Source organism: Amycolatopsis sp. cmx-4-54 (genome assembly GCF_046548895.1).
In the GTDB taxonomy this organism is placed as follows: Bacteria; Actinomycetota; Actinomycetes; order Mycobacteriales; family Pseudonocardiaceae; genus Amycolatopsis.
On record NZ_JAEBEJ010000010.1, the window covers coordinates 1 to 57,114 of the forward strand.

A 57,114-nucleotide genomic window follows, 5' to 3' on the forward strand; every position below is an offset into this window, starting at 1 on the left:
CCCCACGCTGACTCTCCGAATAGTCGCGCTGCGCAGCCTCAGTCCGCCGCTTCCCCTCTTGCTGAACCTCACGCCGCTGCACGTGTTGCTGCTGCTGCTTCTCCAACCGCTCAACTTCAGCCTTCTGCCCCTTCTCCTTCGCGGAATCCAGCTGCCGCTTCATCCCCGTACCAGGCGAACCCCCACGCTGACTCTCCGAATAGTCGCGCTGCGCAGCCTCAGTCCGCCGCTTCCCCTCTTGCTGAACCTCACGCCGCTGCACGTGTTGCTGCTGCTGCTTCTCCAACCGCTCAACTTCAGCCTTCTGACCCTTCTCCTTCGCGGAATCCAGCTGCCGCTTCATCCCCGTACCAGGCGAACCCCCACGCTGGCTTTGCGCGTAATCCGACCGTCCGGCAGCCGTCGACTGAGGTTTTCGAGAGTTCTGGGTCGGCGTCGGGGTCGCTTTCTGTGAAAGCTTCTGCTGAACCGGTTTCTCGACCTTGCGCACGGTCCCCTTCGCCGTCTTGGTGGTCGTAGACGGTTTGGTCGGCGCGGCGGCGGCTTCAGCCTTCGCCGTGTCGAGCATGCCGAACAGTAGGATCAGGAGACCGCCAGAGGTGGAGCACAGCAAAGCCCTTCTTACGGTGGGATTCATCATCCACAACTTCCCCTCGGGACTCGCGTATGGCGGTGGCCGGTCCGAGGGTGGAGTACGACGGTTCATTACCGGTACATTCGCGATACATCGAAGCCGACCGACCCTGAACCATCCGCAGCAGGAAGAAAGATCATTAGCCGAACGCTGGTGAAGGGGATCCTGCGCTCGAGTTGGTTTCGGCGGGGCGTGACCGGCTATGGCCTGAGAGTTCATTAGATCGGCGACGAGATTCTGGAGATCTTCGCCATACCTCCGGGCCGACAGGTGAACCCTTACAGGTAGCACTGGCAACCCGTGTCATGTCGCTGCCGGACAACTCGGCGCGAGCGAAGATCGGCGGTTTCGCAGCCGGTTGGACCCTTTGCGGGGCCGACGTCCGGCCCCTCGCGGGTCGGCTTGATCATCACACTGATCGCGCTCGGATTCCTGGTGGTCTGCGTCGCAGGCTTCTTCACTCTCCGCGCGCTCGACCTCTTCCGACGTTCTACTTGTGACCCACAAGGGGCCGGCGAGCAGGAACGACCAGTGCGCCGGAACAACAGGCGCCGGTACCGAGCCCATCTAGTTGCATCGATTGCGCAACGGTTACTATCGTGGAGGTGGCGAAGTACCGCCAACTGGCGACGCCGAGCAGCCAAGCCGGTCGGGCAGCCGGCCGATGTTCAGATGTCAGCGGGTCGATTCGGAACTGCGGCACGGGCCCGAGATGGGCTGGAGGGGTGGACGTGGTCGACCTTGGAGCGGTGTCGCCGGACTGGAAGCCGATGGTGTCACTACTGGACAACATCCTGGATCGGATTCAGGCCGACCTGTCTCGAACCGAGGTCGTGGGTTTGTCGATCACCGCAAGCCACGGTGACGCCATCGAAGACTCCGTGCTGGTTCCGCTGGCCGCGCAAGGGGAAGGCGCGGGCTTCGTCGACGCCGAGGCGCGGATCAGGACCGGGCCGGTGTTGGAGGCGGCCCGGGCGGGCCAGCCGGTTGTCACCGCCGATGTGTGGATCGATTCGCGCTGGCCGCGCCTGACCCGAGACGCCGTCGCCGATCTTGTTCCCGCGGACGTGGCGGCGCGAATGGTCGGTGTCGTCGCGGTACCGTCCGGCTGGGACACCGGAGGAATCGTGGTGTTGTCGGCCCGGCTCGCCATCGCGGCCGACGAAGACGTCCTCAAGGTCCTGCTGCGTTACGAACAGCTCGTGGCCTCCGCGCTGGCCGTCGTGCACGCCTCGACCGCCGAAGGCCCCGGCCAGGTGCTGGGCATGTTGCAGGCCCGTTCGGTGATAGAGCAGGCCAAGGGCGCGATCATCGCGGTGGCACACTGCGACGCTCACACCGCCTGGCAGCGCTTGCAGATCGCGAGCCAGCACTTCAACGTCAAACTCCGGGACCTGGCAGTCGCGCTGATCGAGCACCTCGGACACGCCCCGGCCGAGCAACCCAGGGGGTTGCCCAGCATCGTCCCGGACGACACCACTCGCCGGGCCGCGGAACGGCTCTGGGCCGCGATCACCACCGAGATCGGCCCGGCACGGCGATAGGTGACAGTGGCTCCCCGACCGGAGGACGACGACGAGTCGAGCGCGGGTTCCGCAGGGGAACGGGCACGACAGCGCGTCCGGGAATCTGCCATGTGCCTGCAATGCCGCGTCCTTACGTTGAGCTCCTGAGGTTGCCTTGCGCAGCCATGCACCGTCGTCTCACCACAGGAGGTCATCCGTTGAAGCGTCTCGCAACCGCCATAATCCTCGGCGTCGCCGCGGTCGCCCTGCCCGCCACCGCCCAAGCAGCACCCGCGTCCACGCTGATCACGTGCGGCACCCACAGCGAGGACCGGGGCGACCATACGGCCTACTTCTACGGCAACTGCAACAGTGGCGGCCGGGAGGTCCTCGTCCAGGTGTGGATGAGGTGGAACGGCGTGCAAAGCATCTACCAGCACGACATCTGCGTCGCGCCGCACGAGGTCGGGCATCTCGGGAACTCGTCCAAGGACGCCGCGCCTTCATACAGCTACTTCGGCAAGAACACCGGTCGGGCCTGCTGACCGGTCTCGGCCGCGTCCACCCGTGCCGTCAGGGACCGCCCGGATTCGACTCGGACATCGGCGCGAGTTCGTGGAGATGAGCACGCACGACGTCCGCCATCGGGTCGGCGAGGATGCCCAGCACCGGGAGCGCTTCTTCCCACGCGTTCCTGGCCTGCTCCGGATCGTCGTCGGCCCTGCGGGCGTATCCCAGGTCGATGAGCGCCGCCGCGAGTTCGAGCTGATCCCCGCTCGCCCGCAGCGGGGCCACCGCTCCATCGAAGGCGGCGAGCGCCTTTTCGGGCAGGCCCATGTCGTCGTACAGCCTGCCGAGATTGGTGAGGGTGACACCTTCACCCCAGCTCGAGCGCAGTTCACGATGCAAGCGCAGCGCGTCGGTACAGCAGCGCAGCGCCGATTCATGCTCGGCCAGTACGCGGTGGGCGCCGCCCAAGCTGTTCAACGCGACCGCCTCGCCCCAGGCATCGCCGAGGGCGCGCGAAGAGTCGGCGCAACGACGAAACATTTCGACGGCGTCCTCCGGAGTTCCCGCGTTCACGAGAACCTCGCCGAGGGTGTGGAGGATCGCGCTCTCACGGCGGTGATCGCCGGTCTCGCGGCACTGCGTCATCGCGTGCCGCAGTGTCCGCTCCGCGTCCTCGTACCGCCCGATCCAGAATTGAAGCGTTCCCAGGGCGTGCAGAATCCGCGTCTGGCCGGGCTGTACGGCTCCGCTCTGCCCGGCTGGCGGGCGACCGGGGCGAAGTAACTGCACCCAGTCCTCGAGCGACACCCGGCCGTGGTGCGGCACCGAATCCGTGTTCGGTGTGAGACTGAGACTCGCCTGATCGACGTGAGACCAGTCGACGAAGTCCTCGTAGCTGCTGAAGGTACGGACGAATCCCTTCGGCATGGCGAGGCAGACGGCGGCCCGGTCATCGGGAAAGAAGCGCCGATACGCCGCCGTCATCGTGTTCACGTAGTACTCGAGCACCCGCGACTGCGCCTGCTTGCGGTCCGGCTGTGACTCGCTCGCGAGTCCCTGTTCGCGGGCATAGGAGCGCAGCAGGTCATGGAACTGGTACCGCTCGGCCTTGACCTGCTGGATCAGGCTCGCGTCGACCAGCGACTCCACCTGCCTGTCGGCGTCGTCAGGTGAGGTGCCCAGGAGCGCCGCCGCCTCGAAGCGGTCCACATCCGGCCCCAGATGGAGACCGAGGAGATGGAAGGCCCGCCGCGAGTCCGGCGGAAGCCGGTGGTACGAAACGGCGAACGCCGCGGCGACACTGCGGCTGCCCGACCGCAGCCGCGGCACGATGTCGCGTTGATCGCTGAGCTTGCGGCGCAGTGCCGTCACCGGCAAGGACCGGGACAGCCGGGCTCCGGCGATCCGGATGGCCAGCGGCAGTTCACCGCACAACCGCACGGTTTCGGCGATCGCCGCGTGATCCGACTCGGCACCGCGAGCCGCGGCGATCCGGGTGAGCAGCTGCCCCGCGTCGGCGGGCGAAAGCGGATCAAGGGTGAGCCGGCCGGCGCCGTCGAGATCCAGCAGGCGATGCCGGCCGGTGATCACCACGCCACAGCCCGGTCCGGCCGGAAGCAGAGATTCGACGCGCACGCCGTCGCCCACGTTGTCCAGCACTACGAGCACCCGCCGCTCGGCAAGGGCATCGCGCCAGAGCATGGCCCGCGTCTCCGTGTTCTCCGGTATCGCCTCCGCAGGGACGCCGACCGCACGAAGCAATACATGGAGCGCCTCGTGGGCATCTCGCGGCTGCAGACCCGGCGTGTGCCCGTACAGGTCGATGTAGAACTGCGCGTCCGGGAACCGGTCCGCCAGCGAATGTGCCAGGTGGACCGCGAACGCCGTCTTCCCGACCCCGGCCATCCCGTCCACCGCGACCACCACCGGGGACGTCCGGTCCGCGTTCGCCGAACAGAGTTCCGTGATGAAACTCGTCTCGGCACGGCGTCCGGTGAAGTCCGCGACATCGGGGGGCAGTCCGCGCAACCCGGCGGTCCTGGGACCCCAGAGCCGGCTCCGCGGGACCGGGTCTGCCTGCTCCAACACCATCCGATGCGCCTGCCGCAGCCGCGATCCCGGCTCGACCCCCAGTTCCGACACCAGGAGTTCACGGGTCCGGCGGAACACGTCCAGTGCCGCGGCCTGCCTGCCCGACCGGTAAAGCGCCACCATCAGCTGCTCGCACAGCGACTCCCGCAGCGGGTGGGCGGTGCGCAATCGCTGCAGTTCGGCGATCACCTCGGCGTGGTTTCCCAAATCCAGCTCGACCGCGAGGCGTTCTTCTTGCACCGCCAGCCGGGTCTCCGCCAGCGCGTCGGCGTTGGTTCGGGCGAAGGGTCCCGGCACTCCCGCGAACGGGCTGCCCCGCCACAGCTTCATCGCGGCGTCGAACTCGGCCACGGCTTCCGCCAGCCGGCCTGCCGCCACGGCTTCGCGCCCCAGCGCGACATGGTCGCCGAACACGTCGAGGTCCAGTTCGCCCGGGTCGACCCGGATCCGGTAGCCGCCCGCTTCCGAGACCAGCCTGTCACCGCGTTCGGTGGCGGCGAACGCCCGCCGGAGGCGGGACACGTAGGTGCGCATGGTGTCCACGGCCGTGACGGGAGGCTCCTCTCCCCAGATGGCATCGACCAGCGAACCCAGGCCGACCACCCGGTTGGCGTTCACCAGCAGCGCGGCCAGCACGGCTTGAGAGCGCGGCCCTCCCAGCTCGATCCGCCCCAGTGTTCCCCATGCCCCCACCGGACCAAGAATCCCGAACCGCACCGCGCCCCCCAAACACCCGCCGAAGATTCCTCTATACCGCAGCCCGGCAGGGAGGCACAAAGGCGACCCAACGGAATGCCGCTGCACATCCATTTCCCGGCGCCCGATCTGGCGCTCTGCTGGGCCCGCATTCGGTCAAAAGCAGGCGGAAATCACGTGGCTCAGCGGACCTGCAAGGAATTTGCCATGCGGTCGCCGTAAGTTCGCGAACGCCAGGGAAGCATTCAGCTCACCGGGTGGAACTCGCGAGCGGGGTCGAAGGCGGACTCGGTGCGAGCCGTGCGGGTCTTCCGCAGGTCCGACATCCAGACATCCGAAGGAGAAAGCGATGAACGCCTTGGGTCCCGCCGCCGCGCTGCGGCTCGGTTCGCAGATCCAGGTCACCAAGACCGTCAGCCGGCTGCTCGGCGGACTCGGCGACCTGCTCGTACAGGTGGAGCAGCCGAAATGGCGGGAAGATCCGTATCCGTTGTACGAGTTGATACGGGCGAAGGGCCCGCTGTACCGAGGTTTGAGCGGGTCGTGGGCCACGGCTTCCTTCGCGCTGTGTGATCAGGTTCTGCGGGATCGCCGGTTCGGCATGAAATACGCGGACGGCACGCCCGCGCTCACCGGCGCGCTGGGAACGGTGTCCCAGACCTATCCGGAGAGTTTCCTGGACCTGGATCCACCCGACCACACCCGGCTGCGCAAGCTCGCCGCGCCCGCGTTCAAGCCGGGGCGGGTGGACCGCTACCGGCCGACGGTGCAGGCGGCGGTGGACTCACTTCTGGCCAAGGTGGCCGGGCAGGAGACCTTCGACCTCGTCAAGGATCTGGCCGCGCCGCTGCCGATCACGGTGATCAGTGATCTGCTCGGTATCCCCGCCTCCGAGCGGGCGGCCTTCGCCGAGTACGGCACTTTGATCGGCGAAGGCCTCAGCGGTGTGCACTCGGTCCGTCAAGCCGAACGACTGATCACCGTCGGCGAGAAACTGGTCGTGTTGTTCGACCGGCTGCTTCACGAACGGACGGCGGTTCCCGGCGACGACGTGATCAGCGATCTCGCGGCCGCCGTCGGAGACGAAAGGATGACCGCGCGGGAACTGCACGGCACCGCGTTGGTGTTGCTGATCGCCGGTTTCGAGACCACGGTCAACCTGATCGGCAACGGCGTCCTGGCGCTGCTGGAGCACCCCGCCCAGTGGGAGCTGCTGTGCTCCGATCCGAGCCTCGCCGCAGCCGCGGTGGAGGAAGTACTGCGCTACGACCCTCCGGTGCAGGCTTCTCTGCGGATCGCGCACACCGACGTGGAACTGGCCGGGCGAACGATCAGGCCGGGCCAGTTCGTCGCCGTGCTCCTTGCCGCGGCCAATCGTGATCCGGAGGTGTACGAAAGACCGGGCGAATTCGACATCACGCGTTCCGGCGCACCGGACCATCTGGCGTTCTCGAGCGGAATACACTATTGCCTCGGCGCCAGGCTGGCGCGAATCGAAGGCGAAATCGTCTTCCGCACCCTGGCGGAGAGAATGCCGCTCTTGCGCCGGACGGGTCCGCTACGACGCCGGGAAGGCAATTCCATCCGAGGCCTGAGCCACTTCCCCGTCACGGCCTGAACGCACCCGAAACCGGCATTCCCTCGGCTGACGCTGATCGCGCGTCGGCCGGTGGCCACCGGAAACGGCAGTGCCCCAGCGTCGGGGCCGAGCACATGGCCCGGCCCCGGCAGACTCGGTCGTCAAACGGTGGGCGCGGTGCCCGCCGTCGTCGCGCCGGTGCGGATGGTGTGGCTCTCGGGTGCGGCGTTGACCGCGCCGAAGTCCCAGGGCAGGGTGATCCGCGGGTCGCTGGTGTCGCCGCGCGGGCTGGTCTCCTGGGGCGCGGTGACCGTGATCGCCAACGGTGTTTCCTGCCGCGGCGCACCGATCGCGCTCCAGTGCAGCGGGATGTAGGCCGAGGAGCCGTCACTGATCTCCACCGACGGGGCATCCGGTGCGGCGTCGGAGGAGAGCATCACGTCGCGGGCCCCGACGAGGTCGATGGGCAGCGTTCCGGGCAGGGTGCAGGTTTCGCCCTGCTTCGCGGTGAACTGGATGGCCGCGTCCCGGCCGCCCGCGCCGGCCCCGCCGTAGACGAGCTGAGTGGTGACCTGACCGGACGTGCAGCGGAAGTCGGTGGGCATCGCGCCGGCGGTACCGGCGGTCAAGACGGTGGCCCCGGCCGCCGCTCCGGCGACCAGCAGGGCCGTGGCGCTCCGACGGATGTTCGTGCGAGTGGTCATCGTTCTTCCCCTTCTGCCGTAATCGCTCTCGCCACCGAAGTGCCCACGCCACGACCGGGAAATGCGCCGAGGTGAGATTGATCAGCCGGAAGCAACCTCCGCCGGGCCTGTGCGTCCACACCATCACAGGCGCGATCTCGTACGCCGACCAGAGCGTGCCCACGCGTGCGGTAGCACGGTGCCCTCGGTCGCCTGCCCAGGCCCGCGATGGCCGAGTCGGCAACTCACCCAGCCATGGTGCGTGCGATCGGAACGTGTGTTCAGGCCGACAGAGAGTCCTCGAAGGGGAACACCGTCAGCTGCTCTCCCCCGCCAGGGCGGATCAGGTACGGGTTTTCCAGTTTGACGCCTTCTGTCCCGTGGTCAGCGGTCACATAGCTTTCCACACAGATGACCATTCCGGTCTCGAATGTGCCGTCGTACGACGGTGTCCGGGCCTCGTACGCGGGCGGAACCTGCGGGTATTCGACCGACATCCCGACACCGTGAACATAACCGAAGCTGTGCTTGTGGAAGCCCTCGGGTGGCTCCCAGGCCCGATCGCGGAATTCCCGGAAAGTCAGCCCTGTTCGCAACAGTGCGGCATTGTGCTCCAACTGCTCGCGAGCGAGAGCGTAAAGGGTCCGTTGTGTCCCGCTGCGCCGTCCGCCCCCGACGAGAAAGGTCCGGGACACGTCGGCGTTGTAACCGAAGGGGCCGATCATGTCGGTGTCCAAGCACACCAGATCTCCCGCTTCGACCGCACGCGGTCCGGCTTCCTGATACCACGGCCTGGTCCTCGGCCCCGAGTTCAGCAGCCGCGTCTCGATCCATTCTCCGCCTTGTTCGGCATTCACGCGGTTGAGGATCGCCCAGAGTTCGTTCTCGCTCATACCAGGGCGTGAACTCGCTTCGGCCACCTCGGCAAGAGCCTTTTCCGCCACGGCCAGCGACCTTCGCATACACGCGATCTCGTCGCCGGATTTGATCATCCGGGCGCGCTCCAGCACGTTCTGGCCGTACCGCACGTCGACGCCGGCATCCTGCAACGCGAACAGCTCCGGCACACTCGTCCGGTCGATCGCCAGCGGGCCTTGCCCGCCCACCAGGTCCGCGATCTCGGCGGCCCAGTCCTTTGCTCGTTCCGCAACCTCGGGACCACCCGATATGTGGTTGACGGCGACCGCCTGCCGCACCTCCCCGATGGTGTCCAATCCGTCGCTGAGGTGGTCCGCGTCGCGGTATTCGAAGAGGATCGTAGGCCCGCTGACAGGCACGTAGAGATATCGGCTCGGGAAGTGCATGGTCCACAACTGCATGTTCCGCGCGTCGGTGGCATACCGGATGTTGATCGGATCGTTGAGCACAGCGGCCGCGTAGCCCGCCTCGCTCAGCGACTGCTGAACGCGCTTCAACCGGTACTCCCTCATCCGGCCCAGCCCGGCGGCCCCCAGCGAAGTCGACTCGGCCTTCTCGGTCCGCGCCATCCCTTTCCTCTCGTTCGAGAGCCGCGCACACCCCGAGCGGCCGACGAAATCCGGTCGCCAGACGCATACCCCGTTCAGCCGCCATCGAAGCACGCGCCCCGTACCCCCAGTCTGGATCCCGACTCCTCAGGGTTGCGGGTCGTCTGTGGGTGTCGTGTTGATCGCGTGGATTTCGTCGATGATGGCGGGCCATAGTTGGCGCGGCAGGTCGTGACCCATTCCCGCATAGGTGACGAATCGTGCTCCCGGGATGGCGTCGGCGGTTGCTTGCCCGGCACGGACCGACTGCAGAGAGTCAGCCTCTCCGGTGATGACGAGGGCCGGGGCCTGGACGCGGGACAGTTCCGCTCGCCGGTCCCCGGATGCGAAAACCGCTGCCGCCTGGCGGCGAAAAGCGGCGAAATCGGCTCGGTGTGCATATGTCCGGCGGCCGAGATCGCGAATCCAGTCCTCGTCGTGCGGGTAGCCGGTCGAGCCGACGACCCGGAGTATCCTGACCATCTGCTCGCCGGCGGCGTGTGGTCCGGCCGGCCTTCTCCGATGGGCCATGGCGAACTTGATCACCGTACGGATCTTGCGTCGATCCCACCGCAGGAAATGATCAGGTGCCGAGGACATCGAAGTCAGGCTCAACACGCGGTCCGCGTGACGAGCTGCCATGACCTGGGCGATCATGCCCCCCAGCGACACGCCGACGAGGTGCGCGCCGGACCAGCCCAGCGCGTCGAGCACGGCCGATCCGTCCGTCGCCATCTCCGCGAGGGTGTAGCGCGTCGTGGCACGCGAGGACCGGCCGGCGTCTCGATTGTCGAACCGGGCGACGTGGAAACCCCGCGCCACCAGAGCCGCGCAGAAGTCCTCGGGCCAGCCCGACATCGGTGCCAAGCCGCCCTGGATCAGCAGCAGCGGACGCCCTTCCGCGGAGCCGAACGTCTCGTAGGCGATCTCGATATCGCCGTTGCAGGTGAACGCGACGCTCACGGTTCCTCCGTCACTCATCGTTTTCGGGAAAACGGTGGCAACTCCGACAGCCCGCGCGTTGCTGCTGAACCCTCGTCGATCCCGCCCCACTCGGTAACACTGCGTTTCTAGAAACACGACGTTACCAGATGGGCCTCCGTGCCACCGGCGAGGCTCGCCTCCGTCATCGGAATCTGACCCTCACTCTGCGCCGACATCGGCTCCGCACCAGACGAGAGAAAACCGCGCTCGAGTTGCCGGACGGCCGCTGCGCGGGAATCCTCGACCAATGACTGCCGTGAAGATTCCCCGCCCTGTCGCTGGTGACGTCGTCGACCTGATCCTGGACGATCACCGCCTGTTCGAACAGCTCCTGCGTGATCTGCGGGACGCGACCGCGGACCGTGACGGCGCCCGAGCCGCGTTGTCGGCAGCACTGATCGCGCACGGTGAGGCTGAAGAACAGGATGTCTACCCCGCCCTGCGGCGCAAGGACGCCATCGACAAGCACGAGCAGGAACACGGCGAGGAAGAACACGCCGAGGGCAACCAGGCGCTGTTGGACCTGCTGGAATGCAAAGGCACCGACACGCAGAAGTTCGATGACGCGGTCGAGAAGTTGGCCGAGGCCTTGATGCACCACATCGGCGAGGAAGAGCAGACGATTCTCAACCCGGCACGCACCGAAGTGAGCGAGAAGGTCCGGCAGGATCTGGGCACGGCCTGGGCAACGCGTCGCAACACGCTGCTCGACCAGGACTGCGGCGCCATCGAGTTCGTCAAGAAGGTCGTGGCCCGAGCCGAGAAGAAGGGCCTGCTGTCCGATGAGGACGACGAGTCCTGAGGCATGTCTCTCGCTTAGCCGCCTTCTTGTCCGCAAAGGGGATCTCGGCGAACTCCAGCATCGCGTCGAGGGAGGTCCTGGGTTTCACCTTCGACGACGTCGGCGCCCACGAATCCCTTGTCCACAAAGGCAATCCTCAACAGGCGTACGTCACCCTCGTCCCCTTCAGCTGACCCCGTTCTTCTCGCTCGGGTGCCGGGCACCCGAGCGGGAAGGGTTTCTGTTCGAGAGCCGCAGTTCAGCCGGTGACGTCCCCGGAGGCGACGACGAAGGCGCAGCGGACCTCGCCCCTTTCTAGCCCGGGCCACCGATCACCGCCTGGTGTTCGAACAGGACGTTCTCGACCTCGGCCAGGTACACGTTCGGCCTCCAGCCCTCGCCGGAGCAAGGGATGTGGTGACGGAGGATCGGTGATTTGATGGGTCCATGGACTTGGGGTTGCTTCTCGGTTTCGCCGGAGCGTGCGTGGTACTCAACCTGGTGCCTGGGCCCGGGATGATGTTCACGATCGCCCACGGCATCGGTGGCGGCCGCCGCGGCGGCATCGCGGCCGCGCTGGGGATGGCCAGCGGCACCATCGTGCATACAGTCGCGGCCGCCGCAGGCTTGAGCGCTCTCTTGCGCGCGGCTCCCGCCGCACTGGAGACAGTGAGGATTCTCGGCGCGATTTTCCTCTTGTACTTGGCGGTGAGCACCCTGGTGTCGGCCAGGAAATCGACGTCGACACCGGCGACACGCACGAGTTCGCGGTCCAACTTGCGCAAGACCTACGTGTCGGCGGTGCTGACGAATCTCGCGAACCCCAAGGTCGTTCTCTTCTACCTGGCTTTTGTGCCCCAGTTCCTCACCCCGGAGGGCTGGGCCGTATCCGCTCAGATCCTCGTGCTGGGAGCAGTGTTGATCGCGATCGGTCTCGTCATGGACGGTGCGGTCGGCATCGCAGCCGGCACCTTTTCCGCGTTGTTGCTCAGTAAACCGAAGTTCCAACGTCGGCTCAAAGAGCTTTCCGCGGTCATCTTCGGCGGCTTGGCTCTGCGCCTCTTCACCGAGGGCCACTGACATCGGCAGTCAGCGAGCTCATCGCGTGGAACAGGAAACCGCGGCGACCAGCGTGTCGGACTGTCTCAGTACCGGCCATGCCCCGACAGTCAGACCGGCGGGCGGGCGTAGGTGACCGAGTACGGGTTGCCGTGGATGACGAACGGCAGCGTGCCGCCGTTGTCCTGCACGAAGGCGTTGATCCGCCAGGTCCCGCACCCGCCGGCCGGCTGCGTCACCGTCAGCTGCCCGAGGAGCCGCAGGTGGTGCAGGTTCCCGCTCACCGCAGCGGTTTCCGAAGGCGTGGCCTGGGCGACGCAGCCAGGCGCGGTTGAGGACGGCGTCGCGACCGTCCGGAACCGCACCATCGCGGTGTTGGCCTTGCCGGGATAGGTGGTGCCGTCCGGGCAGGCGTTGCCACCGTCGCCGTAACAGCTCGTGGCGAAGAGATCGGCGGTGGCGAGGAACCTGGTGGCTCCCGGCAATGGGGTGTAGTCCACCGGGTTCACCTGCTTGCCGGGCGCATCCATCCCGAGGAAGGTGTTCTGCGAGGACCCGAAGGTCTGCGCGAAGCCCTCGGGGCCGATGGCTCCGTCGATGTCCCCGATGAAGCCGCTGTACAACCTGGCGGTCTCGCGACCGGGCTGGCCGGGTTGCCCGGCCGCGTACCCGTTGAGGACGTACGCCCGCAGCAGGCACTCGTAGTTGCCCGTGGTGGCCGGCTTGAACAGCATGCGCGCGACGAGCGTGACCTTGCCGCCGCCGTGCAGCAGGTTCTGGCCGCTCCAGATCTGCCCGTGCTGGGTCGCCGTGTTCGGCAGCGTCGTGCCGCCCACCGCCTGGCAGGTGATCTTGTGCCCGATCGCGATGGCGGACACCGCGCCGTCCACTCGGCCGTCGCCGACCTCGATCTCACTCCGCAGGTTGTGCGAAGTGCCCGCGGTGACCGTGCCAAGGACGAGCCGGGCGCGGACCTCGCCTTCGCCGCCGGGTGACTCCACCATCGTCACCGGCGCGGCCTCGGCGATCTTGTCGTAGGCATGGGCGGTTCCGGCGAGCACCGGAACCAGGACCAGGGCGCTGAGTATGGCCAGAAGGGTTCGCACGCCTCCCACCATGCCGCAGGCGACGACGCCTTGCACCCCTCGATGTCGCAGAGAAGAAATCGCCGACCATGCCAGGTTCGGCGAATCGATCAATCACCAGCACCGGTCTCGACCCCGCACACCGCTACCGGCTCGGCCCCGTCCACCGGAGCCATTCGCCCTCCGGGGTCACCATGACCGTCCTCCCCTGTGCTGACCGCATCGATGAGTGGCTGGTAAACCGGGATTTTCACCGGAGCACTACTCGCACCGTTCCGGCGACCTGACGGCTCTCGTGCTCGCCCGAACGGCGACGGACCCGGTTCAGGGTTCCGGGACGACCCACGGATTCGGGCGGCACACCGCGCCGTCCGCGGCGACGTTGGCCGCCGCTCCCGGCTCGACGCGGTTGAGTTCCGCGACGTAGGTGTTGGACAGTCCGAACGTCTGCTGCATCATCACCGGCGCCGCCACCCCGGTGGCCGGGCAGCCGACGTGGCCGTGGCCGAGCGCGTGGCCGACTTCGTGGTTGATCGCGTAACGGCGGTAGCCCGCGAGATCGCCTTGGTAGGCGTGGGCGCCGCGCACCCAGCGGGCGAGATTGATCACGACCCTGCGGTCGCGGGTGAGATAGCAGGACGACTCGTACGGGATCGCGAAACCGCAGCGGTCGGGACGATGGCTCGTGGCGGGGCTGGTCAAGCTGATCCGGAACGACGGCGCGGCGCCGAGACCGTCGACCCGGCGGAACGACACCTGCCCTAGCCCGCTCCAGCCTCGCGGGTCCGCGAGGATCGACTCCACCTCCGCGGCGAACGAAGGGTGCTCGACACCCTCTTCGATTTCCACGGTGTACGACAGTTCCCGTGCGGAGCCCGGTGTCGTGCCCTCACCTGAGCCCGCTGCCACCCGCCAGTTCCCCGAACCGGCGGGGATGACCGGCGCGCCGTCCGGCAGGGCGGCGGATTCAGCGGGCCGGGCGACCGGGTGCGCCGCCACAGTCGGCCGGGGCGGCGGCGATCCAGGTGACGGGGTGCCGGGCAGAACACGTGTTTCGAGGGCGAACGGCGTGACGAACAGGATCAGGCACAGCGCCAAGGCCACCGAGATCACGATCGACGGCCACCACGTCCGGTGGATCCGGCGCAGAACGGAAAAGGGCTTTTTCACCGGAGCCGCGTGCGACGGCGGTTTGCGCCGTTCGGCGATCGCCGGTGGCAGGGATCGTGGTTGCGGCAGCCAGTCGACGACGACACCGTCGCGGCGCACGTGCCGCGGTTCAGTACGCAAGGCTCACGCCCGCACAGCCGGCCGCGGGCGCCGGCGCCGTCCGCGGGTAAGAGACCGTCTCCGGATCACCGTCCGCCGTGTACCGGCGGCCGGCGGGGGAACCGAGTTCGTCGAGCCAGCGCGCGGAACCGTATTCCGCCTCAGGACCTGCCGCCTGCGAGCGGATCCTGGGAATCGACACAGGATCGAACTCGCGAGAGCAGGGGGAAGGCGCCGGACCGGCTCCGACGAGCAACACGCCCTCGTAGGAATATCCCGGTCCACGCAGTGCTGTCTCCGCTCGTCGCGGTCGCGCTCCGTACGGCAGCGCGAGCGTGCTCGGCCGATATCCGGGGACCGCTCGCCTGATCAGGGTGTCCCCCTCCACGATCGCCGCCGACGCCGCCGATTCCGTGGCACGCCGCAGGTTCGTGTGCCGCGCGGTGTGGTTGCCGATCTCGAACCGATGCTCGGCCAGCCAGCGCAGGGCACGCTCGTCGCCGCCGAACGGACGTTCGTTGACGTAGACGCTGGCGACCGGCCGGAACCGGGGATGCGCGGCCGCGACGTCCAGCAGGATCCGCACGGCCGTGCCCGGGGCCGGCTCGCCTTCCGGAGTGAGCGCGAAGACGGACGGATCACCGTCGTCGAAGGTCAGCACGACCGGGTGCGTACCCGCGGGCAGGTCGAGTTTCCGGGACACCAGGTCGGCGGTCGTCACGGGGACGTAGTCCTCGGCCGCGAGGCGCTCCAGCTCCGCCCGGAAGTCAGCGGGGGTGCGGTCGTAAGCCGATCGGGGGTGCTCGACGAGGCGGTGGTACATCAGGATCGGTATCCGGCCCAGTTCGTCGGCACCCACGCGCCGCGCGTCGTCCGCCGTGACACGCGCGGGCACGGATACCGGGCTCGTAACCGGTGCCGCCGGTGCCTCCGGTGCTCCCGGTGCCGCGGGCGCGGGTGTTCCACAGGCCGACACCAGTACGACGGCCAGTCCGGCGCCGAGTCTGAGGAAGGAACTCATGCGGGCAGTGTGCTGCCGGAACCGGTGCCGCGACCCAGGATCCACCAGGTCGGGTGAGGGCGGGCAGCTTTGCCCCTCCGCGAAAATCGACGTCTTTCCTGATGGAGGCGCTGGGCGGGAAACCGCCTCCGGCACGATCCGGTGATCGCGGAAAATCCGGTTTATCCCAAGATCGACAAGGGTATTTTCTCGCTCTGGCAAGGAAAACCAGCCCGTGTCGCTGCTACGAAGGAGCTCGGATGCCCCATCTCAGCCGCCGTCTCGTCCTCACCGCAGGACTCGCGGGCCTCGTGACCGGTGCGTGCGGAGCCCCCAAGCGGCCCGAAGCGATCGCCGCTCCGATGGCGCTGGCCCCCGCCGTCGAAGCCGCGCCCGCCCCACCACCGGCTGACCCCTTGGCACAGAACCTGCTCGTCGGCTTCTGCGGAGCGCCCGGGTCGAAGGCACTGGGCAGGATGACGGGCGACCTGGACGCGGCGAGCCGCGCGCTCCGGCAGCAGATCGAGACCTTTCCCGCGATCAGGCCGATCACCCCGGTCGTGGAGCTGATCGCCACCACCGTGCATCGCTCCCCCGGTGCGGACGGTATGTACCGCAGCCGGTGCAGCGACGAAACCGTCCGGGACTATCTCGCCGCGGCTCGCGCGCTGAACGGCTTGCTGTTACTCGACATCCAGCCGGGCCGGGCGGACTTCCTGCCCGAAGTGCAGGCCTACGAGCACTGGCTGAAGGAGCCCGACGTCGGTGTCGCGCTGGACCCGGAGTGGGCCGTCGAGCCGGGCGTGGTCCCCGGCCGGAAGTTCGGCCGGACCACCGGAGCCGAGCTCGACGAGGTCGCCCGATACCTCGGCGGACTAGCCCAGGCGCACCGGCTGCCCGCGAAGGTCATGGTCTACCACCAGGTGGCCGCCAAGGTGGTCCGCGACGAACAGCTGCTGCTCGCGCATCCGGGAGTCTCACCGGTGAAGGTCGTGGATGGGATCGGTTCGGCCGCGGCCAAGAAGGCGACCTGGAGGACGTTGACGCCGACGAAACCGGCTCACGTCCGGGCTGGGTTCAAGCTTTTCTTCGAGGAGGACACTCGGCAGGACGCGCCGCTCATGACCCCCGCGGAAGTGCTCGCTCTTACGCCGACTCCGTCTTACGTTCTTTACGAATAAGCCGCTGACGAAAAACGTAGAACAAAGGACTCTTATCAGCGGTTTCCGGGAAACGTGAGCAATCCCCACATTGCCCGGCGTCGATACTCCGAGTGACGACCTTCGAGCACCCGCCTCACCAAAGTGTTATTCTCGCGCAAGTGCCTTACAGAGCGCAAGGTCAAAGCCGGTGGCAGCCGTGAATGAACCACCCATTCGTGATGTTTGACGCCACCGGTCTGGTGGTATCCATTGATGTTTTTCACCTGCCAAAATTACACCCATAAGATGGGCGTACTACCCGGGAACTTCTCCTGGGTCGAACATCTCGCTAATCTGTCCGCGCAAGCGAACGAACCAGAACGAAAACGGCTGCCCGGCGCGTATCGCACCAGGCAGCCGTCCGAGGGGAGATCAGAACGCCTCTGGGAAATCGTGCTCATTCACCCGGAGGACGTCGCCGCGGTTCCGCCGGCGGATACGTGTTGACCGGCGGGGATTCCGCGCCCGAGGCCGGATAGCCCGCCATCGCACCCGGTTTCGGGCCGCGACGGGCGAGACCGCCGAGGCCGACCAGGCCGAGCAGACCCAGCAAACCCCACAAACCGTTGTTGCCACTGGAATTCTCCCCGTCGTCGCGGGAGACTCCGTCGCGGTCGGGAGCTTCCTGGGTCACCGTCGTCGTCGGGGCCGTCGCGGTCTGCGCCGAGGCCACTCCCGGCAGCATGACGGACGCCCATACCGCGCACGAACTGATCGCCAGCCGTGTTGTCCGATTCACGTCGCGCCTTCTTTCGCTTCGTTGGTGGATGTTCGATCTGTTTCGGGCGTACCCGCGACGGCGCCGTTCACGCGTCGCTTCACGGGAAAGTGTGGATTTCCTTTACATCACCCCGGTTCTTCCGGAGGAAACCGGTTCACTATCATCGTCAGCGGTTCAGCCAAGAGCCGCGGGAGTGCAGGGCCGTACCCCTTTGATCCGCCACTGGTTCTCCTCCCTTTCTTCGTTCTCGCGTCCGCGCACCCGCCATCGACGCATGTGGTCCACACCAGTGGACTGGGGGAAACTTGCCCGAACAACAACTGATCGCCCCCTTGGGCGCGGCCTTCTCGACCCGATTGATCTGCACGGCCGGGGATCGGCTGATCCATCCGGCCGACAACAACAACGAACTCGCCCGGATCGTGACGCGCTGGTCACGGGTCTGGGTTCCGGAAACCTGGCCCGCCAGGCAGTACTTCACCGCGCTCGGCATCGGCGACGACGAAAACCCGCGCTATACCGACGAAGACGTCGTCGGCTGGTTGCTCATCCAGCCCCGGCCGGATTCGCTCGCCTGGCGGGTCCGGACGGGGGCGATCGACGTCACGACCGCCCTCACCGCCGAAGCCGAGGCCTGGCCAGGCTGACACCGACGGCGAAGAGCCCTGTGCCACCGTGAAAACGGCGGCACAGGGCGATTTGTCATGTCCTGGTTCCTTGACACACAGGCACTCCTGAGTTGACGATCGACTGAAGTGCTTATCGGCCAAGGGAAGTCCTGGATAACCCGATCGGGCCACACATTGCGCGGTCAGCGGGCTGCGATACCCACACGATGGTGGTCCCGCCTGGAAAGCGCACCTGAACGTCAGTACGTTTTCCCTACCGGACGGAAACACACCTTCCCTGCCGTCCTGCCCGACGTAATCGTCGAATCAAGGAGACACCATGTTGAAGAAAATCGGTTTCGTCGCGGCCACCATGGCCGCCGGAGCGATCCTGAGCGGCGGCATCGCGTCCGCCGACACCTCGGACGACCACGACGGCTTCGACCACAGCGGCCAGCTCGGCCTGGTCAACGTGAACAACATCGACGCGCTGCACAACGTCAACGGCACGCTCGGCCTCTGCGGCAACGACGTGAACGTGCTCGGCGTCCAGGTGCCGATCCGCGACTCGCTCAACGGAATCGGCGTGCCGATCCTTTCGCCGGGCGCCCACGAAGCCGAAGGCTCGTCGCCGTACAACTGTGCCGCGGGTGCCATCACCGACGGTGGCACGGTGCAGGACAACTAGAAAGATCTCCTTGCCCGGGACGCCCGATGTGCACGGAAGACGGCCCGCGGCAAGGGTCCGGCGATCGCGTCGGCGTCCTAGCGCGTGCCCGGAGCACGGAGAGAGGTCGCACTCCTGCTCCGTACTCCGGACACGCCGCGACGCACGGCTACGCCGGCACGGGTGGGGCCGGTCACCAGCCCAGGGGAGCCGGCCCCACCCGAGGTATTCGCACCATAACCGACACCACCGGGCGCGGCCATCGCAGACCGCGACGTCCCGGACATCCCGCCCGCCGGCACCTGCCGGCGGGCTTCATTAGGAGTTCTTCAGTGATCAAGCAGCTCGGCTTCGTCGCCACCGCTCTCGCCGCCGGAATGGCGATCGCCGGCGGAACCGCCTCCGCGGCCGGCGTCACCGTCGCGGGCCACCCGGTCGACCACAACGACCAGATCGGGCTCGGCAACATCCAGAACGTCGACGTGATCCACAACCTCAACGTCGTCGGCGGCGTCTGCGACAACAACGTCAACGTGCTCGGCGTCCAGGTCCCCGTCCGTGACGTCGCCGACGGTATCGCCGTGCCCGTCCTCTCCCCCGGCGAGACGGAAGCCGAAGGCACCACCCCGGACAACTGCGCCTCGGGCATCATCCAAGACGGCGGGACCGTTCAGGAAAACTGAACCGTCTTCCCAAACGAGCCGCCGCGCGATCGCCCCACCGCGCGGCGGCTTTTTCCTGTGCTCGAAGATCCGCGGCTTCCACACGGCCACACAGCGGCATCGAATCCCCAGGCCTCGTGCCAATGACCTACCCCAGCTCGCTTGAGCGGCACACGAGCCGATGAAGGCCCGGCGCGGATCTCGCGCCGGGCCTTCTTGGGGCCACCCCGTCCGGGGCCCGGCCGGACTATCCGGCCGGAACGGGAAGCCCGCCAAGGAGGTCGTTCACCAGCGAGGACAGACTGATCAGGAGCCGCTGCACCAGAGCGTTGAGCAACGCCGACACCGGCGGTAGCCCCACCTGCTGGGCCTCCACGCGCGCGGCCAGTTCGTCCACTCCTTGCCGCGCTTCGGCGTTCTCCTGCCGGGCGGTGACCGCGGTTTCCTTCGCCTGCGCCTGGATCACGTAACGCTCGCCGCGCGCCAGGTCGGTGAGCACCGGCGCGAGTTCCCCAAGACTCGCCTGGGCCCCCGGCACGTCTCCCTTGTCCACCCGGGCCACCAGGGCGTCCCGCATGGTCTGAACCACAGCCGCCGCACTGGTGGTACTGGACGAACCGTTCCCGCCGGGGCCACTCGCCTGCGCCACTCCCACACCCGCCAGCGCCACCGAGGCCGCGGTGGCGAGCACCGTGAGCGCTCGCGTCAGTTTACTTCTCATTTCGCAACTCCTCCGGGTTTCCGACTGCCGACTCCGCTCATCGTGAACCTTCTCCGCGAATATCGCGAATGTGCGGGCAACGCGGCAAGCGGGCTTCAATTCCACACAGTGCACGGTTATTACGGAATCAGCGACGCAAACGTCAAGTTCGCGTGAAACCCATCCCGATGAGCCACCGCCGAAAGGCACGCTGCGTAGCCGACTCACCGAATCGAGTGGCCACCGGCCACCGATCGGCTCACTTTTTCGCTTTCTTCTCACCCCAGGTGCCACCACCATCGCCCGTATCGACCACCGCCGATCCACCCGACGGTGCCGTTTGCCTTCGTACGCTCTCGGGTAACCGTGGCGTTTCACATGAGCAGAAAAGACACTCTTAAGAATGGCATCGGCATCGATCACTTCTTGCCGGGACGACGCGTCGTTAATCTGGCCACACGCTGAAAGTCCGATATCTCCCGGCGCTGGGATCTGACACGAAGGCACCGGTTCAAAGACATCAGCCAGAGGGGTGCCCCGGACGTCGAAACGCCGGGGCACCCCTCGAACACCACTGCCGCTGAAGCCGAACGATGTGTCCACGTCCTCTCGCCTCGCGGTATTCACCGACGAAGTTCAGTGCCGGCTCCGGCTCCGCGTACACGGTCCTCCGGACCCGCAGACGAGCCCCGACGCGATCGTCGTCGACGCCACTCGAGTTTCCCTTTGCCGCGTATCGGCATTGAAGGCGTTGACGGGAAGCGAGTGCCGAAGCACGTTCTCACGGCGTCGGTTTGCCATCGTCTCCACGCGATCCACACTTGCCGTCCCGCTGTCCCCGAAGCCATGAACACGTTGCACCACAACGGGTCAAGCCTTCCCTGGCAACCTCATGGACAAAGGTATCGAAAGAGTGCGATGGCCGTGACACACTTTTCTTCGCGTTGATCAAGGGTACTGTCCCGAAGCGGGTGGAGAACCACCCGAGGTCGATTCTAGTGACCATATTCGCGTCAGGTATCACCAACTCGAAAGGATCACGAACAATCATGACTGAATTGCGTCGATGGGCGCTCGCGGCGGCAGCCGTGGTCCCGCTTTCCCTGGTTTCCGCGGGTCTCGCCTCCGCCGGCACCGGCGACGGACCCGGCACCGCCGGCTACGTCGAGAACTCCGCGACCTACGCCGGAATCGGCGGCGCGGGAACGATCGACAGTGTCTCCGTCTGGGACCACGGCCACGACGACCATTGGTGGACCGAGGAAACCGCGGTGCTGGCGGGCCCCACGGGAGCCGCCGTGCTGCACACCGAAGAGTCCGGCTCCGCCGACGAGGCCGTAACCCTGCCCGTCGACGACAAACCCGGCCGACCGTCCACGATCCACGGGAAGCGACCGATCGCCCACACCGACGGGCACAGTGCTCCGTCCCGGCACCGGCCTTCGAAAGCCCACCACCACCACAAGCCCCACCACGCCCAGGTGACATACGCCGCCTCGACGAAGACCGCGGATGTCACGGGCGCGACCTCGTCCCACGTGGTCAGCCAGGCCGGTGACAACTACGCCCTGTACGAAGCCGCCGACCTTTCGGCGGGTCCGGAAGGCGCCGTGTCCGAAGGCGTGCAGGCGGCGGCCGTCCCCCAGCACGCGCACTACCACAAGTGGTACACCGCGGCGGACGAAGACGGCGCCGTCACCCACGAAGTGAGCGCGGTGGCCGACGCGATCGACCGGCGAGGACACCACCACTCGCACGATCGCCGATGAAGCGGTGGGCCGGGCCGTTCAGTCGGCCCGGCCCACGCCGTTCGACGCGTTCGCGGGGAATCACTCCCCCCACCCGGGCGTCAGGACCCTAAGGCAGAGCCGCTCGCGTGACGTCCAGGTCCGCGAGCAGGTCGCCGTGGTCGTCGACCCGGTCGAGGACGTCGTCGGCGGTGAACACCAGTTGTGCCGGGCGACGGCAGGCGCGGACTTCGTCCCAGGTGATCGGGGTGGACACGGTGGGGTGGTCGCGGCCGCGCAGGGAGTACGGGGCAACCGTGGTTTTGGCGGGGTTGTTCTGGGACCAGTCGATGAACACCCGCCCGGTCCGCTGGGCCTTGGCCATCACCGCGGTCACGCGGTCCGGTGTTTCCCGGGCCAGGCGTTGCGCGAGTTTCTTGGCATACGCCGACGGGGCCCCGGGGTCGTCGGTGGAGATGGCGCAGTAGAGCTGCATGCCCTTCGAGCCGGAGATCTTCGCCATCGGGGTCAGCCCGTCGTCGATCAGGGCGTCGCGTAGGCGTTCCGCGACGCGGCAGCAGTGCACGATCGAGGCTCCGGGACCCGGGTCGAGGTCGAACACCAGCCGGTCCGGTGGGCGGCGTACCCCATCGTCATCGACAGTCCATTGGGGAACGTGGAGTTCGAGCGCGGCCATGTTCGCCGCCCACACCACGGCCGCGAGTTCCTCCAACAACGCGTATGTGATCGGCTCTCCCGAACCGCGGGCGCCGCTGCGAGCGATCCGGACGCTGGGCAACCACGCGGGTGCGCCGTGCGGGACGTTCTTCTCGAAGAACTGCTCACCGCCGACACCATCCGGGAAGCGGATGAACGTCACCGGACGCCCGGCCAGATGCGGCAGCAACACCGGAGCGATACGGGAGTAGTAGTTGATGACCTCGCCCTTGGTGAATCCATCCGGATACAAGACCTTGTCCAAATTGGACAACGTGAGCCGCCTGCCGCCTGCCTGAACGGCGATCTTCGGTCCGCCGGCCGCCGGTGGCTGGTCCGCGACCGCCGGTTCGGCTTGCGCCTGGCCATGCGGACGCGCGGCATCTCGAGAAGGTTTCTCCGATCGAGCCTCGCCGGAGACAGCCTCTCGTCGTTGCGGGGCCAGGACATCGCCGGGCTCCTTGTCGTCTCGCAGTCCGCGCCACGCGGTGTGCCGCAGGCGGCCGGCGCCGCGAGTGAACTGCCGGAACACCACCTCGCCCACCAGCTCCGGTTTCACCCAATGCGCCCGCGCGGTGTCGGCCCGGGGTGGCGCCACCGCGAACGGGTGCCGCTTCCGCTCGAGAAGGTCGAGCCGGGCCTGCAGGCGGCTCCGTTCGGCCTCGGTGAAGCCCGTGCCCACGTCACCGACGTAGACCAGATCGCCGGTGCCCGGGTCGTGAGCGCCCAGCAACAGTCCGCCCATCACCCCGTGCAGCCGTCCCTGCCCGGGCCGGTAACCGCAGACGATCACCTCGGTCGTCTGGATCAGCGGGTGCTTCAGCCAGGCGTTGCTGCGACGCCCCGGGGTGTACGCCGCGGTGCGAAGCTTCGCGACCAGACCCTCATGACCGCTGGCCTTCACATGTTCGAGCAAGTGCAGCGGGGTCCGGCGATCGGCGGCCAACTCGGTGAACGTGAACCCGCGCACCACCTCCACCCGGTACGGATCCGGCATCGGCAACAGGGTCAACTGCCGCCGCCGCTCGTCATACGGCTCGCGCAGCAGTGAGGTGCCATCGAGGTGCAGCAGGTCGAACGCCAGGAACCGGACCGGGACGTCGTCCAACGGCTCATCACGCCGCGCGGAACTACGATGAGTCCGGTAGCGGCCGCGGCGTTCTTGCAGCAACCCGAAGTCGATCTGCCCCGCGTCGTTGTAGACGACGATCTCCCCGTCCAGCACCGCGCTCCGGCCGTCCAGCGCCTCGGTCAGGACACCGGTCAGGTCCGCGAACTCGTCGGTGAAGTCGACATCGTTGCGGCTGGTCAACACCGTGGTGCCATCGCCGGCGACCCTCATGCACGCCCGGTACCCGTCGAGTTTGTACTCGTACGCCCATTCCGGACCCTCGCTCAACCGGCCACCGTCCGGGCTGGCCAGCATCGGGCTCACCCAGCCCGGAACACCGCTCTCCGCCCGGCCGTGCACCGCCTTCCGCGCCATCACGAGCTCCCGTCACCCCGCCGTCCGCGGTTCGACCGTAACCCGCTTGGCCTAACAGCGCCGGAGAAACGCAGGTCACGACCGTGTGACGGCACGTTTGCTCAGCGTGCTCCATGCCGAGCACCCTGGCTCCCCTACCCCGATACGAGTGAACGATGCCGCACGATCGGGGGCCTCCTCGGTTGAAAACTCGCAGAGGGGACACCCGTTTTTGACCGGCTACGCAGAAAAGAGGACGACGATGACGACGTGGTGGGGAATTCTCGGACTACTCGGACTGCTCGGCGGTTATGGTCTTCTGCGGATTCGGCACCGAAGCAGTCCTCCGGCGGGTGATGCGTTCGCGCGCTATCCCGCGATGAACGAGCCTGCTGTGCCGAACGCCGATGCCGCGCACACCCCGCTCATGAACCCGGCGATCACACCCGGCATGCTCGACCGTGGTCGGCGAAGGCCGCGGCGAGCCGCTCGCTCCGAAGGCGGACGACGCAAGCGCACTCCCCCTTCATCGACGGTCCCGCCTCGGCAGAATCTCACGCAGCCCCACCAGCGACCCGCGATGACCCAGGCCACCCCTGAACCGGCCCCCGCTCCGAACTCCGTGCCGGTCGCGGAAACAACGGGAGGCGTGCCGCCGTCGGCCGAGAAACCCGCTCGACCGGCCCAGGGCGCCAAGGAATCAGGATCGATCGCCGGAAAACTGGCGACACCGCAGGCCCCTGAGCGGAGGCAACCGATCGACTCCCGACGCGCGAAGCTCGGGAACGTCATCTCGGCACATCGACCGCGACTCGACCTCCGGCGCGTACTCCAGCCTGCCTTACTCAGGGCCAAAAAGTTCCTTCGGCGAAAGTGAGCGTTCGTCCACCGCCGACTCTCCCCGAGCGCTTGACTCGCGGCGTCGAACCGCATGGACTCAACACCGCTGATCGCGAGCCTTGACGTCGAACTCGTCGGGGCACGACCACCTGATCGCGCAAGGACGGGTGCCTGTCGAGGCTGATGACCAGCGCGGTGGTAACCCGCGCAAAGGGGTGCGGTGAAATAGAGAACATGACGGCACACGAGGACATCAGGGACCCCTCGGTCGAGCGGGACCAGCTGCGTCGGGCGATGGAGACTCTGCCGGTGATCGAGCAGGCCAAGGGAATGCTCATGTTGTTGCGTGGATGGTCGGCCGAGGAGGCTTTCGCGGCGCTGAAGTCGATCTCGCAGCACACCAACGTCAAGCTGCACGACGTCGCGACGGTGATCGTCGCCGCGGGAAGCCACGTGGAGCCGTCCCTACCCGATCGCGAGGCGGTGCGGACGGTGCTGGACGAGACCCGAAGATCTGTGCTGGGCTCAGCCTTCGGAGAGTAAGTGCTGCGTCCCGCCGGACACACAGGGCTGGACCGGCGGGACCAGAGCGCAGCTCTTCTCTGAACAACACCCCGCGCCGTGGGTGTCCACTTTCGGACCGGCTAAACGGACGCGCCCACAGATTTTCTTCGAACACTCACAGCCGCCTCGCCTGGTCCTTCCACCGGCCGTCCTGTCAGGGGAAACCCGGACAGGTGGTTTCGCGCCCATGGACATGGGGGTACCTCTGCAGAGATCCCGGCAGGGGATTACCTGGCCGCGGCGGGACCCTCCCCCTCGTTCACGCCGCCTGGCCGCCGTGGCCGGTTCGCGGTGCGCACGTACACCGCGAACCGGCCACTTCCACCCGGCCGCCTCCATGGGCCGCGGCCCCCAGCACTGCATGTGACCTCGACGAGCGAGCTGTTCGGAGACCTGGCCGTCGCACGAGGATCTCCACCCCCGGACTTTTCCGCGGCAAACAAGGTGTAAAACGCGGCGACACCGGGAAATCACGATATGACGAACGTTCATGCCGGCATGACCGAGACCGCCGGACGGCCCGGCCAGATCGCCGCCTTGCGGCGGATGTTGCTCGCCTTCGGAGTCGGCGGGGCACTGGGCTGCCTGGCATGGATGGCGATCTGGTTCGCGACGCAGTTGTAGGAGCCGTTCGCGACCACCACGATGTCCGAAGACTACTGGCGCGTCGGCGCTTTCGGGGAGAGCAGGCCCGAGCCGAGCGGAGCCAGCACAGTGTCGAGCGCCGGCGCGTCCGACACCACTGTGGCGATCTGCTCGATCGTGGGCAGCTGGCCACTCACGGGCATATCGATCGGAAGCGTGGAAGCGCTTGGCGTCGTGTCGGACCTTCCCCGCATATTGTGGCTGTTCCCCAATTCCGGGGCGTCGGCGTTGACAGCGGTCACTCGGGTGCCCGCGCCGGGATCGAGCGGATCGGTGACGACAGTGCCGCTGAGCGGAAGGGAAGGCGTCCGAAGCTCACCGCCGGTGGCAAGTGGGTTCGCCTTGTCGCTCGTCCTCTCCAGCGTGGAAAGAACCGGCAGATCGACGCTCGCCGTAGAACCGTTCAGTTCCGGCTCCAGCACGTCCTCGGTGACTTCGAGCGGCTTGGACCGCAACGACGCCACCTGTGCCGGGTGAACCGGCCCGGCCGGTGTCGCGGCACCGGGCGCGCCATCGGCGGTGTCGACGACCGGCTGCATCGCGCGCCGGCCTGCCGTTTCCAGTTGCTGCAACGGTTTCGCTTCACGCAGAGAGTCGCCGAGGACGACTACCGCGGGCGTGACGACCTGCTGGTCCACCAGGGACGCCGGCAAGTCGGGGTCGACGTTCTCCGTCGCCGACGCGACACCCGGACCCACCATCAGCAAACCGCCACTGACCAACGTGGTCCGGACGACGAATTTGACCCAGTTCTGCATACGAAATACTCCTTAGTCCTTCATCAAATGATTCGCGGCGGGATTGGGGCCCGCCACAAGCCCTTCCCGTACGCGGCAACGACAAAGAGCCCGGTGCGCCACCGCCGAGCGGCGCGCACCGGGCACGTCTGTCGATCGCGAATCGTCGAGAACCCATCTCTGGCCTTGGTTCCCGCACACCCACGGGAACCCGGACTCAGTTGTGCTGGTGCGTCCCGCCGTCCAGCACGCCGCCCGCGGCGCAGTTGTAGGGCGATTCACCGCTGGCCTCGTGCGATCCCGGCGAGAGGATCGGCACGCCGATGCCGTTGAGCGAGTCCCGGATGGGGACCTGAACACCCAGGACGTTGACGTCGTTACCGCACGCACCGATCGTCGCGTTGACGTTGTGCAGCACGTCGATGTTGTTCAGGTTGGCCAGGCCGACCTGCTCGCTCACGTCGTGGACGGGGTGACCGTGACCTTCGTCGTCCGGTGTCCCGGCGGCCGCGATCCCGCCGGTCAGGAACGCCCCGGCCGCCATGGCGGCGGACACGAACCCGATCTTCTTCAGCATGAACACTCCTCGAATAGGAAATGAGACGGCATCGACGCCGAAAAGGACACCGGCGTGCCGCGCCGCAAAAGCTACCGACACCGGCGGACGGATCACCAACTCGTGCCATCATCGTGTGGTTCGAAACCCCGCCTGACCGAGATTGTTGTAGCCCGAAAGGGGAATCAACCGTCCTGTGCACCGTTCGGAAGCGGTGCGCACGAACGACTCGAGAGCCCGCCAAGTCGTCCCGCGCACCGGATTAGGTTACACACGGTGTCCAAACGCGCGCCTGAGTCTCGTGCCACTCCCCTTGTGAGCGACAACAACGGCCACGACGAATTCTTTGAGTGACCACCTTCCCGGTTCGATCCTTCGAACGTGGCGAGTGCTTCCCGTCTCTACGCTTCCGAAACGTCTCTACGAGGTGCCGAATCCGGCCCCGTTCGTGATGTGCCGAGAAGGAGCCGTTCGTGGTCGCTTACGGGATACTCGTCATGTCCGCGGGGCTGTACGCGATGGGCATCGTCGCCCAGAGTGTCGCCGCCCGCCGGGCCGAACATCGGCCGGGAACGAGCCTGGGGCTGCTCGCCAGGCTGGCCACCGACCGGCTCTACGTACTGGGTTTCGCCGGACAGGCGGGCGGTTTCGCGTTCGCCTTCTTCGCTCGCGAGTCGTTGCCGCTGTATCTGGTCCAAACGGCGTCGTGTTCGGCGATCGGGCTGGCCACCGTGTTCGGTGTCGTGGTCTTGAAGTGGCGGATACGGATGGTCGAGGGGGCGGCGCTGGCGGTGATGGCGGCCGGGCTGATCGCCCTCGCCGGTTCGTCCCAGCCCTCCATCGCGGGGGATCTGACCCCGGGCACCGTCCTGGTCTTGTCGGCGGTGCTGATCGGCGCCGCGGTGGCGACGACGCGGACGAGCCGGCTGGACAGCTTCCTGATGCCCGCCATCGTTTCCGGGGTCTCGTTCGCGGTGGTGGCGATCATCAGCCGGGCGCTGGCCCACCTGGAGGTCCTTTCGCTGCCCGCGAATCCGTTGACCTGGATGATGCTGGCCGCCGCCGTGATCGGACAGGCCTCGATGGCGGCCGCTCTGCAGCGTGGTCTCGCGACGACGGTCGTGGCGATCGCCGAGGCCACGACCATCGCCCTGTCCTCCGTCGCCGGACTCACCGTGCTCGGCGACCGAGTCGCCGTCGGGAGCGGGTCTTGGGTCGTTCTCGGGCTGACCGCGGTCGTGGCCGGTGTACTGGTTCTCGGCTCGCACGCGCGGTCCTCGCCGTTCTCGCCCGGCGTGACGGAGAAAACCGCATGACCGCGCGCCCGCTCGCCAGCGTTTCGATCGATCTCGACAACCTGTGGGCGTACCTCAAGACCCATGGCGATCCCGGTTGGCACCGGTACCCCAGTTTCCTGCCCTCGGCGGTGCCACGGTTGCTCGAGATCCTCGGGGACCAGCGGTTGACGACGACGGTGTTCGCCGTCGGCGCCGACGTCGTCCGTGAGGACGGCGCCAAGGCCGTCAACGAGATCGCCGCGGCAGGCCACGAGATCGGCAACCATTCGTTCGGTCACGAGCCCTGGCTGCACCGCTATTCGCGAGCCCGTCTCGAAGAGGAACTGCGGCGTACCGACGACGCGATCGTCGCCGCCGGGGCCCCGCCTCCCCTCGGCTTCCGCGGGCCGGGATTCAGCCTCACCCGCGAACTCGTCGAAGTCCTGGCCGAACGGGGATACGCCTACGACGCCAGCACACTCCCGACCTGGGTCGGCCCACTGGCCCGTGCTTATCACAATCGGACGGCTCCCCGAAGCGACGACGGCGACGGACGCGACGAGTTGTTCGGCGGTGTGGCGCAGGTGCTGGCTCCCGTGCACGCGTATCGCTGGCGGACGACCGACGGCAGTTCGCTCGTGGAACTCCCGGTGACGACGATGCCGCTGGTGCGGACTCCGATCCACGGCTCGTACCTCCTGCGACTCCACGAAGTCTCCCCGCGCCTCGCTCGCGGGTATTTCAAGACGGCTCTGCGGCTGTGCCTGCTTCGGGGAGTTTCGCCGTCCCTTCTGCTGCATCCCACCGACGTCCTCGGCGGCGCCGAGGCCCCAGGCATGGAGTTCTTCCCTGGAATGGGCACCCCGGGCAGCCGGAAGGTGGCTTGGCTGGCGTGGGTCCTGCGGACGTTGCGCGAGCATTTCGACGTCGTCGGCACCGGCGAACACGTGTATCGGGCCGATGTGCGCAGAGAGCGCTCGGTGACCCGGCTGGACGCCGGAAGATGATCGTCTCCACGGTGCCCGGAAACGACACGCGGGCGGCGCTACTGCGCGCTCTCGCGTATGCCACGGTGGCGTCCGCTCCTCTCGAGGGTTATCTGACAGCCGCGCATCCGCATCTCGGCAAGGTCTTGCCCGCGCTGTTCGTCGCCACGTGGCTGGTGGTCCGCGTCCAGGAACGGCGAACCCCGGGACCGGCACCACTGCACGTCGTGCTGGCACTGCTGGCCACCGTGGTGACGATCACCGCGGCGGCCCATTCTTCGGGCGCCTTCACCGCGGAGTACACCGCGCGCTGGCTGCCGTTCCTCGTTCTCACGGTGGTGCTGGCGGATGTCGCCCGCCGGGAGGTGCCGATCCGCGGCGTGCTGCTGGCCATGGCCGCGGGAGCCGCCGTGGCCGGGCTTGGCGCGCTGTACAGCCTCTTCGTCGACGGCCAGGCACGCGCCAGCGGCCCGCTGGAGGATCCGAACGATCTCGCCTACTTCCTCGTCGCCGCGGTACCGCTGCTCGTCCTCGCCCGCCGGGACACTCCTCGGCGAATGATCGCCGTGACCCTCGTGTGCGCGGTGGTGGTGGCCGGCGCGACGGCGACGTTCTCGCGCGGCGGCGCCTTGGGTTTGGCGGCGGCGACCGGCTGGCTGTTCCTGCGCCGCGTCCTGTCCTGGCGGCTCCTCGCCGTCGCGGCCGTCGCGGCCGGCGTGCTGTGCCTGGCGGCGGCACTGTTCGCCGGACCGCGGATCGAGCGGGCGTTCCAGGAGAAGACCCATATCGCGGCGTCCAATGTGGACACACGAGAGCTGCGCTGGCAGGCCGCGGCCCGGCTGGTGGCCTCCCATCCGGTGCTGGGTGTCGGCCCCGGCGGATTCCGCGAAGAGTACGCCGCGGCGTCGCACAACGCGGAGCTCGACGAGCAGACACCGGTGGCGCACAACATGTATCTCGAGGTGGCCGCCGAACTGGGCCTGCCGGGTTTCGCGCTGTTCGCCGCGGTGATCGGGATCGCGGTGACGGCGAGCGAACGGACCGCCCGGACGGGTACCCCCGCCGCCCGGACGGAAGCGGTCGTGATCCAGGCGTCCCTGCTGGCCGTGCTGGTCACCTCGGCCTTCCTCTCCGAGCAGTACTACCTGCCGTTGTGGGCACTGGCCGCGTGCGCCGTGGCGGCCGAGAACCGGGTTCACGGAAGGAAGGACGGTTCCGATGCGGATCCTGCACGTGATCAGTGAGATGGGCGCCGGCGGGGCCGAAACCCTCGTGGCGGAAATGGCGGGCCGCGGTACCGAGTACGGCTGGACGTCCGCGGTCGCCAGCGGTGGCGGATTCCGGGCCGACGCGCTGGCCGCGCAGGGTGTGGCGGTTTTCCCGATGCCGCTCACCCTGCGCAGCAGGCGAGGCGTGCTGCGGGCGGCATGGGCGGTCCGGGGGGCCATCGCCCGCTTCCGCCCGGACATCGTGGTGGCGCACAACGTCGGCGCGAGCCTGGTCTCCCGCCTCGCCCTCGCCCCCGGACGGCAACGGCCGCTGGTGACCGTCTTCCACGGCGTCGCGGACGACGAGGTGGCCGTGGCCGCGCGGATCGTCCGGCGCACCTCGGACCGGGTGGTCGCCGTTTCCCCGGCGACGGCGGACCAGCTTGCCGGAGCGGGGGTGAGGCGACCGGTGGTGATCCGCAACGCCGTGTTCACCAGGCGCCCCCACTTCGGCCGGGCGGAGGTGCGGGCGTCGCTCGGCGTCACGAACGGGGAGCCGGTGGCGCTCTGCCTCGCCCGGCTGGAGTCGCAGAAACGGCACGACGTGCTGCTGGACGCCTGGGCACGGCTCGACGGTGACGCGGTGCTGTGGCTGGCCGGAGACGGGAAACTTCGCGCCGCACTGGAGGAGCACCACGAGAAGGTGGGCGGAAAGGTCAGATTTCTGGGCACCCGCGAAGACGTTCCCGATCTTCTCGCCGCGGCCGACCTGACGGTGCTGACCAGCGACTGGGAAGGCCTGCCACTGGCCGTGCTCGAATCGATGGCGTCCGGTCGCCCGGTGGTCGCGACCGACGTCGGCGGCGTCCGCGACGTGCTCTCGGGCGGGGCCGGAGTGGTGGTGCCACCCGGTGATCCGCAAGCCGTCGCGGAGGCTCTGCGGCCGCTGCTGCGCGACAAGTCCACCCGGGATTCCCTTGGCGCCGAGGGCCAACGGAAGATCCAGCGGGAGTACGACCCGCACACGGTGATGAAGGCCTACGACGAACTGCTCCGCACGACGCTGGAAGGCAAGCGGTGAAACAGCTTCTGACAAGGATCCCGCGTACCGTCGCCCTCAGCGCCGCGGTGGGTCTGCTGATCGGCTCGCTGGTTTTGACGGTGGGCTTGTCGCGCGGCGAGCAGTACCAGGGACGCGTGAGCCTGCTGGCCGAGCCGTCGGCCGAGGCGGAGGGCTCGGCCGCGCAGTACGGCGAAGTCGTCTCACTGACCTTGCCCGCACTGGTCGAACTCGCCCGTAGTCCCTCGGTGCTTCAGGCGGTGGCGCCGCTCTCCGGTTACTCGCCGGAGGAACTCGGCCGACGTGTCTCGGTCGAGCTGGTGCCCGCGTCCGGTCTGGCGCGCTTGTCGGTGCGGGCGGCGTCATCGGAACAGGCCGGTGCCACGGTTACGGCGCTGGGCAAGGCGCTGGCCGAAGCGCGTCTGCTCGCTCCGGCGGGCAGGCTGCGGCCTCTGGACGCCAAGGCCGACGTGGCCGCGGTCTCGCCCGACGGTTCGCTGGTGACCGGGCTCGCCCTGGTCGCCGCCGTGGCGGCCGGACTCGCGGTGGCCGCGCTCCGGCGGCTTCCGTCGCCGCGGTTCGGTGGCGGACGGGGATCCGTCCGCCGCGCGCTGCTCGCCGCGGGGATCCACCGGCCGGTGGCGGTGCTACGCGGCGACGACCCGGCGGCCGCCGACCGGCTCGCCGTTCTCGGTCTCGCGACGGGACGGCCGCTCCGCGTGGTCCCGGTCGCCCCCGAGTTCAGTGAGGCGGCCGCCAAGCTGGCGGCCACGCTTTCGGCGGACCGCGACGGCACCTCGGTGGTGGCCGTCGCCGGGCGACGACGGCACGACGAACTGACCTCGGTGGCCGGTGTGCTGCCCGCCGACGCCGTGCTCGTCGCGGTGGTGCTGGCGTGACCGCGAGAGAGCGATCGGTCCTCATCGTCGCCGCCATCGCCGGGTCGCTGTGCGCCTGGCACGCGCTCGCGCCGTCGTGGCAGGTACCGCTACCGGGGCAAGCGGATCCCGCCGAGCAGCGAACGCAGGACTTCCGCGACGCGCTGTACTACCCGATCCGGGAGTTCCTGGCGGGCGGCGTTCCCTACGACCCCGCCGCGATGTTCGCGCATTGGCCGGTGCGGCAGGACTTCAACCTCTACCAGCCCTATCACCTCGTGGCGCACCTGCCGTTCGCGCTGCCCGGTTACCGGGTGGGCGCGGTGGCCTTCTCGGTGTTCTCCCTGCTGTTGCTGGTGGCGCTGGCCGCGCTGACCGCATACGCCGTCCGGCGGCTCGTCACCGTCCCGTTCGTGGTCACGACGGTGGTGGTCGCGGCCCTGCTGGTGGCCAGTCAGGTCGGGAAGGCACAGCTCTACGTCGGCCAGGTGAATCCGCTGATCGCCGTCGGTGTGGCGGGGGCCCTGCTCTTCTGCCGGGATCGTCCGGGCTGGGCGGCGGTGGCACTCGCGCTCGCCTGGCTCAAACCGCAGTTCGGGTTTCCGCTGGCCATCCTGCTGTTCGCCCGTGGCTCACGGCGGGTGGCGCTGGCCGGCACCGCGATCGCGGCGGTCGCGAGCCTGCCGGTCGTGGTGGCGCTGGTGGCCAGGGCCGGCGGGATCGGCGCGTTCGCCGACGTCGTCGTCGCGAACCTCACCCATGCCAGGGGTACCGACTACGGCGCGGTGGATTCCCCGACCGCGCAACGGATCGACGTAGCGGCGGTGCTGTTCCGGGTCACCGGCTGGGCTCCCGCCGGCATCGAACTGGCTGTCCTGGTACTGGTGCTCGTCACGAGCGTGCTGCTCGTACGGCGACTCGACCGGGCGTCACCGGTCGCGGATCTTCTGACGTGTCTGGCCGTGGTGGTCTGCGTGGTGCACCAGCCAGGGGACGTGCTGATCGCCGTACCCGCGACGGCGGCGGTGGCCGTGCTGTGGTGGCGTCATCGAGCCGAGCCTGGGTGGGGCGCGGTCGGGCTCGCGGTGCTCGCGGTGGCGGTTCCGTTCGCGCATCTGTACACAGTGGACTCCGCGCTGGTCGCGTTGCTCGGACCGCGAGTGGCGGTCACGGTCGACGGTCTCGCCTTGGTGTTCGCCTGGTGCGCGTCGAGTCACGCGGCGGTGCGGCTGTCCGGATCGCGCCTCGCCCCGCCGATCGCGGCCGGGGGCGGCCGATGACCGACGGGCTCGGTACGAAGGCCGCCCGCGGCTCCCTGTGGCTCGGCGCGGTCAACCTGGTCAGCAAGGGCAGCCAGATGCTGGTCACCCTGGCGCTGGCGGCGCTGCTGACCGAGGGGGAACTCGGTGTCGTGGCGCTGGCGGTGTCGCTGGTCAACCTCGGGCAGGTGGTGCAGTCGATCGGCGTGTACGACGTGATCAGCCGTACCGAACGGGATTCCCACCGGATGGCGGGGACCGTGCTGACGCTGAGCGTGGGCGCCGGTCTGCTACTGGGGGTCGTCCTCGCCGCCGCCGCGGGTCCTGTCACGGAGGCGCTCGGCGTCCCGGACGCGGCAGGCCCGGTCCGCCTGGCCGCACTCGGCCTGCCGTTCGCGGCGGCGGGCGGGGTCCAGCTGGCTCTGCTGCACCGGGAACTGGACTTCCGGCGGCGGATGGTGCCCGACGGCGGGAGCGCGGTGCTGGGAGCGGCCGTGACGATCGTGTTCGCCCTCGACGGCGCGGGGCCGGTGTCGCTCGTGGCCGGTTTCGTCTGTGCCTCGATCGCCCAGCCCCTGCTCGGCGCGCTGGTGGGTGGCTGGGTCCGGCCGTGCTGGGATCCCCGCGCGGCGGCGGAAGCGCTGCGCTGGGTGGCGGTCGTGGGACCGGCCGCCGTCGTGGCGGCGCTGCTCGTGAACCTCGACTACCTCGCGGTGGGGCGCCTGCTCGGCCCGGAGGCGGTCGGCGTCTACTCCCTGGCCTACCGGTTGGCCTGGGTTCCTTACATCACCGTGGCGATCGTCCTGGGGGCGGTGGCCTTCCCGGTGTTCACGCGGTTGTGCCGTCAAGAGGGGCCGCTGCGGGAGATGGTCTCCCGGTTCACCCGCGCCGTCCTCGTGCTCACCGGCGGCCTGTATCTCGCCCTCGCCGTGCTCGCCGACCGTGTCGTGCTGCTGGGCGCGCGATGGGCGGACGCGGCGGGGCCGCTGGTCCTGCTCTGCGGCTACGGCCTGGGCATCTGCCTGCTGCAGATCTGGTACCAGGCGGTCAAGGCGACCGGCCACGCCCGGCGATACCTGGCCCTGGAGAGCTTGCACCTGGGGCTGCTGGTCGCCGGGCTGGCCCTGCTGACCCCTTTCGGGATCGAGGTGGTGGCCGCGGTCCAGTTCGCCGCGGCCTGGCTCATGCTCCCCATCGCCTGGCAAGTCCTGGCGCGGCTCGAAGCCGCGCCGCCGGTACACGAACTCACCGGGATCGTGTCGCGTGTCCTGGTCGCGTGCGTGCTCGGCGCGCTGCCTGCCGTTCTCCTGGGCCAGGCGGGATCGTTCGGACCCGCGGACTCGGTGCCGGGCGCGTTCGGCGAAGGCCTGGTGCTCATGGCCGGGTATACCGCGGCGACGCTGGCTCTCCACCGTCGTGATCTTCTCGCGCTGCGCCGGGGAGGGCTGCGGTGAGGATCGTGCACGTTTCCCAGCCGGTCACCGCGGGAGTGGCGGCGGTGGTCCTCGAACTCTCGGTGGCCCAACGGGATCGCGGCTGGTCGGTGACCGTGGTCTGCCCGCCGTCGGGCTGGCTCGCCGAACACGCGCAGTCACACCGGATCGCGGTGCGCGCCTGGGAGGCGACCCGTTCTCCCGGCCCGCGAGTGATCGGCGAAACGGCGAGCTTGCGCCGCGTTCTCACCGAACTGCGGCCGGATGTCGTGCACCTGCACAGCTCGAAGGCCGGGCTGGCGGGAAGGCTGGCCCTGCGCGGGCGCCGCCCCACGGTGTTCCAACCCCACCTGTGGTCCTTCGAGACCGTCCGCGGGCCCCTGAGGACGGCATCCACCGCGTGGGAACGGCTCGCCGCCCGCTGGACCGACCTCGTCGTGTGCGTCAGCGACGACGAACTCGCCGCCGGCCGGCAAGCGGGTATCACCGCCGACGCTGAAGTCGTCTGCAATGGCGTCGACACGGTGAAGTTCGCGCCACGCGATCGGGTCGCCGCGAGAGAACGGCTCGGTCTGCCCTGCCGGGCACCGATCGCGGTCTGCCTCGGCCGGTTGGCCGAACTCAAGGGACAGGACCAGTTGCTGTCGGCTTGGCCGGAAGTGTTGCGCCGCGTGCCCGACGCGTTGCTCGTACTCGCCGGGGACGGGCCGATGGGTGCCGTGTGGCGCGACCGTCACCCCATCGCGTCCCATCCATCGGTGCGGTGGGCGGGCCATACCGACGACCCCGCGGCGTTCTACGCGGCCGCGAACGTCGTCGTGCTCCCCTCCCGTGCCGAAGGGATGGCACTCGTTTCCCTGGAGGCCATGGCCTGCGCGCGGCCGGTGGTGGCCTTCGACGTCGGCGGAATGCGCCAAAGCGTCGCCGGCGCCGGAGTCGTGCTGCCTCCGGGCGACCTGAGCCTGCTCGCCGACGCGGTGGCCGTCCGGCTCACCGAACCCGGGCCCGCCCGGCTCGAAGGCGAGCGCGGGAGACGGCGGGCGGAACTGGCCTTCGACCGCGGCCGGATGACCGACCAGATCTCCGTCCTCGTCGAAAAACTCGCCTCGAAGGAGCGAATCCGGTGAAACGCGTCGCTTATCTGCTGACCCAGGATCGGGGCGGCCCGGTCGACGTCACCGTGCGGCTCGCCGCGACGATGTCCCGCCAGGATGTCCAGGTGCGGGTCTTCGGCCCTGTTCCCGCCAGGGACGCCGGCCTGCTGGAAGGCGACCACGAACGGCTCCTCGTCGCGGACAAGCGGGATCTCGCGGCCGCCGGTCGCGCGCGAGCGGCGATCCGCGCCTGGCGGCCGGACGTGGTGCACGCCCAGGATCGCCGCTCGGGGCTCATCCTCGCGGGGATGCGTTTCTCCCGCGGGACACGGCCACTTCTCGTGCAGACCTACCACGGCGTTCCGGACGACGTGACCGAGCCGTGGTTCCGCGGCGAGCGCGGAGCGGCCGGGCCGTCCGCCTACACGCGGGCGGTTCTGGCGGGCGACGCGACCGTGGCCCGCGTGCTCGACCACACCGTCGTGCCCGCCGAGGCGATGGGGCGGTTCCTCCGTGACCGGCTGCGGATTCCCGAGAGCCGCCTGGCGCGGATCGACAACTGTGTCGAACCTGTCGAAGCGAAACCCCCGCGGGGGCCGGTCCGGCAGCTGATCTTCGTGGGTCTTTTGGTGGAGCGAAAGGGAATCCTGAACCTGCTCGCCGCGTTGTCCGAGCCGGGCACCTTCCCGCCCGGCGCCCGGCTGACGGTGGTCGGTGACGGCCCGCAACGAGCGGACGCCGAGCGCGCGGCCCAAGCGCCTTCCTTGCGGGGCCGGGTCACGTTCCTCGGCTTCCGCCCGGATGTCCCCGCGCTGCTGGCGAAGGCGGACGCGTTGGTGCTGCCCTCGGCCATGGAACAGCAGCCGCTGGTCGTGGCCGAGGCCATGACGGCCGGAAAGCCCGTCGTCGCCACCGACACCGGCGGGGTGGCCGACATGCTCGGCTCGGCACCGCTGGCGCCACCGGGCGACATCCCCGCACTCGCCGAACGGCTGCGTGCGTTGTTCGCCGATCCGGATCCGGCCCGGACCGGCGTCCTTCTCGCCGCTCGGGCCCGGCGGCGGTACACGCCGGAGGTCTGCGCGCGACGGCACCTCGACCTGTACGCGTCGCTTCTGCACCGGCCCGCCTCACCCGTCACCGGGTTCGACCATCACCACGGCGTCGGCGGCGGCCAGTGAGATCGAAGCAGGCGGCGCCGGGGACGAAGGGGGCGCGGTCGACGAAGCCGTGGTCGGAAAAGTCGGCGCGGCCCGCGGCCCCACTACCACGAGACCTTCGGGAGGCGTCACGGTCTGTGTCGCCGCCGTCGGGTTCACCGCCACCCAGCCGTTGGTGAACCTCCGGGTCCACACCCCGTTGGGTTGCCGCCCCGCGGCGTCGACGGCTTCGCCCAGGCCGCTGCCCTGGAGGGCGGACCACTCTGGGTCGCGGTAGTCGTCCGTGGTGGCCGGAGTCCAGCATGTCCGGGGCCCCGCCAGCAGAGCGGCACTCGCGTAGCCTGCCCGGGCCTGCTGGGCGGATCTCGTCCGGGTGACCAGTAGCAGCAACGACTCCCCGAGCGCGGCTTGGGCACGCAACTCCTGGAACTCGTTACCGCGGAAGGTGAGCAGGCCGCCGCTCCCCCCGTCTTCGCGGAAGCCGAAGTTCTCCTCCATCGCGCCACCGAACCGGGAATGCGCCGTCCACCTCCCCGGCACGAGATGAGTCTCCGACACGTTCGGCACGAACAACTTCCCCGCCTTCTGAACGGCGTCCCCGATCAGCGCCAGGAAGGCGTCGAGCCCGTCACGCAGCTTCCGGTCGGTTTCCGCCGCGGTCGTGGTGCCGGCGAGGAGCGCCTGCGAGTAGTGGCTCAAGGAGTTGAAATCGTTGTCCGCCAGGATCCCGTCCCAGCCCTCCCTGGTCACCTCGGCCACCACGGCGGAGACCCAGGCCTTCTGGTAGGCCGGATCCCAGACCGTCATCTGCCAGTGCTTCGGGTAGCCCTGCCACTCGATCCGCCGTCCGCGCGTGTCGGTGGCGAACCATTCGGGATGGGTCCGTTGGGCGGCGACGTACCCGATCCCGCTCGGCAGGAACTCGGCGTCCTCACCGCCGGTCACCGCGCCCGCGTAGTTGCGCGTGCTGGACAAGTCCTTGTACACCAGCACCTTGACCCGCGGGTTGAGCTCGCGCAACTTCCGCATCGCCGCGCCTTGGTCCGCGTTGAGCACCACGACGTCGTAGCGCCGGGCGGCCAGTTCCAGTTCGCCCGCGGTCGGCGGTTGCCCGATCCCGTACCACCAGGCGCACGGTGCCAGTGGTTTCGGCGGTGGGGCAACCGCTTCCCTGGCCGAGCTGGTCACGCATCCCGCGGTCAGGACCAGCGCGGCGCAGCCGACGACGAGCCGGACGGCGACCGGATGTGCGCGCGTCAGCGCTGCCTTCGGCAAAACAGTTCTCCCACCGTGAGAATGACGATCTTGACGTCGAGCCAGAGTGACCAGTTGGCGATGTAGTAGTTGTCGTAGCGGGCCCTGTCCGCGATCGAGGTGTCCCCGCGCAGGCCGTGGACCTGGGCGAGACCGGTCAACCCGGTCGGCACCCGGTGGCGGGCCCAGTAAAGATCGTGGACGGCGGAAAACTCTTCGACGAACACCGGCCGCTCCGGACGCGGCCCGACCAAGGACATGTCGCCGCGCACCACGTTCCACAGCTGGGGAAGTTCGTCCAAAGAGGACTTCCGCAGGAAGCGGCCGACCGGACCGACCCGGCGATCCCCCGCCACCGACCAGCGCGTGGCCGAATCGTCGACCGACTCCTGCCGGACACTGCGGAGTTTGTAGAGCAGGAACGTACGGCCGTCCACGCCGACGCGCACCTGACGGAAGATGACCGGGAACCCGCTCTCCAGCACGACCGCGAACGCGCACAGCGCGATGAGCGGTGCCAGTGCCACGAGCGCGAAGGCGGCCAGGACCGTCTCGACCACGCGCTTGACCAGCCAGCTCGGCCGGCGCGTCGGTGAACCCGCCAGCCGCATCAACGGATAGCTGCGAAGCCGGTCCACGCCGAGCCTGTCCGGGCAGAGCGCGAACAACCGGGGAAGCACGAGGGTGACGCAGCCGAGCCGATGTGCGGTGACGGCCGCGTCGACGGTGGAGCTGTCTCCCTCCCCGCCGTGCGCGAGCACGACCGTGCCCGCGCCGTGGCGGACGATGGCTTCGGCCAGTCCGTCGCGGACCAGCTCCACCGGAAAGGGAAACGGTTCCGTGACCGGGCCCGAGGGCACGAATCCCACCGGCACGAGACCGAACTCCGGATGCCGTGACATGGTGCGGACCAGTTCGCCGCCGCTGTCGCAGTCACCGACCACGATGGCGCGGTCGCAGCGGCGGAACCGCCTGCGCCCCCACCGCCCGAAGGCGAACACCCACGGCCGGGCGCATTCGCTCAGCACCGCGAATCCCACCACCAGCCAAGGCATGCCCGAGAGCGCCGGCAGGGTCGCGGGCGCGAGACACGAGATCACCAGGAACGCGATCCCCGAAGTACCCACCGATCGCGGCAGATCCTGCAGCCAGGACAACCACAACCGGCGCCGGTGCACCCGCCCGGCGACCCGTGCGCCCGCGAGAATCCCGCCGGCCAGCAATGCTTCCGGCACGGTCACGCTCGCCACCCGCGCGGCCACCAGCCACGCGACGACGTCGACGGCGATGAGCAGCACCACGACCGCGTTGACCCGCGCCAGCAGTGGCCGTCTCCGGCGCGTGGCGGTGAGTCGCCGGTACGACCGGGCACGGGCCGGCCGGGCGAGCGACGGAGTTCTCAGCTCGGTCACCGCGCCGACTCTCCCCGGCGAACGCCACTGGACGATTTCGTCATCACGATATTTTCCACCTTCATCACAAACCAGCCAATCGAACCAAGTCCGCTTCGGTCCGCTGTCTTCTTCCCTGCTTTCCGCGCGGCCGACCCGATCGGACGAACGCCACGAATCCACCTTTCAGGGGATACCGGTGAGCGCATTGTGTTTTCAGGACCACTCCTCCTTTCGGGGGACTTGGGACGCCACTAAAGAAAGGGTTCAACATAGCCGAAAAAGAGCAGGCGGCCGAACCGAGGTTTACGGACCGCGACCATTTCAAGGAGTCGAAGGGGAAACGTGGCAGTGAATGAAACCGTCCTGGCCACGAGGGCGGACCCTGACCGCGGAGAGGTACGGACGGGCGGCCGGGCGCATGTGGTCCTGCCCGCGTTCAACGAAGAGAAGGCCTTGCCGGTACTTCTGGAACGCCTAGCCGAGACCGCGCTCACCGAGCAGCTCACCGTCTGGGTGGTCGACGACGGTTCGTCCGACCGCTCCGCGGCGGTGGCCGAATCCGGCTACGGCGGGCTCGACGTACGCGTCGTCCGGCACGACGTCAATCTGGGCCTGGGGCGCGCCGTGCAGTCCGGTCTCCGCGCCGCCCTGGAGGAATCCGGCACCGACGACATCGTCGTCGTGATGGACGCCGACGACACGCACGATCCCGGCCTGATCCGCCGGTTGCGTGAAGAGATCGCGGCCGGAGCGGATGTCGCGATCTGCTCTCGTTTCGTGCCGGGCGGCGACGACCGGACCGCGCCGCCGGTCAGGCGGCTGCTTTCCCGCGGCGCCGCCCGGCTGTTCCAGCGCGCGCTGGCCGTCGAGGGGGTCCGCGACTTCACCAGCGGCTATCGCGCGTATCGCGTCTCGCTGCTGGCGAGGGCTTCGGCGCACTGGGGCGACCGGCTCATCGAAGAGCAGGGTTTCGCTTGCATGGTGGAACTTCTGCTGAAACTCCGCCACTGCGGCCCGGTGATCAAGGAGATCCCGCTCGTGCTGTGCTACGACCGCAAGCAGGGGCCGAGCAAGCTGAAACTCCGGCGCACCCTCGTGCAGTACCTGAAACTGCTCGTCCGCGACCGGCTCAGCCCGGCCCCGTACCGGAAGCTGTGATCCGCCGGTGACAACCACGTATTCCCCGCACACCGTGGTGATCGGGGGCGGGATCTGCGGTCTGGCCACGGCGCACCGGCTCGCCCGTGACGGGGTCCGCGTCACCCTGCTGGAAGCCAGTGATCAGCTCGGCGGCCTTGGGACCTTCTTCACCTGCGGAGAACAGGCGGTGGAACGGTTCTACCACTGTGTCATGCCGACCGACGACGATCTCCTCGCCTTGTTGGACGACGTCGGCCTGGGTGACGCCGTGCGCTGGCGGAAGACGACGATGGGCATGATCGTCGGCTCCCGCCGTCACCGGTTCAACTCCCCTCTCGACCTGATGCGGTTCACGCCGTTACGCGTTCACGAGCGAGTCCGCTTCGGTGCCGTGTCCTTGCTCTTGCGGCACTTGGGCGCAGGACGGGACCTCGACGCGCTCCGCACCGAGGACTGGCTTCGAAGGCTCTACGGCAGCCACATCTGGGAAGAGTTCTTCGCTCCGATGTTCGGCTCGAAGTTCGGGCCGTCCTTCGGCGATGTCCCGGCCCTGTATCTGTGGCAGCGGCTCGGGCGTGAACGCAATGTCGCGACGCGCGGCTACCCGGAAGGCGGCTACAAGACGATCATCGACGCGCTGCGGGTGTCGCTCGAGGACGCGGGGGCGACGATCCGTACGTCGGCGCCGGTCCATCGGTTACGCGGCACCGCCGAGGGATGCTCTGTCACCTTGGCGGACGGTACCGTGCTCGAAGCGGACGACGTGGTATCGACCGTGCCGCTGCCGCAGTTGCGCCGGCTCGCCGACGACGACCTCGCGCAGAGCCTGCCGTCGACCGACCTCCGCTACCAGGGTGTGGTCACCGGCGTGTACTTCTTGCGCCGTCGGCTGAGCGGGCACTATTGGACGCCGATCCTGCGCTCGGGTACGGAATTCGACGGCGTGGTGGAGATGTCCTCGCTCACGGGTACCGAAGTACACGGCGGCGCGCATCTCGTCTACGTCATGCGCTATACCGACCGTTCGTCGCGCCTCTACCGCGACGAGCCGGACCGGATCGCCACCCGGTGGACGGTTCAGCTCAGGGAGCTCTTCCCCGAACTCCGCGCGGAGGAGATCGAGTCCGTGCGGGTGTTCAAGGCACCGTTCGTCGAACCGGTGTACCCCCTCGGATACCTGTCCGCCCGGCCGCCGGTCTCGGTACCCGGCACGCGCCTGCTCCTGGCGACCACAGCCCATGTGTATCCGGACGTCACGAGCTGGAATTCGAGTGTCAAACTCGCGAACCTCGTGGCCGACGGGCTTCTCGACGAGCTCAGCCGCCGGAGGGCCGGTGAACCGGTGCCGTGAGGCCGCGTTCCACCGGGAACATCACCTCGATCGCCTCCACGATCCGACGGGAAGCCGAACCGTCCCCGTACGGCGACGGAAGGCTTCGCAGCCGTTCGCGGTGTCCCGCCACGTCGTCGAGCCACCGGTCGGTCTCCGTGCCGATCCGCGGTCCGGGCGGTACGAGCGCGCCGAAGACCCCCGAGATCTCCGGCCGCTCGGTGCTCCGGCGGACCACGACCACCGGCCGCTTCAGCACACTCGCTTCTTCCTGGATGCCGCCGGAATCGGAGATCAGGAGCGCCGACTCCGCGGCCAGCGCGAGAAAGGAGGGGTAAGCCTGAGGTTCGAGTACCAGAAGGGGAACCAGGAGCCGGGACAGACCGAACCGCTGCACGCTCCGGCTCGTACGGGGATGCAGAGGGAGCACGACCGGGAGCGGAAGCCTGCCGAGTTCGCGCAGGATCTCCGCCAGCCTGTCGGGATCGTCGACGTTCTCCGGCCGGTGGAAGGTCGCGAGGATGTACTCGTCCCGTCGCAGACCGCGAGCGTTCAGGAGCTCGGCGCGTGCCGTGGCGGGTGGAAGGCCCGCGGACAACGCCTCGACGATGGTGTTGCCGGTGACCGTGATCCGCGAAGGCGACACGTTTTCCGCGAGGAGGTTCCGGCGATTGAGCCGGGTCGGTGCACAGCAGAGATCGGCCAGGTGGTCGATGAGGACCCGGTTGTGCTCTTCGGGCATCGCGCGGTCATGGCTGCGCAACCCGGCCTCGATGTGCACGAGAGGGATTTCGCGCGCGTTCGCCGCCAACGCCCCGGCGAGCGCGGAAGTCGTGTCCCCCTGGACCAAAACCACCGGACGCGGGAGGTCGGCCAGGGCTTCGTCGACGGCACCGATCGCCTTGCCGAGTTGCGCGCCCCGGCCGTCGGCGGTGACGCCGAGGTTCCGGAATCGTTCGCACGTAGGCAGATCGGCGCGGATACGCGCGTACAGGGAGTCGTCGTAGTGCTGTCCTGTGTAGACGATCGAACAGTCGTCCCCGAGATACCGGATCAACGGCGCCAGTTTGATGAGCTCCGGCCGGGTGCCGCAGACGAGTACCACGCTGCCGGCCGACCCCGGCCTCGACGATCGGCGGGAGACGTCCGTCCGATCTTCCGGGGGCGTGCCCAAACCGATGGCGATCGACATACGGGGGTCCTTTCAGCTCGGCCTGCACGCACGCTACCCACCGGCGCCATCGGCGTCACCGCGATCAATCCATTGTGTGACCCCGTCGCACCGTCCACCGGAAATGGCCCACTCGAACAGGTTGAGCAGCCCCCAGGCTCACCCGGAATGAGGTTCTCTTGTTCAAGAAGTACTTCGCTCTCGCGGCGGTGGCGCTCGCGGCCGCGACGACCATGCCCGTCCCCCGCTCCGACGCGTCGACGAACCTCCTGTTGCCCGATCTGCGTCAAGCGCCGCCGGGATGTGCGGGCGGGTTCGCCGGCGCCTTTCACGACTGCAGAGCCTGGGACGTGTGCCCGGTGATCGATCCCGCGGCGCCGAACGGACGCTGTGTCGCTCCTGCCGCGGCGAAAGCCGTCAGGATCCGATTCACCAGCTCGGAGGAGAACATCGGCGACGGCCCGTTGCTGCTCTACGGGCGCCGGAACGATTCGAAGGAGCCTCGCATGTCCGTCCGGCAGGCCTTGCGCGATGCCCAGGACGGCTCCATCCCGGCCGACTACACCTCCGCGCAGCGACCGACCCGGACCTTCACCTACTACGAACCGGCGATGGCTCATCAGCATTGGCATCTGATGAACTTCGAACACTTCTCGCTGATCTCGAAACAAGGCGACGTCGTCGTCACCGACCGCAAGAACGGCTTCTGTCTCGGCGATCGGTTCCCCATCGCCGACACGGTCAAACCGGCGCGGGTCCCGGGGGCCACCGGCCCGGACGCGGATCTGGCCCGGCGGCTGCGCGCGAACAACTGCCGCCACCATGAACCGGACGCGCTCGACGTCGTCGAAGGGATCTCCGTCGGATACGGCGACGACTACAAATACGACGTCGATTTCCAGTGGCTGGACATCACCCAGGTGCCGTCCGGCCGCTACACCTTGGTGAACACGGTGAACGGGGATCGCACGCTGGCGGAGAAGAACTACGCCAACAATTCCTCGTCGGTGGCGTTGTCGATCGAATGGCCGGACGGCTCATTCGGCCTGACGGGAGTTCTCGCTCGCGTTCCCGTCGTCAAGTTCCTCCGGAGTTGCCCCGGACAGGCACACTGCGACTGACCGGGACGTCGCCGACTGGCGGCGATCGCGATCTCTGACAAGATCGATCCCAGTCGCCGATCGGGGCGGCGAGACGATGGGGCCGGGCTACCCGGACCGTGCCGGGCGCCCGGCCTCATCCCACGCCACAGCGAACCAAGGCACGACGAAAGCCGCCGCGCGGAGAGGTCTCCACGCGGCGGCCGTGACTACGGGGTCGGTCAGTTTCCTTGAACGGTCCCGCCGTCTTCGATGATGCCGCCGGCGCAGTTGTCGGGGGTGGCACCCTCGGCCTCGGTCTCGCCCGGCGAAAGCACGGGGATGGCGATGCCCTCGGCGACGTCACGGACGGGGACCTGGACGCCGAGCACGTTGACGTTGTTGTCGCAGACGCCGCCGACCAGGTTGAGGTTGTGGACCGCGTCCACGTTCTGGATGTTGCCGAGCCCGAGCTGGCCGTTGTGGTCGACCGGGTGGTCGACGACGGCGGCAGAGGCGGATCCGCCGGCGATCGCCATGCCGGCGGCGAGAGCGGTGGCGACGAATCCGAGTTGCTTGATCACTGAAAAGACTCCTAGGAATACCTCACCGGACGGGCCGGTGGGTGAAAGTTGCGTGGTGTCGGTCGTGCTGACGACGGGAAGTTCAGTTGCCCTGAACGGTGCCACCGTCGGTGATGGCACCCGAGGCACAGTTGTACGGCGACGAGCCTTCGGCTTCGTGCGCGCCCGGCGAAAGGATCGGCACGCCGATTCCGTTGAGCGAGTCGCGGATCGGCACCTGGACACCCAGCACGTTCACGTCGTTGCCGCACACGCCGAGCGTGCCGTTGACGTTGTGCAGCGCGTCGATGTTGTTCAGGTTGACCAAACCGACCTGTCCGCTGTGGTCGTAGCCGTAACCGTGGTCGTAGTCGTCCGGGGTGTCGGCGGAGGCGACACCGCCACCGATGAAGGCTCCCGCGGCGACCGTGGCCGCGACGAAGCCGAGCTTCTTCAACATTTGTGAACTCCTTGATTCGACGTTCTCGTCGGACAGCAGGGCGGTACCGGTGGGTTTACCCTGCGCCGAGGGAAAAGTACTGACAGCGAAGGTTCTTTTCCACCTCACACCACCATCGTGTAGGTACCTCGTCGCCCTGAGCACGCCGCGAGTGGCCCGATCGAGTTACGCGCTTTTCCCTGCACTCCAGGCAAGTCCTTCCTGGGGTGCCCCTCCTGGGCCAGCCGGACGATGGTGAACCGGGCGGCCTTCGAGAACACTCCCGCCCGGAGACCGTGGAATTACCCCGAACGAGTCCGTCCGCGACGCACGAACCTGCGGTTCCGTCACCCGGTCGGATCAATGACGTCTTCTTCTCACGACGGAACCCCGAACCACACCGATCGCGGCCCACCCCGTTGACCAGGCAGAACCGGTTCGTTGCCACCAGACCTTTCGTGCCGCCCGATTTCCGCGTGTGTACTCTGCGAACGAACGCCGCGCCTCCAACGGTCGAGGTTGCCGCGAACCCCTTGCGAATCGGCACTTCGACCCCATGGAGGGCATGGCGATGAATGCCCTTGTCTTGGACGGCAGACGCGAACCCCGGGAGCGCATGGTTCGGTTCCTGGCCAACGCACCGGGGATACGACGCGTGGATTCCGCCGCCACCAGCGCGGAATTGATCACCAAGTTCCGCATCATGCCGGCGGGCACGGTCTTCTTGAGCGCCCGCGTCCGGCCGGACGCGCTGGCGGAGACGATCGACACGCTGGTGACGCTTCAGGCGGGGACAGCGGTCGTGGTGTTCGGCGCGCCGGAGCTGGCCACCGTCGCGACCGAGGCGATCCGCATGGGAGCCGTCGCCTTCCTCGCCTGCGAAGCGAGCGGTACCGGCTCCTTCTCTTTGCCTCAGCCCCGCGAGACAACGGAGCAAGTACCGGCGTTGTCCAAAAGGGAGATCGAGGTCCTGCGCGGGATCAGCCTCGGAAAGACGAACAATGAGATCGGCAGTGACCTCCACCTCGCGGAGGACACCGTGAAAACCCACGCGCAGCGACTGTTCAGAAAACTCGCCGCCACCGATCGCGCGCATGCCGTCGGACAGGCGATGCGAAAGAATTTGATCTCCTAGTTTCAGTGTTTTCGACCACCGGTATAGTGGAATCTTCCGTTCTCTCACCGGTCCTTCTCACGCGCGTACGGTCTCATCTCAGCATCCTTGCCTCTTCGCGCTCGCACTCGATAGTGGTACGGCGGGGCCTCTGGTGACGGTGCGTGTCGCCACGGCCCTCGACATTCGGCCGCAATACACCCATAAGGCGGACGCTCGCAGAACCGCTCCCCTTTTCCCCAAAAGGGGTTCCGCGACCTCCCGAACCTGCCCTAGAATCCCAGCCGGTTCAAACAAGGAGCCAGGGAAGCGAGCGAGACACGTCCGCCCTTCCGCCTACGCACAGTTCTGTGCCCAGCACACGATGAAGAAGCTCGCTTTGCCGAGCCGGGGGAAAAGTGAACAACCAACTTGTGGCCGCACCCTTGGGTGCGGCGTACACGTCGCGACTGGTCTGCACGGCCGGTGACCGTCTCATCCATCCGGCGGACAGCCGTAACGACCTTGCCCGGATCGTCGTGCGCTGGGCTCGAAGATGGGTTCCCGAAACCTGGCCCGCACGTGAGTACTTCGACGCCTTGGGCATCGGTGACGCCGAATCCCCTTACTACGACGACGATGCCGTCACAGGCTGGCTACTCGTGGAGCCACGGCCCGATTCCTTGGCATGGCAGGTCCGCACCGGCCAAATCGACATCGCCACCGCACTCACGGCGGAAGCCGAAGCCTGGCCCGATCCGCAGAAGACACTCCGGGCCGCGCGGTCGAAGCCACCCACTGTTTCCTCTTCGCACGAACAACATGCGAACGGCGTATCACCGCGTCTTCCCTGGGAGAGCACACCCGGTTGAGTAGTTCTACTCGTGGCAGGTGCGCGGAATCCGGGGCAGTATCGGTACGGACCCGCTCCGCAGAGCGGCTGATCTTGGGGGTTTCGTGAAGATCCGTCGTCCTATCACCACGTTCACCGTCGCCGCCGGCCTGGCCATCGCCTTCGCGCCGGCCGCGGCCGCCGAGCCGATCGCGAGTCTCAACTTCACCGCCGAACAGGGCGCCCACCCGGTCAACGGCAGAAGCGGTCACTGGACCGCCTCGCCGGAGAACGAGGTGCGGTTCTGGGAAAACGGCGCTGCCCTGCGAGTAGACGCCGAGACCGACCACGGGTTCGACCACATCGCACTCGACTTCAGCGCGCCGTCCGGAGACCTGCAGGTCGGCACATACGGCCATGTCGAGGGAGCGCATATCCTGGCCACGTCCAACGGTTTGGCCTGTGTCGACGACTATTCGACGTTCACGATCGACTACATCCAACGCGGCACGGAGGGGCTCGTCGCCCTCGACGCGACGTTCGAGCAGCGCTGCGGTAGTCCCACGTCACCTGCTCTGCGTGGCGTACTCCACTACCGGCGCTGAGCCGGACGTGGCAACCACCCGACAGAGCTAGGCGGTGTCCGGTAAGTCTGTTCGATGGGCGTCGTGATCCAGGTGGTTCCTGGCGGTGTCGGGCCGTGTTCAGCCGCGTCCGCCCGTGCCGTCAGGGACCGCCTGGGGGCGAAGACCGCGAACAAGACTTGCCGGACAGCGCCTAACCACTGTTCGAGATCCGTGTCATTGCCTCGATCCGGCTCTGGCTCCTCCTGTGATTTCTCCCGGAGCTAGTTGCCGGTTGTGCCGTCGAGCATTTCGCGCAGGATGTCCAGATGGCCGTTGTGGCGGGCCGTCTCCTCGGTGAGGTGGAGGAGGATCCAGCGCAGGTCGACGTGGAGGCCGTTGCGGATGGCTCGCTCGGCCTTCTTGTCCAAGCTGTTCTCGGCGACCAGTGCGCGGTAGCGGGCGCTCTGTTCGGCGTATTCGTCGAGCAACTGCGTGAGCGGGAAATCGACGGCGATACGCATCTCGCGGTCGGGATCCTCTTCGGTCCAAGGGCCCAAGTCCTCCTCGCCGAGGAAGACCGCGTGGAACCAGTAGTACTCGACCCAGCGGAGATGATTGATCACTCCGCTCATGGTCATCAGCGGTGAGCCCGGCAGGAGCGCCTTGCGTGCGTTCTCCGCCGAGACGCCATCGCATTTGGCGCGGGCGGTGTCACGGGTGTAGTCGAGAAACGTGGTGAGCTGGGTGCGTTCGTCCCAGGCGGGCGGCGTGTCATCGATTCTGGTCATCGCGCGAGCGTGTCCCATCTCCGCACCCCTGTCGAGGTGTTTACCGATGGACCCGACCACGGGCCGCACTTCACGCGGGCGAGATCGACAGCACGTGGCAGGTCGCGGAGAACGTCGTGTGGAGCCCGTGACCGTTTGGTGGCCACGGGCTCCACAGGGTCGGTTCAGCTCATTGGACGGTGAGGCTGTATTCGGTGGTGCCGGTTTTGCCGGTGCTGTCGGTGGCGGTGATGGTGATCTTGTAGGTGCCGGGCTGGAACGGGGCGGCTATGGACATGCGTGACGTACCGCCCGGAGCGACAGTGGACGGCTGGAACATCGGGTTCAGCGTCAGGCCGGTCGCGGTGAGTGTGCTGTTTCCCGTTCCTCCGGCGACGGTGACCGTCGCGTTGACGAACGAGCCGGATTTCGCCGTTCCCGCACCGGGGGACACGGTCGGCTTGGGTCCTTCCGTGGTGCCACCGTCTCCGACGGTCAGGGTGTAGTCGGCGGACTTGGTTCCGGACGCGCCTTTCGCGGTGACGGTGATCCGGTGCGTGCCTCGCGGAGTGCCCGCCGCGGTCTCCACGGTGAGTTTGGCGACGTCGCCGGAGTTCAGGGACGAGCCGGGCTGGAACGTGGCCGTCGCGCCGGCGGGCAGGCCGGTGGCGGCCAGGTCGAGCTTTTCGGCTCCCGTGTCGCCGGCCTTGGTCACGACGGAGGTCGAGATGTACTTGCCGGGCTCGGTCTTGCCCGCGGCCGGACTGAGGGAGACGCCGAATTTCCCGTCACCGGGCTGAGTGCCGCCGATCTCGCCGCGGGCCCAGTCGCCCATCTCGTTGGTGAGCCGGGCCATGATGCTGTAGCGGTCGCATCCGCTCGAGCCCCACGAGACGACGCCGACGATCACGCCGTTCACGATGAAGGGCCCGCCGCTGTCTCCGGAGCACGTCGCGGTGCGTCCGTCGTCGTACCCGACGCACACCATGAGATCGGGGTTCACCCGCACGTTGAACACTTGGCAGTTGTTCGCGTCGTTGACCGGCATCGTGGTCTTGTACAGCGCGCCGGATCCACCATTGGCCGAGGTGCGTCCGTAACCGACGGCGGTGCCCGACTTCCCCGGTGTGGTCAGCTCGGCATCACCCGATCCGGCCACCTTGGCCCACTGGTTCTCCGGGACGGGCAGGTCGGTCTCGGTCGTGATCACCGCGACGTCGTAGCCGGTCTGCCAGGAGTTCGGACCGGTGTAGCGGGGGTGCACTTTGTAGGAGGCGACAGGTGTGCGGAAGGTTTCGTCGCCTGGGGTGTTCAGGTCGTCGTCGCCGTAGAGGTAGCTCTTCGCCCCGCCCACGTCGATCATGCAGTGCGCCGCGGTGATGATCTTGCGTTTGCCGACGACGGAAGCGGTGCAGGACTGACCCTGTGGACCGCCCCCACCCGCTCGCAGGCCTGCGATGAGGTAAGGGTTTTCCCGCACGGTCGTGCGTTGTCCGTTGACCACCCGGGTTCCCATGTCCGGTGGCCGCAGTTGGTCGGTGGGTGTCGCGGCGGTGGCGGGGGGTTCGGCGTTCGCCGTCCCGATCGTGGGCGAAGTGATCACGGCCAGTGCCATGGCGACGGCTGTGACCAGACGTGCTGTTCTCATCGTGCTCCTCGGTTCGCAGGGTTGTCCGATGGGACGTTCCGGATCAGAACGTGATCGACCAGCCGGTCAAGGTCCCGGTGTCGAAGCGGTGGATGTCGCGCACCTGCAGCTGCCAAGTGCCGTTGGCGTTCTCGCCGGAGGCGTCCACGGTGAAGGTCTGGTGCACACCACCGGCGTCACCGATTCCACCCGCTCGTTCGAGGGGCCACGTGGCCCCGCTCGGTCCGACCAGGTCGATCGCCAGGTCCGCGGAGTAGGTGTGGTCGATATCCACCCGTACGGCCAATTCCGCGGAAGCGTTGCCGTCGCAGCCGCTCTGGGTCACGGCGCTGCCCACGGTGGTCCCGGCGTCGGGGATGGACACATCCTCGTCATTGGACTTGACACCGCACTTGGGCGGCGTGCCACCGCCGATGAACCCGGTGTAGAGCAACGCGTCCGGCGAGCCCGCTCCGGGATCGGTCACCAGCCCCGGTGAGGCGTTGCGGACGAGCGCGTCGCGTACTTGCTGCGGTGTCGCGCCGGGATTCGCGGCGAGGTACAGCGCCGCCGCACCCGCGCCGTGTGGCGACGCCATCGAGGTACCGCTGCCGGTACGGTAGCCGCCGGTGTGGTCAGTGGAATAGATGTTGCCGCCCGGGGCGAACAGGTCGACACATTTCCCGTAGTTCCCGCTACGGGAACCGCCCTGGTTGATCCAACCGACGGTCAACGCTTCGGGGGTACGGCCGGGGCTGGCCGTGCAGGCGTCCTGTCCGTTGTTGCCCGCGGCTACCGCGACCACAAAACCCTTGTCCACCAACGCTTTTACTTGAGCGTCACCGACGCCGACGGTGTCCATGACCAGGCTCAGGTTGACCACGGCCGGTTTGCTGCCGTTGGCGGCCACCCATTCCAGTCCGCTGACGGTCGCCGAGTCCGGTCCGGAACCACCGCAGCCCAGCGAGCGAACCGCGACCACCTTGGCCTTCTTGGCGACGCCGACGGTTTTGCCCGCGATGGTGCCCGCCACGTGGGAGCCGTGCCAGAAGCAGTCGCTCGCGTCGTTGTCGTTGTCGATGAAATCGCGGCCGTGCGCGGCCCTGCCCTCGAATTCGGTGTGCCGGATGCCCACGCCGGAGTCGACGACATAGGCGGTGACACCCTCACCGGCGTTGGGATAGACGTACTTCTTGTCCAAGGTCTTCGTGCGCTGGTCGATCTGGTCCAGCCCCCACGAGGGTGGGTTCGGTTGCTCTCCGGCGGCACGTGCGACGCCGTCCTGGTGCACCGTCCGCACCGCCGGGTCGGCGGCCAGGCGCCGGGCCTGCCGCTCGCTCAGGTCTCGGACCGAGAAGCCGTTCAGAGTCAGCGCGTAGGTGTCGACCACCGCACCGCCGTAACGCTGGGTCAACGAGGCGGCCCCACCCTGCGCGGCTGCCTGCGCCCCGTCCCGGAGGACCACTATGTAGCGACCGGCGATGGGCTGCCGGGCTTCCACGATGTCGCTTTCGGGCGTCGCCGCCGACGCGGCGGGGCTCACCGCCACCAGCGCGGCCGCGATGCCGAACAGACCTAACGTCATTCGGGTCTTGTGCATCTCTCCTCCATCTCCCGTGTGCGCCTGGCGCACCGCTTCACCATTCGGCGCGGGCGGAGCGGAAACAATCGTGGTGAGACCCCGGAGGGGTACGGCATTACCGTGATCAGGGTTACGCGGTGGCGACGGTCAGACGTATCGTTGCGGCCTCCCGGCACCGGTGTGACCAGCGCGGAGGTGGCAGTGGATGGCGAGATGGCACGGCCGCGGAAGTTCGGCACGGGTCCCCTGCCGTCGCCCGGACGATCCACCCCATTTGTCGGCCGGACCGCGGAATCGGCCACCCTGTTCGACGTCGTCATCCGCCCGCCCGCGGTGGCGTTCGTCGAAGGTGAGGCGGGGGCCGGTAAGACCACCTTGATCGGCGCCCTCGCGACGGCGGTGCGCGGCCGGAACCTGTGGATGGCCGTCGGTACCTGCCAGCCACTGGACGAACCCTTCCCCTATGGCCCGTTGTTCGACTGTCTCGGGCGAGCCGGGGACAGGGTGGGCGTTCCCGATCCGGTTACCGGCGCGCTTCGTGGACATCTGCCGGAACTCGCCGATCTCCTGCCACCGGCACCGCCGCCACTGGACCGTCCGGAGGCCGAGCGTCATCGGATGTTCCGTGCGGTCTGCGCGCTGGTACGCGCGCTCGGCCAGGCCGTGCTCGTGATCGAAGACGTGCACTGGGCGGACGAAGACACCCGTCAGGTGCTGAGATTTCTGCTCGCGGATCCGCCCCCAGGACTGTCGCTGGTCATCACCTATCGGCGTGAGGAACTCTCCGGTGACACCCCGCTGGGGCCGGTCGTGCACCCGCCGTCGGAGGTCGCCACCGCGCGTGTGGGACTACGACCATTCGAGGAGCCGGAGGTACGGGCGCTGATCGAAGCCCTCACAGGCGGCGTCGTTTCGGAGTCGTTCGCGAGCGCGGTTCTGCAGGAGACCGGCGGAATTCCTTTCGTGGTCGCGGAAGCGGCCCGTGCGCTGCGTGACCGGCTCGTGGACACACGGGTCGAGGGGGTGGTGGCCAGCCGGGTCCTGGCCAGCGTCGATGTGCCTGTCCTGGTGAAGGAGTCGGTGCTCGAACGACTGCACCGGCTGAGCGAACCGGAGCGCGCGGTCGCCGAGGCGGCGGCCGTGCTGGGCGACGCGGTGCCGGCGGAGATCCTCACCGCGGTCGCGGGGACTCCCGACGTGCACCCGGTGGTGGACTTGGTGCGCTCCGGTGTGCTGACGGAAGGCCCGCTGAACCGGTACGGCCTCCGGCACGACATGGCGCGGCGAGCGGTGTACGCGGCCATGCCGGGACCGCGTCGGCAGGAGCTGCACGGCGCCGCGGTACGCGTGCTGGCCGAGGTGGCCGGGTGGCCGGTCGCACGGCTCGCCAGGCACTGCGCCGGGGCCGACCTGCCGGACGAGTGGTTGCGATACAGCGAAAGCGCCGCGGACGCCGCGGCCGAGGCGAACGACATGTCCGGTGCGGTGGACGTGCTCTCCCCCGTCGTCTCCGACCGCGACGTGCCCGCCGAGGACTTGAACCGGCTGGCCCCGAAACTCTGTGGATACGCGCTGGCCGGGCTCCCTGACGCCGACGTGATCATGCGTATCGAGGCGCTGCGGTCAGACCCCAGATTGGTCGCCGACGTGCGGGGCGAGGTGCGGCTGTGCCTCGGCATCCTGCTGGTGCGCGAGTCGCGGTTGGACCGCGGATGCGCCGAAATCGCCCACGCGATAGAACTGCTCGGCGACCAGCCCGAGCGCATCGCGTCCGGGATGGCGCTGCTTTCCGTGCCCTACCTCGACATCGCCACCATAGCCGACCATCGGGCCTGGCTTCCACGAGTGGAGGACCTGCTCGCCCGGCTCCCGCGGCGCCCGGTGCGCACCGCGGTGCTGGCCACTGTGCTCGGTGGGCAGCTCATCGTCGGTGACCCGGCAGGCTGGGACCGGATCACCCTGCTGCCCGCGCCCGATGACATCGAAGACCCCGCCGAGATCAGGCATCTCGCCCGTGCCCACACCAACCTGGCCGACGCGTGCTCGTGGACCGGCCGGGACCGGCAGGGACGGACGTTCCTGCACACCGGCCTGACACTGGCCTCGCGTGCGGGCGCCCCCTATGTGGTGGCGACAGCCGAAGCCACCGCGGCCCGGCTGGATTGGCTGGCGGGCGAGTGGTCCGGTCTGGCCGAGCGGGTGCAGACGCTGATCCATGCCTATTCCCATCTGCCCCATATCGCGAACGAACTGAACCTGGTCGTCGGCTGGCTGGCCGCCGCACGCGGCGACTGGCTGACCGCCGAACGCGGATTCCACGCCGCCCTGGACACGCACCCGACGGCGGTGATTCCGGTGGCGGTGGCCGCGGCGGGCGGGATGGCCGCCATGCTGCTCAGCCGGGACGATGCCACGGCTCGCGGTCACGCGGAGCGCGGACTTGCCCTGCTCCGCGCGAAGGGCTCCTGGGCATGGACCGCCGAGATAGTCCCCCAGGCTGTCGCGTGCTACCTCGCCGACGACGAGACCGTTGCCGCCCGGCAGCTCGTCGCGGAGGCCGAGGAGAAGCTCAACGGCATCGACGCGCCCTCGGCACGGACGGCGCTCACGGTGTGCAGAGCACAGATCGCCGCCGCGGGGGGAGAGCACGACAACGCGGAGAACCACTACCGCGACGCACAGCTGCGATACCACGAACTCGGGCAGCGATACCGCGCCGCGCAGTGCGCCGACAACGCCGCCCGCATCACGGGCGCCGATCCCGCGGTGTTCCGTGAGCTGGCCATCGTCTTCGACGCCCTGGGCGCCACCGTCGACGCCGCCCGCTGCCGTCACCACATCCGCAGCACCGGCACCGTCATACCTTCCGTCCGTGGCCGCCGCAGCTACGGCACCCAGCTGTCGCCGCGCGAACACGATGTCGCACGCCTGCTGGCAAACGGCCACACCAACCGGGAGATCGCCCAGGCCCTGTTCATCTCACGGCGCACCGTCGAGGACCACGTCGCCAACGTACTCCGCAAACTCGACGCGCCCTCGCGGCACGACGTCCGACTCTGACAGGATTGGCACTATTCGCTCAGGGCGAATACCCGCATCCATCACGCTGAGTAGCCAGAGGAAGCGGGCTGGTCTGTCGGAACACCCGTGCCGCACCTGGAAACGTGATGCTCTCGGCGGGCGCGACGGGGCCAGATGAGCAGCCTCTGCCGCCGCAAAGCATGGGGCACACCTCGACGGTTACTCCACCAGAACGGCGGTTATGCCCCTTAAGAACCCGACGACCACCACATCATGAACACGCCGGTTCCCACCGGCGTGCGCATGGGCCAAGCTCGGTCCATGCCGAAGCTGCCCCTGAGCAGATCGCCCGTTACGCCCACGACGCAGGCCTTCGCGGTGACGGGCTGACCACGGCGGTGGCGGTCGCGCTCGCCGAATTCGGCGGGAATACTTGCGCCCACAACGCCACTCCGCCCGACAACTCCTACGGGCTTGGCAGATCAACATGCTGGGCGGCATCGGGCCGGAGCGGCGGCAGACGGTTCGGCCTGGATGTGAATACACATGCGCGAACGGCTACCCCAGAGTCAGTACACGTCCGGCACCGCTGCGGTTCCAGCCCACCGCCAGGAATCCCCACCGGCCCGCTGCTGTCTACCGCCTGCGTGATTGGACCAACCCGACGGCGAGGTAGCTGAGCGAAACGACGAACGCGACGACACAGACAAGCCCTCCTATCGCCAGAAGAGCGATCGTGCTGTCGTCATATTTCGGAACGACCCGATACGACCCTGGGCCGTCCGGAACGGTGGTTCGGTCGTCGTTGAGCATCCTGAACACGATCACGATGCACCACGCGCACCCGGCCGCGACGAACGGCGCTACCCAGCGCAACAGTCTCCAGCCACGAAGCGTGTCCGGTGCCACCACGGCATCCGGACGCTGGGCGTACAGCACGTCCACGATCGCGGGGGCATCCGCGGTAAGGCCGTTGAACCCGATCGTCGCACCGTCGGTGAACCTGACCGCGCAGCTGAAGTCCCAACCATAGCGAGGAAGCCGTCCCGGCGTTCTCGTACACTGAAGCTGGGTGATCTGCTGCCAAGTCCAGGCCCGCTGCCCGTCCTTTGTGGTGTGCGCGATGCCGAGATCGTAGACCTCGAACCGCTCTAGGGGCCCACCCCGCCACGCCTTACAGGCATTGACCACCGCGGCGGCGAACCCGGGCACGATCCCGATCAGGAGCAGGCCTACCAACTTGCCCGCACTCCAGACCGGAGCCGCCACCAAGAGCGCCAGAAGCACGAGAGCGGCGACCGCCACCGCCGCTGCCTGTGCGGCGATGACCCACCGGCGCCGGTTGTCCACCGGATGCGTGCCTACGAGAGCGCCGAGCTCATTCATAAGCCCCTAAGAGTAATGCGCATCGTTCATTCTCTAGCTAACACTCAGGTGACACGGGGAGCCTCCCGCCGTTCGCGTCGTCTTCTCCCAGTTCAACGTCGGCGAGTCTCGAGCCGGAATGAGAGATGAGGCCTGATAGCTGGGTGGTGGCACGGCGCCGCCACGACGGAAGCGCTCGCCGACCACGCCAGCCGCAATCCCGATCGTCACCGCTTTCGCGCAAGGTGCAGTCCTATACTGCCACCGCAGCCGCCCGCAGGGTGCAAGCATGCGCACAGATGGCGTACGCCGGCACGGTTCAAGACTGGGTGACCGCGTCGCAC

Annotated in this window: 51 protein-coding genes; 29 read left to right on the top strand and 22 right to left on the bottom strand. The window is 68.1% G+C overall.

Translation table 11 applies throughout. The features are described 5' to 3' along the window. Positions 1–640 (bottom strand): hypothetical protein (locus tag ACLJQ7_RS29100; RefSeq protein WP_410651358.1); only part of this gene is annotated, 640 nt, incomplete at its 3' end. Positions 641–1,365: 725 nt separating this feature from the next. On the opposite strand from ACLJQ7_RS29100, the gene ACLJQ7_RS29105 reads away from it, so the two are divergent. Together ACLJQ7_RS29105 and ACLJQ7_RS29110 are read left to right on the top strand one after the other, a co-directional pair. Further along, entirely contained in the window at positions 1,366–2,178 is an 813-nt protein-coding gene (locus tag ACLJQ7_RS29105) for an ANTAR domain-containing protein (protein WP_410651359.1), read from the top strand. Positions 2,179–2,357: 179 nt separating this feature from the next. Next, a complete protein-coding gene (locus ACLJQ7_RS29110) occupies positions 2,358–2,684 on the top strand; it encodes a hypothetical protein (protein ID WP_410651360.1) in 327 nt (108 codons plus the stop codon). 28 nt (positions 2,685–2,712) lie between these two features. Here the strand turns inward: ACLJQ7_RS29110 and ACLJQ7_RS29115 are convergent, their stop codons facing one another. After that, positions 2,713–5,433 carry a BTAD domain-containing putative transcriptional regulator gene (locus ACLJQ7_RS29115; RefSeq protein ID WP_410651361.1) on the bottom strand — a complete coding sequence of 907 codons (2,721 nt, stop codon included), beginning with the start codon at positions 5,431–5,433 and terminating at the stop codon, positions 2,713–2,715. A gap of 352 nt (positions 5,434–5,785) precedes the next feature. Between ACLJQ7_RS29115 and ACLJQ7_RS29120 the strand changes: the two genes are divergently transcribed. Next, the gene (locus tag ACLJQ7_RS29120; protein ID WP_410651362.1) at positions 5,786–7,054 is read left to right on the top strand and encodes a cytochrome P450; all 1,269 of its coding nucleotides are present in this window, start codon (positions 5,786–5,788) and stop codon (positions 7,052–7,054) included. 122 nt (positions 7,055–7,176) lie between these two features. Here the strand turns inward: ACLJQ7_RS29120 and ACLJQ7_RS29125 are convergent, their stop codons facing one another. From ACLJQ7_RS29125 to ACLJQ7_RS29135, 3 genes are all read right to left on the bottom strand, one after another. After that, positions 7,177–7,719, bottom strand: a complete 543-nt coding sequence (locus ACLJQ7_RS29125; protein ID WP_410651363.1) for a DUF4232 domain-containing protein — start codon at positions 7,717–7,719, stop codon at positions 7,177–7,179. Positions 7,720–7,979: 260 nt separating this feature from the next. Continuing rightward, complete coding sequence (locus ACLJQ7_RS29130; protein ID WP_410651364.1) at positions 7,980–9,185, bottom strand: M24 family metallopeptidase; 1,206 nt, start codon at positions 9,183–9,185, stop codon at positions 7,980–7,982. A gap of 126 nt (positions 9,186–9,311) precedes the next feature. Next, a complete protein-coding gene (locus tag ACLJQ7_RS29135; protein ID WP_410651365.1) occupies positions 9,312–10,166 on the bottom strand; it encodes an alpha/beta fold hydrolase in 855 nt (284 codons plus the stop codon). Positions 10,167–10,434: 268 nt separating this feature from the next. Here ACLJQ7_RS29135 and ACLJQ7_RS29140 point away from each other — a divergent pair, with 268 nt between their 5' ends. Both ACLJQ7_RS29140 and ACLJQ7_RS29145 read left to right on the top strand, forming a co-directional pair. Then, on the top strand, positions 10,435–10,989 hold the full coding sequence (locus ACLJQ7_RS29140) for a hemerythrin domain-containing protein (protein WP_410651366.1): 555 nt from the start codon (positions 10,435–10,437) through the stop codon (positions 10,987–10,989). A gap of 426 nt (positions 10,990–11,415) precedes the next feature. Further along, entirely contained in the window at positions 11,416–12,048 is a 633-nt protein-coding gene (locus tag ACLJQ7_RS29145; protein ID WP_410651367.1) for a LysE family translocator, read from the top strand. 89 nt (positions 12,049–12,137) lie between these two features. Here the strand turns inward: ACLJQ7_RS29145 and ACLJQ7_RS29150 are convergent, their stop codons facing one another. From ACLJQ7_RS29150 to ACLJQ7_RS29160, 3 genes are all read right to left on the bottom strand, one after another. Then, entirely contained in the window at positions 12,138–13,133 is a 996-nt protein-coding gene (locus tag ACLJQ7_RS29150; RefSeq protein WP_410651368.1) for a hypothetical protein, read from the bottom strand. Between the two features lie 303 nt (positions 13,134–13,436). Next, the gene (locus ACLJQ7_RS29155; protein WP_410651369.1) at positions 13,437–14,402 is read right to left on the bottom strand and encodes a DUF3152 domain-containing protein; all 966 of its coding nucleotides are present in this window, start codon (positions 14,400–14,402) and stop codon (positions 13,437–13,439) included. Beyond that, positions 14,392–15,402 (bottom strand): polysaccharide deacetylase family protein, encoded by a 1,011-nt coding sequence (locus tag ACLJQ7_RS29160; RefSeq protein WP_410651370.1) that lies wholly within the window; start codon positions 15,400–15,402, stop codon positions 14,392–14,394. Before ACLJQ7_RS29160 ends, ACLJQ7_RS29155 begins: the two co-directional genes overlap by 11 nt. 239 nt (positions 15,403–15,641) lie before the next feature. On the opposite strand from ACLJQ7_RS29160, the gene ACLJQ7_RS29165 reads away from it, so the two are divergent. Continuing rightward, positions 15,642–16,562 carry a hypothetical protein gene (locus ACLJQ7_RS29165; RefSeq protein WP_410651371.1) on the top strand — a complete coding sequence of 307 codons (921 nt, stop codon included), beginning with the start codon at positions 15,642–15,644 and terminating at the stop codon, positions 16,560–16,562. A 418-nt stretch (positions 16,563–16,980) separates the two neighbouring features. Here the strand turns inward: ACLJQ7_RS29165 and ACLJQ7_RS29170 are convergent, their stop codons facing one another. Then, complete coding sequence (locus tag ACLJQ7_RS29170) at positions 16,981–17,322, bottom strand: WGxxGxxG family protein (protein ID WP_410651372.1); 342 nt, start codon at positions 17,320–17,322, stop codon at positions 16,981–16,983. A gap of 287 nt (positions 17,323–17,609) precedes the next feature. On the opposite strand from ACLJQ7_RS29170, the gene ACLJQ7_RS29175 reads away from it, so the two are divergent. The 3 genes from ACLJQ7_RS29175 (at position 17,610) to ACLJQ7_RS29185 (ending at position 19,262) form a co-directional block, all read left to right on the top strand. Further along, positions 17,610–17,951 carry a hypothetical protein gene (locus ACLJQ7_RS29175; protein WP_410651373.1) on the top strand — a complete coding sequence of 114 codons (342 nt, stop codon included), beginning with the start codon at positions 17,610–17,612 and terminating at the stop codon, positions 17,949–17,951. Between the two features lie 301 nt (positions 17,952–18,252). Then, complete coding sequence (locus ACLJQ7_RS29180) at positions 18,253–18,600, top strand: hypothetical protein (protein ID WP_410651374.1); 348 nt, start codon at positions 18,253–18,255, stop codon at positions 18,598–18,600. Between the two features lie 311 nt (positions 18,601–18,911). Next, positions 18,912–19,262 carry a hypothetical protein gene (locus ACLJQ7_RS29185; protein WP_410651375.1) on the top strand — a complete coding sequence of 117 codons (351 nt, stop codon included), beginning with the start codon at positions 18,912–18,914 and terminating at the stop codon, positions 19,260–19,262. A gap of 226 nt (positions 19,263–19,488) precedes the next feature. On the opposite strand, the gene ACLJQ7_RS29190 is transcribed toward ACLJQ7_RS29185, so the two are convergent. Beyond that, positions 19,489–19,962: a hypothetical protein gene (locus tag ACLJQ7_RS29190; RefSeq protein WP_410651376.1), complete on the bottom strand. Its 474-nt coding sequence runs from the start codon at positions 19,960–19,962 to the stop codon at positions 19,489–19,491. Positions 19,963–20,990: 1,028 nt separating this feature from the next. Here ACLJQ7_RS29190 and ACLJQ7_RS29195 point away from each other — a divergent pair. Continuing rightward, positions 20,991–21,710, top strand: a complete 720-nt coding sequence (locus ACLJQ7_RS29195; protein WP_410651377.1) for a hypothetical protein — start codon at positions 20,991–20,993, stop codon at positions 21,708–21,710. Positions 21,711–21,798: 88 nt separating this feature from the next. Here the strand turns inward: ACLJQ7_RS29195 and ligD are convergent, their stop codons facing one another. Next, positions 21,799–23,871 (bottom strand): DNA ligase D, encoded by a 2,073-nt coding sequence (gene ligD / locus ACLJQ7_RS29200; RefSeq protein ID WP_410651378.1) that lies wholly within the window; start codon positions 23,869–23,871, stop codon positions 21,799–21,801. A gap of 1,053 nt (positions 23,872–24,924) precedes the next feature. Here ligD and ACLJQ7_RS29205 point away from each other — a divergent pair. Together ACLJQ7_RS29205 and ACLJQ7_RS29210 are read left to right on the top strand one after the other, a co-directional pair. Next, entirely contained in the window at positions 24,925–25,233 is a 309-nt protein-coding gene (locus ACLJQ7_RS29205; RefSeq protein WP_410651379.1) for an ANTAR domain-containing protein, read from the top strand. 519 nt (positions 25,234–25,752) lie between these two features. Continuing rightward, positions 25,753–25,878: a hypothetical protein gene (locus ACLJQ7_RS29210; RefSeq protein ID WP_321183572.1), complete on the top strand. Its 126-nt coding sequence runs from the start codon at positions 25,753–25,755 to the stop codon at positions 25,876–25,878. Positions 25,879–25,910: 32 nt separating this feature from the next. Here the strand turns inward: ACLJQ7_RS29210 and ACLJQ7_RS29215 are convergent, their stop codons facing one another. Further along, positions 25,911–26,657, bottom strand: a complete 747-nt coding sequence (locus ACLJQ7_RS29215) for a hypothetical protein (RefSeq protein ID WP_410651380.1) — start codon at positions 26,655–26,657, stop codon at positions 25,911–25,913. A 196-nt stretch (positions 26,658–26,853) separates the two neighbouring features. Next, positions 26,854–27,213, bottom strand: coding sequence for a hypothetical protein (locus ACLJQ7_RS29220; RefSeq protein WP_410651381.1), 360 nt, complete (start codon positions 27,211–27,213; stop codon positions 26,854–26,856). Between the two features lie 452 nt (positions 27,214–27,665). Between ACLJQ7_RS29220 and ACLJQ7_RS29225 the strand changes: the two genes are divergently transcribed. Genes ACLJQ7_RS29225 through ACLJQ7_RS29265 form a run of 9 tightly spaced genes read left to right on the top strand, consistent with a single transcriptional unit; the run spans position 27,666 to position 37,568 of the window. Continuing rightward, positions 27,666–28,508: a hypothetical protein gene (locus tag ACLJQ7_RS29225; protein ID WP_410651382.1), complete on the top strand. Its 843-nt coding sequence runs from the start codon at positions 27,666–27,668 to the stop codon at positions 28,506–28,508. Further along, on the top strand, positions 28,505–29,476 hold the full coding sequence (locus ACLJQ7_RS29230) for a polysaccharide deacetylase family protein (protein ID WP_410651383.1): 972 nt from the start codon (positions 28,505–28,507) through the stop codon (positions 29,474–29,476). Before ACLJQ7_RS29225 ends, ACLJQ7_RS29230 begins: the two co-directional genes overlap by 4 nt. A gap of 11 nt (positions 29,477–29,487) precedes the next feature. Continuing rightward, positions 29,488–30,699, top strand: coding sequence for an O-antigen ligase family protein (locus ACLJQ7_RS29235; RefSeq protein ID WP_410651384.1), 1,212 nt, complete (start codon positions 29,488–29,490; stop codon positions 30,697–30,699). Beyond that, positions 30,674–31,744, top strand: a complete 1,071-nt coding sequence (locus tag ACLJQ7_RS29240; protein WP_410651385.1) for a glycosyltransferase family 4 protein — start codon at positions 30,674–30,676, stop codon at positions 31,742–31,744. Before ACLJQ7_RS29235 ends, ACLJQ7_RS29240 begins: the two co-directional genes overlap by 26 nt. Further along, a complete protein-coding gene (locus ACLJQ7_RS29245; protein WP_410651386.1) occupies positions 31,741–32,622 on the top strand; it encodes a hypothetical protein in 882 nt (293 codons plus the stop codon). The genes ACLJQ7_RS29240 and ACLJQ7_RS29245 overlap by 4 nt, the downstream gene beginning before the upstream one ends. Beyond that, positions 32,619–33,881: a glycosyltransferase 87 family protein gene (locus ACLJQ7_RS29250; protein WP_410651387.1), complete on the top strand. Its 1,263-nt coding sequence runs from the start codon at positions 32,619–32,621 to the stop codon at positions 33,879–33,881. The genes ACLJQ7_RS29245 and ACLJQ7_RS29250 overlap by 4 nt, the downstream gene beginning before the upstream one ends. Further along, complete coding sequence (locus ACLJQ7_RS29255; RefSeq protein WP_410651388.1) at positions 33,878–35,314, top strand: oligosaccharide flippase family protein; 1,437 nt, start codon at positions 33,878–33,880, stop codon at positions 35,312–35,314. Before ACLJQ7_RS29250 ends, ACLJQ7_RS29255 begins: the two co-directional genes overlap by 4 nt. Continuing rightward, complete coding sequence (locus ACLJQ7_RS29260; protein ID WP_410651389.1) at positions 35,311–36,420, top strand: glycosyltransferase; 1,110 nt, start codon at positions 35,311–35,313, stop codon at positions 36,418–36,420. Before ACLJQ7_RS29255 ends, ACLJQ7_RS29260 begins: the two co-directional genes overlap by 4 nt. Then, positions 36,417–37,568: a glycosyltransferase family 4 protein gene (locus ACLJQ7_RS29265; protein WP_410651390.1), complete on the top strand. Its 1,152-nt coding sequence runs from the start codon at positions 36,417–36,419 to the stop codon at positions 37,566–37,568. Before ACLJQ7_RS29260 ends, ACLJQ7_RS29265 begins: the two co-directional genes overlap by 4 nt. On the opposite strand, the gene ACLJQ7_RS29270 is transcribed toward ACLJQ7_RS29265, so the two are convergent. Continuing rightward, entirely contained in the window at positions 37,518–38,822 is a 1,305-nt protein-coding gene (locus ACLJQ7_RS29270; protein ID WP_410651391.1) for a putative glycoside hydrolase family 15 protein, read from the bottom strand. The genes ACLJQ7_RS29265 and ACLJQ7_RS29270 overlap by 51 nt on opposite strands. Continuing rightward, a complete protein-coding gene (locus tag ACLJQ7_RS29275; protein WP_410651392.1) occupies positions 38,804–40,213 on the bottom strand; it encodes an exopolysaccharide biosynthesis polyprenyl glycosylphosphotransferase in 1,410 nt (469 codons plus the stop codon). The genes ACLJQ7_RS29270 and ACLJQ7_RS29275 overlap by 19 nt, the downstream gene beginning before the upstream one ends. Positions 40,214–40,537: 324 nt before the next feature. Here ACLJQ7_RS29275 and ACLJQ7_RS29280 point away from each other — a divergent pair, with 324 nt between their 5' ends. Further along, positions 40,538–41,353 (top strand): glycosyltransferase, encoded by an 816-nt coding sequence (locus ACLJQ7_RS29280; RefSeq protein ID WP_410651393.1) that lies wholly within the window; start codon positions 40,538–40,540, stop codon positions 41,351–41,353. 7 nt (positions 41,354–41,360) lie between these two features. Beyond that, entirely contained in the window at positions 41,361–42,686 is a 1,326-nt protein-coding gene (locus tag ACLJQ7_RS29285) for an FAD-dependent oxidoreductase (protein ID WP_410651394.1), read from the top strand. Here ACLJQ7_RS29285 and wecB read toward each other — a convergent pair. Then, a complete protein-coding gene (gene wecB / locus ACLJQ7_RS29290) occupies positions 42,652–43,857 on the bottom strand; it encodes a non-hydrolyzing UDP-N-acetylglucosamine 2-epimerase (RefSeq protein ID WP_410651395.1) in 1,206 nt (401 codons plus the stop codon). The genes ACLJQ7_RS29285 and wecB overlap by 35 nt on opposite strands. A 158-nt stretch (positions 43,858–44,015) precedes the next feature. On the opposite strand from wecB, the gene ACLJQ7_RS29295 reads away from it, so the two are divergent. Then, positions 44,016–44,957 carry a lysyl oxidase family protein gene (locus ACLJQ7_RS29295; protein ID WP_410651396.1) on the top strand — a complete coding sequence of 314 codons (942 nt, stop codon included), beginning with the start codon at positions 44,016–44,018 and terminating at the stop codon, positions 44,955–44,957. Between the two features lie 200 nt (positions 44,958–45,157). Here ACLJQ7_RS29295 and ACLJQ7_RS29300 read toward each other — a convergent pair whose 3' ends face one another. Next, positions 45,158–45,499, bottom strand: a complete 342-nt coding sequence (locus tag ACLJQ7_RS29300; protein ID WP_410651397.1) for a hypothetical protein — start codon at positions 45,497–45,499, stop codon at positions 45,158–45,160. Between the two features lie 82 nt (positions 45,500–45,581). Continuing rightward, on the bottom strand, positions 45,582–45,938 hold the full coding sequence (locus ACLJQ7_RS29305; RefSeq protein ID WP_410651398.1) for a hypothetical protein: 357 nt from the start codon (positions 45,936–45,938) through the stop codon (positions 45,582–45,584). 535 nt (positions 45,939–46,473) lie between these two features. Here ACLJQ7_RS29305 and ACLJQ7_RS29310 point away from each other — a divergent pair. From ACLJQ7_RS29310 to ACLJQ7_RS29320, 3 genes are all read left to right on the top strand, one after another. Further along, positions 46,474–47,052: a LuxR C-terminal-related transcriptional regulator gene (locus tag ACLJQ7_RS29310; protein ID WP_410651399.1), complete on the top strand. Its 579-nt coding sequence runs from the start codon at positions 46,474–46,476 to the stop codon at positions 47,050–47,052. A 377-nt stretch (positions 47,053–47,429) separates the two neighbouring features. Next, complete coding sequence (locus ACLJQ7_RS29315; protein ID WP_410651400.1) at positions 47,430–47,882, top strand: hypothetical protein; 453 nt, start codon at positions 47,430–47,432, stop codon at positions 47,880–47,882. Between the two features lie 85 nt (positions 47,883–47,967). Then, positions 47,968–48,447, top strand: coding sequence for a hypothetical protein (locus tag ACLJQ7_RS29320; RefSeq protein ID WP_410651401.1), 480 nt, complete (start codon positions 47,968–47,970; stop codon positions 48,445–48,447). Positions 48,448–48,689: 242 nt separating this feature from the next. On the opposite strand, the gene ACLJQ7_RS29325 is transcribed toward ACLJQ7_RS29320, so the two are convergent. From ACLJQ7_RS29325 to ACLJQ7_RS29335, 3 genes are all read right to left on the bottom strand, one after another. Then, on the bottom strand, positions 48,690–49,196 hold the full coding sequence (locus ACLJQ7_RS29325; RefSeq protein ID WP_410651402.1) for a DinB family protein: 507 nt from the start codon (positions 49,194–49,196) through the stop codon (positions 48,690–48,692). A gap of 169 nt (positions 49,197–49,365) precedes the next feature. Then, positions 49,366–50,823, bottom strand: a complete 1,458-nt coding sequence (locus ACLJQ7_RS29330; RefSeq protein ID WP_410651403.1) for a trypsin-like serine protease — start codon at positions 50,821–50,823, stop codon at positions 49,366–49,368. Between the two features lie 43 nt (positions 50,824–50,866). Then, complete coding sequence (locus ACLJQ7_RS29335) at positions 50,867–52,402, bottom strand: S8 family serine peptidase (RefSeq protein ID WP_410651404.1); 1,536 nt, start codon at positions 52,400–52,402, stop codon at positions 50,867–50,869. A 195-nt stretch (positions 52,403–52,597) separates the two neighbouring features. On the opposite strand from ACLJQ7_RS29335, the gene ACLJQ7_RS29340 reads away from it, so the two are divergent. Both ACLJQ7_RS29340 and ACLJQ7_RS29345 read left to right on the top strand, forming a co-directional pair. Beyond that, complete coding sequence (locus ACLJQ7_RS29340) at positions 52,598–55,444, top strand: ATP-binding protein (RefSeq protein WP_410651405.1); 2,847 nt, start codon at positions 52,598–52,600, stop codon at positions 55,442–55,444. Between the two features lie 161 nt (positions 55,445–55,605). Beyond that, positions 55,606–56,085, top strand: coding sequence for a hypothetical protein (locus tag ACLJQ7_RS29345; RefSeq protein WP_410651685.1), 480 nt, complete (start codon positions 55,606–55,608; stop codon positions 56,083–56,085). Here ACLJQ7_RS29345 and ACLJQ7_RS29350 read toward each other — a convergent pair. Further along, entirely contained in the window at positions 56,042–56,755 is a 714-nt protein-coding gene (locus ACLJQ7_RS29350; protein WP_410651406.1) for a hypothetical protein, read from the bottom strand. The genes ACLJQ7_RS29345 and ACLJQ7_RS29350 overlap by 44 nt on opposite strands. Positions 56,756–57,114 lie beyond the last annotated feature (359 nt).

What these genes read in the sequence shown, in the direction of transcription:
- ACLJQ7_RS29120 (WP_410651362.1), top strand. Translation starts at nt 5,786, where the DNA reads ATGAACGCCTTGGGTCCCGCCGCCGCGCTGCGGCTCGGTTCGCAGATC.
- ACLJQ7_RS29125 (WP_410651363.1), bottom strand. Translation starts at nt 7,719, where the DNA reads ATGACCACTCGCACGAACATCCGTCGGAGCGCCACGGCCCTGCTGGTC.
- ACLJQ7_RS29130 (WP_410651364.1), bottom strand. Translation starts at nt 9,185, where the DNA reads ATGGCGCGGACCGAGAAGGCCGAGTCGACTTCGCTGGGGGCCGCCGGG.
- ACLJQ7_RS29140 (WP_410651366.1), top strand. Translation starts at nt 10,435, where the DNA reads ATGACTGCCGTGAAGATTCCCCGCCCTGTCGCTGGTGACGTCGTCGAC.
- ACLJQ7_RS29145 (WP_410651367.1), top strand. Translation starts at nt 11,416, where the DNA reads ATGGACTTGGGGTTGCTTCTCGGTTTCGCCGGAGCGTGCGTGGTACTC.
- ACLJQ7_RS29160 (WP_410651370.1), bottom strand. Translation starts at nt 15,402, where the DNA reads ATGAGTTCCTTCCTCAGACTCGGCGCCGGACTGGCCGTCGTACTGGTG.
- ACLJQ7_RS29165 (WP_410651371.1), top strand. Translation starts at nt 15,642, where the DNA reads ATGCCCCATCTCAGCCGCCGTCTCGTCCTCACCGCAGGACTCGCGGGC.
- ACLJQ7_RS29180 (WP_410651374.1), top strand. Translation starts at nt 18,253, where the DNA reads ATGTTGAAGAAAATCGGTTTCGTCGCGGCCACCATGGCCGCCGGAGCG.
- ACLJQ7_RS29190 (WP_410651376.1), bottom strand. Translation starts at nt 19,962, where the DNA reads ATGAGAAGTAAACTGACGCGAGCGCTCACGGTGCTCGCCACCGCGGCC.
- ACLJQ7_RS29195 (WP_410651377.1), top strand. Translation starts at nt 20,991, where the DNA reads ATGACTGAATTGCGTCGATGGGCGCTCGCGGCGGCAGCCGTGGTCCCG.
- ligD (WP_410651378.1), bottom strand. Translation starts at nt 23,871, where the DNA reads ATGGCGCGGAAGGCGGTGCACGGCCGGGCGGAGAGCGGTGTTCCGGGC.
- ACLJQ7_RS29205 (WP_410651379.1), top strand. Translation starts at nt 24,925, where the DNA reads ATGACGGCACACGAGGACATCAGGGACCCCTCGGTCGAGCGGGACCAG.
- ACLJQ7_RS29210 (WP_321183572.1), top strand. Translation starts at nt 25,753, where the DNA reads ATGACCGAGACCGCCGGACGGCCCGGCCAGATCGCCGCCTTGCGGCGG.
- ACLJQ7_RS29215 (WP_410651380.1), bottom strand. Translation starts at nt 26,657, where the DNA reads ATGCAGAACTGGGTCAAATTCGTCGTCCGGACCACGTTGGTCAGTGGC.
- ACLJQ7_RS29220 (WP_410651381.1), bottom strand. Translation starts at nt 27,213, where the DNA reads ATGCTGAAGAAGATCGGGTTCGTGTCCGCCGCCATGGCGGCCGGGGCG.
- ACLJQ7_RS29230 (WP_410651383.1), top strand. Translation starts at nt 28,505, where the DNA reads ATGACCGCGCGCCCGCTCGCCAGCGTTTCGATCGATCTCGACAACCTG.
- ACLJQ7_RS29240 (WP_410651385.1), top strand. Translation starts at nt 30,674, where the DNA reads ATGCGGATCCTGCACGTGATCAGTGAGATGGGCGCCGGCGGGGCCGAA.
- ACLJQ7_RS29255 (WP_410651388.1), top strand. Translation starts at nt 33,878, where the DNA reads ATGACCGACGGGCTCGGTACGAAGGCCGCCCGCGGCTCCCTGTGGCTC.
- wecB (WP_410651395.1), bottom strand. Translation starts at nt 43,857, where the DNA reads ATGTCGATCGCCATCGGTTTGGGCACGCCCCCGGAAGATCGGACGGAC.
- ACLJQ7_RS29305 (WP_410651398.1), bottom strand. Translation starts at nt 45,938, where the DNA reads ATGTTGAAGAAGCTCGGCTTCGTCGCGGCCACGGTCGCCGCGGGAGCC.
- ACLJQ7_RS29310 (WP_410651399.1), top strand. Translation starts at nt 46,474, where the DNA reads ATGGAGGGCATGGCGATGAATGCCCTTGTCTTGGACGGCAGACGCGAA.
- ACLJQ7_RS29325 (WP_410651402.1), bottom strand. Translation starts at nt 49,196, where the DNA reads ATGACCAGAATCGATGACACGCCGCCCGCCTGGGACGAACGCACCCAG.
- ACLJQ7_RS29330 (WP_410651403.1), bottom strand. Translation starts at nt 50,823, where the DNA reads ATGAGAACAGCACGTCTGGTCACAGCCGTCGCCATGGCACTGGCCGTG.
- ACLJQ7_RS29335 (WP_410651404.1), bottom strand. Translation starts at nt 52,402, where the DNA reads ATGCACAAGACCCGAATGACGTTAGGTCTGTTCGGCATCGCGGCCGCG.
- ACLJQ7_RS29340 (WP_410651405.1), top strand. Translation starts at nt 52,598, where the DNA reads ATGGCACGGCCGCGGAAGTTCGGCACGGGTCCCCTGCCGTCGCCCGGA.
- ACLJQ7_RS29345 (WP_410651685.1), top strand. Translation starts at nt 55,606, where the DNA reads ATGGGGCACACCTCGACGGTTACTCCACCAGAACGGCGGTTATGCCCC.